Genomic DNA, 44,330 nt, shown 5'->3' on the forward strand with positions numbered 1-44,330 from the left:
TTAGAATTCAAGGGGAAGTCCTCCTTTTGATGTTTGTTTGTATTTGGTTGTACAAATGCATCATAACGGAGGGCTTTTTTTCATTCAAGACCCCTCTACTGAATCCCACAGGAATCTCCCGCGGGAGAGGGGGCTAGGCGAGATCCCGCAGGGCTTTAGCCCGAGGAAGCTTGCCAGGTCCCCCGCAGGAAAGCGAGTCGTTTCCCAGCCCATCCCTTTTCCATTACGGTAACGGACCCAACTATCTTGAAACTGAGTCTTCCATTATAGGGAGCTTTACTGTAAAATCAACACGGGGATTTAACATAGCCTTTCTATAAAAACTCTTTGAAAAGTTAGACAAACATCCATATAATAGATAAGGGAATAGACAAATGGGGGTAGGAACCAATGGAATTATTAATCATAACGCTCATCGTATTAATTGGCTTTGGGCTATATAGATTTTTTAAAACGCGTAAAATCCTGACTACATTGACTGAAGATGAATTTAGACAAGGCTACCGGAAAGCGCAACTCATTGATGTCAGGGAACCAAAGGAATTCAAAGGTGGTCACATTCTTGGAGCACGCAACATTCCTTTATCCCAATTGAACCACCGTCTAACCGAACTGCGTAAAGATCAGCCAGTTTACATGTATTGTCAAAGTGGCTCGCGTTCTGCCCGAGCAGCTGCAATTCTTCATAAAAAAGGATATCGCGATTTGAATCAGCTGAAAGGCGGATTCAAGCACTGGGGCGGAAAAATAAAAAAAGGTTAATATGAACATCATGTATTTCATAACAAAAAAGCATCCTGTTTGGGATGCTTTTTTGTTGTTCTATTTTATCAGCTACCTTTGTTATAACGAAGCACAGGCTTTCTTGCTGCAGTAGTCTCATCCATACGGCTCACCACGGTTGTATGAGGTGCTTCCTGCACAATTTCAGGATCCTCTTTCGCTTCATTAGAAATTTGGATCATTGCATCAACGAATGCGTCGAGAGTTTCTTTCGATTCCGTTTCGGTCGGCTCTACCATCAACGCTTCTTCCACATTTAACGGGAAGTAGATAGTTGGTGGATGGTATCCGAAGTCTAACAGACGCTTCGCAATATCAAGTGTACGTACACCCAACTTCTTCTGACGCTTACCCGACAACACAAATTCATGTTTACAATGCTGGGAAAACGGCAAGTCAAATTCTTTCTCCAGACGTCTCATCATATAGTTTGCATTCAATACAGCGTATTCGCTTACCTTCTTCAACCCTTCCGCTCCCATGGTGCGAATATACGTATAAGCACGGACGTTAATACCGAAATTACCGTAGTACGGTTTCACACGACCGATTGACTTTGGACGATCGTAATCAAAACCATATTGTTCTCCCTTTTTAATTAAAACCGGCTTAGGTAAATAGGCAGCAAATTCTTCTGTTACGCCGACAGGTCCAGAACCAGGACCTCCCCCGCCGTGTGGGCCAGTGAATGTCTTATGAAGGTTCAAGTGTACAACATCGAATCCCATGTCTCCAGGGCGGGCATAACCAAGAATAGCGTTAAGATTAGCACCATCATAATAGAGCTTTCCCCCTGCATCATGGATAATCTCTGCCATTTCCAATATATGTTCTTCAAATAAGCCAAGCGTGTTCGGATTAGTCAGCATCAGTGCTGCTGTGTCTTCGCCGACAACACGTTTCAAATCTTCCAAGTCAACGAGACCACGATCATCGGACTTCACTGTCACTGCCTCGAAACCAGCAACGGTAGCGGAGGCAGGATTTGTCCCATGGGCAGAGTCAGGTACGATTACCTTCGTGCGGCCAAAATCACCATTTGCTTCATGGAAGGCACGGATCATCATAAGGCCTGTCCATTCCCCATGTGCCCCTGCCGCAGGCTGGAGGGTTACTGTGTGCATGCCTGTAATTTCAGCCAGGCTTGTTTGTAAATCGTACATCAGCTCTAATGCACCCTGGATCGTTTCTTCATCCTGGTAAGGATGAATATGACTAAAACCAGCCAATCGCGCGATATCTTCATTCATCTTGGGATTATATTTCATCGTACAAGAACCAAGCGGATAGAAGCCAGAATCTACCCCGTGGTTGCGAGTAGATAAAGCAGTATAATGCCGCATGATCTGCAATTCACTTACTTCCGGCAATTCTGCTTCCGTCTCACGGATATAGCGCTCGTCAAACATATCGGTTAAATCTACTTCAGGCACGTCCATTTCCGGTAGACTGAATCCTGTACGACTTTCTTGGCTGTGTTCAAATATGAGTGGAAAATCTTGATTAGCCATTTATATCCCCCAATTCCTGCGCGAAGTTATCGATTTCATCTTTTGTCCGAACCTCTGTCACTGCGATCAGCATGTGTCCTGCTAACTCATTATAGCTGGCACCCAGGTCATAGCCCCCGATAAATCCTTTTTCCAGCAGTTTTTTGTTTGCTTTCTGGACATCATTTCCTAAATTGATGACCAATTCGTTGAAAAACGGACCTGTATACGCGACATTCACTCCATTGTCTTCTAATGCTTTCTTCATATATGCGGTTTTCTGAATATTGGTCCATGCCATTTTCTTAACGCCCTGTTTACCTAACGAGGACATGGCAACCGAGGACGCAAGAGCATTCAATGCCTGGTTGGAACAGATATTGGATGTCGCTTTATCACGGCGAATATGTTGTTCCCTGGCTTGTAAAGTCAACACAAAACCTCTTCTTCCCTGCTCATCTTTTGTTTGCCCTACCAGGCGGCCAGGTACTTTGCGCATCAATTTCTTCGTTGTGGCAAAATAACCGCAGTGAGGCCCGCCAAACTGAGCCGGGATTCCAAATACCTGTGCATCACCGACGACGATATCCGCCCCGAATTCACCAGGTGGGGTCATGTAACCCAATGCGAGTGGGTTGCTGGAAACTATCATCATCGCTTTCTTTTGGGTATCCAATAACTCTCGCACTTCTGCCAACGGTTCGATTTGGCCAAAAAAGTTCGGATATTGAAGCACGACACCTGCTGTATTTTCATCAAGTTCAGCTGCCAGTGCTTTTAAATCTGTTACCCCATTTTCGTGGCCAATTTCAATAATTTCCACTCCAGGACCGTTTGCATAGGATTGAATGACAGCACGTGATTCAGGATGAACCGTACTTGATACAATCACTTTTTTCTTTCTGGTTGTACCAGCACTAAGATTTACAGCTTCTGCCAGAGCCGTCCCGCCGTCATACATGGAGGAGTTTGCGACATCCATTGCAGTGAGCTCACAAATCATGGTCTGAAACTCGAAGATTGCCTGTAATTCACCTTGCGAAATCTCCGGCTGATAAGGGGTATAAGCAGTATAGAATTCTGACCGGGAAATCACATGGTCTACAACCGACGGAATATAGTGATCATAGACTCCTGCTCCGAGAAAGGAAGTATGTGACTTCAAATTGACATTTTTATTAGCCAATTCGGTCAATTCCTTTGTGAGTTTATATTCATTTGAAGGAGGCTTGATCCCCAATTCCCCTTTGAACCTTACCTTTTCAGGAATATCTTCGAATAGCTCCTCAGTTTTATTGATTCCTATCGTATCTAACATTTCCTGTTTATCTTTTTCCGTCATCGGTAAATAACGAAACTCCATGATAAATCCCCCTGCCCTGTTTGTATTATCCGCGTTTATAAAATGGTGTCTTTACAACTTCCGCCTTCAATCTTCTCTTTCTCACCTGTACCTCTACCACAGTCCCTACTTCCGTATAGTCTATATTAAGTAAGGCCAGGCCGACATTTTTCCCTAATGTAGGGGATTGCGTACCGGTCGTTACAAATCCGATTTCATTTTCTCCGGATAAAACTTTATATCCCGTTCTAGGAATACCTTTGTCCAGCATTTCTATTCCAACAAGTTTCCGTTCCAGGCCGTTTTCCTTCTGTTTCAAAAGAGCTTCCTTACCAAGGAAGTCTGCTTCTTTCTTCAACTTGACAGCAAATCCTAACCCCGCTTCAAGTGGAGATATTTCAGGAGAGAGCTCCTGGCCGTACAAAGCAAGATTGGCTTCAAACCTTAACGTGTCTCTTGCTCCTAAGCCAATCGGTTTGACTCCTTCAGATTCGCCGGCTTGAAGAATCTTCTGCCAGAGAAGGGGACCTGATTCTTTTGATATATAAATTTCAAAACCATCTTCTCCGGTATATCCGGTTCTTGAGACAATAGCGTCATCTGGTACACCCTCAAAAGAAACAGGAAATTCAAATCGGAAAAATCTGATTGCTGATAAATCAACAGTAGTCAGATTTTGCAGTACTTTCTCAGCAATTGGACCTTGAAGAGCCAGTTGAACATATGCATCAGATTCATTTCTTATGGACACACCATCAATTAAATGATCTTCCAGCCATTGATAATCCTTTTCTACATTTGCAGCATTGACGACTAGCAAATATTTATCCTCTTCCAGTTGATATACAATCAAGTCATCGACCGTTCCACCATTTTCGTAGCACATAATGGTATATTGTGCTTTTTTGGGTTCTAATTTTGAAACATCATTCGTCAGCATTTTTTGTAAGAAGTTCTCACTTTCGGGTCCTTCCACAAAAATTTCTCCCATATGAGAAACATCAAAAAGTCCTGCTTTGTTTCGAGTCGCTTCATGTTCATCCTTGATTCCAGAAAATTGGACAGGCAAATCCCATCCACCAAAATCAATCGTCTTTGCACCGTGCTTTTCATATTCTGGAAACAGCGGCGTCCTTTTCAAATCAGCCATGCGAACACTCCTCTACTAGTTTGTATAAAAAAACAGACAGATATCCCACGGCTATGTATGGGATACTCTGTCCGTTCACCAGAAAGTTTCACCCGGAATTGTAAACGCATTCAATGCATTTTACAAACCTGGCTTGCTTCTTGGGTGGTTCACAAATCTGAACACTCTCCAGAGGTGCGTCACACAGGGGTCTTTTTGCCTGAGAGATTCACATGCTATATGTTTGCTCCTTCGGCGCTACAAACGTAGTCTCTCCCCCTGTGATCATTCGCTGATAGTATTTATTTTTCAATTGGGCATACTAGCCAATAAAAGCTGTGAAAAATCTGTCATTTTGTCACAAACATTATATCACATGCTCCATCAGGTTTTAAAAATAATTTTGAACCTTTTATCTGATAGCAGAGCACAGGGAAAGGAAGGCTTCTATAGAATGGAAATTTTATTAGACGAAAAATATGGGGAACAATTAGCTAAAGAGGCGGCCAATCCTGATGCAATCAGCAGTTGGAATCAGTTTAAACTTACTTACCAGGCAGCGAAAGCCTCTTCAGTTCCCGATTTTGAAGGACTCGTAGCTTTAAGTCATCTGCCTCATATCGACTTTCTTCCCCACCAGAAAGAAGCGGCGGAAGAAATTATTCATCAAATGCAGGGAAGAGCGATACTTGCTGATGAAGTAGGTTTGGGAAAAACAATCGAAGCCGGATTGGTTTTGAAAGAATACTTGATTCGTGGAATGGTCAATAAGGTACTGATCCTTACACCGGCATCGCTTGTTAATCAATGGGTCACTGAATTACATGAAAAATTTTATATCCAGGCATATGCTCCGCGGAAAAATCCCGCCTGGAAAGATGCTGATATTATGGTTACATCCATAGATATGGCGAAAAAAGACCCTCATTATAGTGAAATCCTGTCCATTCCCTATGATCTGATTATCATTGATGAAGCACACAAATTGAAAAATCCAGCTACCAAAAACTATCAATTCGTCAAAGCTGTGCAGAAAAAGTATTGTTTGTTGTTAACTGCTACTCCTATACAAAACCGGATAACCGATATATTTAACTTAGTTTCGATCTTAAAGCCAGGCTATCTTGGAGATTTGTCCTCCTTCAAAAAGGAATATGGAAAGAAAATGGGCAACCTGGATGGAAACCTTCATTTAAAAAAGTTGATCAGCAAGGTGATGATCCGCAACCGCAGACAGGATACAGGCCTTGCGGATACAAAGCGTATGGTCAAGACAGAGTGGATCGAATTCTCGGAAGAGGAACAACAAGTTTACGAGAAACTTGAGACAATTAAGGGAACCCATCCATCTTTCACTTATCTTACATTGGCGAAAGAACTTTGTTCTTCCCGGGAAGCCTGCTACCTGTCCAGCAAGCAAATGTATGATAAATTAGGAGATCCGGAAAATACTGGTCCTTTACATGATTTAATTTCAGGGGTAGAACAGCTCCCCCACCATGCCAAAGCAAAACGTATGGTGGAGATCATCCAACAGTCTGATGAAAAATTCATTGTATTCACCGAATATCGCGCCAGCCAATATTACTTACAATGGTACCTACAGCAGCATGGGATATCTTCGGTACCGTTTCGTGGCGGCTTTAAACGAAGTAAAAAGGACTGGATGAAGCAATTGTTCCGTGATCATGCACAAGTCATGATCGCGACAGAAGCTGCTGGAGAAGGGATTAACCTACAATTTTGTAGAAACATGATCAATTATGATCTCCCATGGAACCCGATGCGTTTGGAACAACGAATAGGACGTATTCACCGATTTGGTCAAGAAAAGAATGTGCAAATTTATAACTTCGCTATCAAAAATACGATAGAAGAGCATATCCTGAACTTGTTATACGATAAAATAAGTTTATTCGAAAATGCCATTGGAGAATTGGATCATATTTTGGAAGACTTGGACATCAAAGATTTGGGCCACGAAATAGAGGCGATTTATTCCGAGTCATCCAGTTACGGTGAGGCTAAAATAAAATTGAACAACCTTGCCTCTGTCATTTCTTCTCATTCTGAAGCAGAACGGAGGTCATCATCGTGAAAGAAGCTGCCGCACATGAACAGTTTATCAGAAGTTTTTTCCATGAATACGATTGTCCTATTCTTTCAGATGAGCACGGACGCCTGGTCATTCAGTTGACCGACAAAATGGACGAGGCACTTATGAACAGGCCATTTTACTGGCATTACATCAAAAAGATGGGCCGGCAAGGTGACCCCATGTCACTCACGCTGATTACCAACCCTGACCTTAGCGAAGAAAAAGGGGAGTATATCCATTCCGGTTCCCCGCGTTTACGTCAGTTATACCGCTTTCTCCAGGACAACTGCCGGTTTACGAAACTTTATGAAGCAGTTACCATTACAGATCAACAAAGCCCTTTGGTACCATGGCTGGTCACTAACTTGAGAATCAGTTACTTCGGGAAGCAAAAAAAAGATGAACTCTTGTCAATAGGCCTGAACCTTATACACGGAACCCTGGTGCCTTCTTTTATGGAACGGATAGAAAATTACCCTTTAGAAACTACAATATCTGATTTCACCTTTCCCATGACCCCGTTGATTCGGATACCAAGTGGTTATCAGCGGATAGTCAGTTATGTTCACAATCATATTGAAAGTCAGGACCGTAGCTGGGCTAGTCAGGCGATGGAAGCATTACACGAAGAAAAGCAGTTGCTGTCTGCTTTTTTCAAGGAAGAAAATGAAGAAGATAGAAAATTGCTGGAACAGGAACTCGAAGCTCTTAAAGGAAGGTTTATCCCCAAAGTTACCGTAGATGTTATCAATGGCGGGTTGTTCTATTTTTCCCAGCCTACCACCAATCAAATCATAATATAAGGCTGCCTCCAGTGGAGACAGCCTTATTTATGGCGATTAAAAAGCATTTTCATGGCAAATGGTAACATGCCAAACCACTTGTTCCGTTTTGGCTGCTTAATTTTTTGCCTTTTTCGGTTATGCTTTTCTTCTTTAGTTAAATTCATATAGCGGACGAACTCTTCTGTTACATATTTAACGTAATCATTTCCGGACATTCAGCTCACCCTTAGTGAAGATATAATCATTAATAGTATGAACTGAAATAATTACTTCCATACATTCAGAATCTCGTCTGCAATGCTTTCCGGTGACTTATCCTCGACATCGATGGTAATATCTGCAACTTGCTGATAAACCGGCCAGCGCTCTTGTAAAAGACGCTCTTTTTCCTGCTCTTTTCCTTTCCATAAGGGGCGATTTTCATCTTGTGACAGCCGCTCCTGGATTACCTGGAAGCTGGCATCAAGGAAAATAACGGTACCCCTACGCATTAATTTCTGATTGATCGAATTTATTGGAGCTCCTCCCCCAGTGGAAACCACCATATTTTCCAAAGGTATCTCTTCAAGCAAAGAAGTTTCCAATTGACGAAAATAGGCTTCGCCCTTTTCAGCGAATATCTCTTTAATTGCTCTCCCTTCCCTTTTTTCAATTAAACTGTCCATTTCAATTAAAGGGACATCAAGCTTCTCACATAATATTTCCGCTACGGTCGTTTTTCCACTCCCCATAAACCCTATCAAATAAATGGTCTTCATATATTTTTTCTCCCCTTTGTAAATATTTTTTTAATATAAGCAGGATTTTTAAGACTTTTGTCGAAATATGTAACTAAACAGTATTTGTGAGGTGATAAATTCAAGTGAGTGCAACTGCCAACCTATCCAACCAGCTGCTGATTGCCGCTATCCAATCCACTGCTTCTGACCTGCATTTCTCCCCTTATCATCAAAAGGTCGATATTCATTTTAGAATCCACGGAAAACGAATTTTCCATTCTGCCATCTCCACCCAAGTTTACGCCAAATTACTTTCCTACTACAAGTTCTCCTCCGGGATGGATATTGGAGAAATTAAAAAACCTCAAAATGGTTCCCTTTCTTTTAGAAACAAAGAACACCTTTACTCTTTACGACTTTCCACGCTCCCTATTCAATCAAACGAGAGTCTCGCTATCCGCATTCTTCCTCAGACGGATTCCCTTTCCCTGGACAATCTATTCCTTTTTCCCTCTCAATATCAACGAATTAAACGATGGCTCGGTCATCAAAGTGGCATGATTTTATTCACAGGCCCGACCGGAAGTGGCAAGACAACTACTCTGTACGCCCTCATCCAGGCATTGATCAAAGAAAATTCCTACCAGGCTATAACTTTGGAAGACCCGATCGAGAAAGATATGGAAAACATTATCCAAGTCCAAGTAAATGAACGAGCCGGCATCACTTATGATGCGGGTTTGAAAGCTGCATTGCGGCATGATCCTGACTTAATCATGGTAGGAGAAATACGTGACAGGCAAACAGCACATTTTGCTTTTCACGCTGCTCACACCGGTCATCTGGTCCTATCCAGTTTGCATGCAAAAGATGCACTCGGAACCATATTAAGGTTGAAAGAAATGGGGATACAAACCATTGATTTAGAACAAACATTAATCTCTATCGCTTCCCAGCAGCTTGTGCCAATTTCCGCCGCAGCCCACTTGCCTAGACGAGCGGCTATTATGGAGCTGTTGGATGGGGATCTTCTGCAACATGCGATTCATCACCATATGATCCCTTCCCAATCATCCTTTTATTCGTTTGATCATTTAAGGAGAAAAGCTTATGCCTATGGATACCTTCCTTACGAAATTTTTTCCTAATCCCGCTAATAAAAATTTATCTTATCCGCTTCAATTACAATTTTTAGAAAGGATGAGCCGTCTTTTAAAGAAAGGCTACCCTTTGCTCGAAGCCCTTGAAATAGTGACTTGGGATGAACGCTTTGCTGACATCACTGCAGAAATAATCAAGGAACTTAAAAATGGCCGACCAATAGATGTTTGTCTAAAAAAATCAGGCTTCTCCAAAAATGTCGTCTCCTTTTTATATTTTGCCAGAATGCACAGTAACCTTGATGAAGTTTTCCAGCAATGCAGTACAATGCTTCAATTAGATAAAACCTATGTTGATAAATTCAAACAGGTGATTCGATATCCAATTTTTTTAAGTATCTTTTTAGTGATTATGCTGGTCGTCATTGATCAAACGATCTTTCCAGCGTTGCTTGACTTGTTCCAATCCGGCAAGGAAAGCTTAGGCTTGCAGATCGCTGTGAATATAGTCGGTTTTGTCTTTGATACCAGTAAAGTGTTTCTGCTCACTTTCACCTTCCTCGCTTTGGTATGGAAGTTAAAACATAAGAAACTTTCCATCACAAGCCAAATTAAATTATTCGAAAAAATACCTCTTTTAAGAGATTATCAAAAAATCAAACTTACATTTTTATTTGCTACCCATTTCCACTCGATTCTTTCTACCGGAATCTCCCTAAAAGAGGCTTTACATGTGATTAGCAGTCAAAATCATTATCCCCTGCTCGCACATCACTCCATGCATATCTTACATCAGCTTGAAGAAGGCGCAACACTTGCCCAGGCCATCCATCAGTGCCCATTATTCCGCGCAGAGCTGACCACCATATTTCATAAAACTGCAGATATCACAACAATGACGAGGGATCTAGCAGTGCTTGCCGAAATGCTTACCGAAATGACAAAACAAAAATTAAACAAAACACTCGAACTCATCCAGCCGATATTTTTTATCATCGTTGCGGTTTTTATCCTGTTTATATATGGATCGATCATGCTGCCGATGTATCAATGGATGAACCAACTATAGAGAGGAAGTAAACCATATGTTCAAAAACGAAAAAGGCTTTACGTTGATTGAAATGCTGATTGTCCTGCTCATAATTTCCGTATTATTAATCATTACCATACCGAATGTCAGTAATAATAACTCGATGGTACGCGATAAAGGATGCGACGGTCTGGTAAAGCTTGTAGAAGCGCAAGTGCAGGCTTATTATATCGCTGAAAACAAATTACCTGCAAATATATCAGAATTAGTAAGTGAACAATACTTAACCGACACTCAAACAAAGTGTCCTAATGATAAGATTCTTGAAGTGGTCGATGGTGAAGTAACCACGAATACAGGAAGCTAGAATATAATTATGTCAACTAGGAACGGCTACACCTTAATAGAAACGGTGATTGTTTTATTAACCCTCAGTGTTGTAATCGCTATCGCAGTCCCCTTTCATAGTAAAACTGTCGAGGCTCATACTTTTCACACGTTTTATCAACAATTCGAAGATGACGTGCTACTTACCCAGCAGCTATCGATGACAAATCAGGCGTTCTATGATTTGATGATCCTGCCTTCACAGAAAAAATATTTTTTATTAGAAACAAAAACCGAGCGGAAAGTTTTGGAGCGTTCCATTCCCGATACCATTAAGCTGGAACTGCAAACATTGAAAGTGCCTGTTCGTTTTTCCTCTGATGGAACTATTTATAGTCCCGGCAGTATGCGGATAAAAACGAACAGCAAATCCTACAGGGTGGTTTTTCCCTTTGGAAAAAGCAGGTGCTATATGTATGAAATATAATGGCTTTACATTAGTGGAAGTAATATTCGCTTTCGGCTTGCTGCTTATGATATTACTGAGCACCCTCCCGATTCTGATGAAAGTAAATTTAGAAGAGGCAGATCTTGCTGATAAAAGAAAGGCAGTATCTATTCTCCATAATGAATTAGTAAGGGAAATAAATGAATCTCTTACAAATGATAAAAGCTACAGCCTTAAAGATTTTACAGTAATTGAGATAACATTCAAATCACATGGAGAGCTTATAAAAGGGTGTGCCACATGGATAAGCAAACAAAATAAGAGAGAAAGTGTTTGTCTTAATGGATACCGGGAGACATAACGGCTATACGCTTGCAGAAACAATTATCAGCCTATTGGTTTTTTCCTTACTGACCGCCCTTCTCTCTCCTATCTTTCAACTACTCTCCATGGACAACCGTAATCAGGAGCTTAGCATTCATCAGCTTTTCCACTTCCTTTCCGATGAATTATCATACAATGACTTGAAAACTGTAACAAACACTCAAATAACATTCCAGTCACCAGATGGTGACATCATCAGTATTGAGAAGTATGGAACTACCATCCGAAGGCAGGTTGGCGGGCGTGGCCATGAAACTTTACTAACAGGAGTCAGGGATGTGGAGTTTACTATAAGTAATAACCTGCTGGTTATTAAAATTACTGACCAAGGAGGGTCTGAATATGAAAAGCTCCTGCAGGCTTACTCGTCCTCCTATCCTTAACGGGTTTATATACCCATTTGTTTTCTTGGTGGCTTTTATGTTCCTGACGGTTACTTCTGCATCCATTCACTTATATCAAAACCATCAATATAATACTGACTTGCATGTTAAAAAAATCGTCATCAATACTTTAATCCAGTCTGGTCTGGCAAAGTTTGGGGATGAAACGAAGCAAAATCAAGAACTGCCTGAAAGCGGCGAAACCACGTACTTTTTTCCGGATGGAGAAGTTAATATTACGTATGTACGGATAGAAGGACGAACCTACTTTCTTCAACTATCGATCCTGACTAAAGATGGAACAAGAAAAAATTTAAATCGAAGATATGAGACAGAATTATAATGAATTTTATTAAATAATCGTGTATAAATTTTAACCAAAGGTACAAACTAAGACCACATCATCATTAGTGGGCTATAGCCAAGTGGTAAGGCAGCGGATTTTGATTCCGTCATTCGTTGGTTCGAATCCAGCTAGCCCAGCTTTATCAAAGAAAAGTGTCTTGGAATAGGTTAGCTCTAACCCAAGGCATTTTTCTTTTTGCTGTTTTTTAATCTTTGCATTCGTGACGGGTCATCACTTTATATTATGAGTTTTTGTTGTCCCTCTATGCTGCATGCTCCCAAAATGCCATAATAATCCCTAGGGTCAAACTAATTTTGAACAAAAGGGGTTTTTTTATATTTTCAATTTGTGTACGTTTTTTAACATTCTTTCCCTTTTGATAACAAAGCATGTTGTTTATATTATAATGAGGGCAAACCTATTACGAGGGGTGACTGTCCATGGAACAGACCTTGAAAATAACTAACGTATTAAGTGATCCGACCCGTTTTCATATTTATGAGTTTATAGTTAAAAAAAATGCAGATGTTACCGTCCAGGATATTGCAGAGGCTTTTGAAATTCACCCGAATGTTGCACGACTCCACTTATCAAAACTGGAAGACGTCAATATGCTTCATTCACACACTAAGAAAACAGGACGCGGCGGAAGACCAAGCAGAGTCTATAACCTTTCCAAGGAAGTAGTCCAATTACATTTCCCTTTCAGGGATTATCAATTACTGGCTCAAATTGCTTTTGAAGCTTTTGCAGGTATGGGGGAAGCCGGACAGGAAGCACTTTATACAACCGGGAAAAAATTTGGTAAAGAAATGATGGAAAGGGAAGCTTCGCATGCAAGCCATTTAGATCGTGCTGGAAAATCAGAAGTTTTAAAAGCTGCAGCTGAAATGACCGGGCTCTTTCCGGAGTTCCATAACCAGACAGATGATACGATCGTTTTTACTGTAAACAACTGTCCTTTCAAGGAAGTAGCCTCTCATCAGAAACAACTGGTGTGTGAGATGCATAGTCATTTTCTAAAAGGCATGTTTGAAGCGATGTTCCAGGATATTGTGTTAAAAGAAGAGCATAATATGATGGATGGTTGTGCAAACTGTTTATACAAAGCACAAATCTGACAATTTTTCGATGATTCATTTTACATTCTCTAAGTAGTCGTTTATAATATCTATGATAGTTTCATCGAAGAAAAGGAGGGGGAAAAGCATGGATCGTATGTTCCGCGTGCTTGCCTTTTGGACTGGTATCTTTACCGTCATGTTTTATGTGGGCGACATGAATGAATCGGCTTTATTATTCTTAGTTCAAACGGCTTTTTTCCTTACAGTAAGCTACTTAAAACTGTCAGAACGTATGTATATGTACATATTCGGCGCCTACCTGACAGTATTTATGATTGGGTTTACGTATTACACCACTTTCATTTTACAACCAGGATTCCACTAAAAAAATCTGTTATCCTTAATTGGATAACAGATTTTTTAGTCTGGTTCTTTATATAGCGGGAATAGTCACTTTTTTTGCTTGTACAACCACATCGAAAGCTTCGCTAAACCCCTCTCCTGTTATCAACGTGCGAATCGCACGATTTTTTTTACTTTCTTCCGAAAATGGATCAGGATTAGTATGGGTAATCAGCTCATCCATAATCCCTGACCGAAGGAGGAAATCATTTTGTTTAATAATGAAACCGTTTTCCCATCCCATTTTCTTTCCGATAGCTTTCCATACATCCCAGTGCAGGTGGTGGGTTATATCCATCATCCCCGGTAACTGAAGCACATCATAAATAAGTCTGTGCTGATAATACCCTCTAAGGCTTCCTTTTTTTCGAGCCGGATGCTGCCACTCTGCATTCCTATAACCATAATCCACTGTCACAATAACTCCCTTATGTAACATGCTGTCCAATTCCTTTGCCAATGTTTCCATGTAGCCCGGAATTTCCATGCGTTGACCTTCTTCCCTTAAAGGAAGATTGTAAGTCTTTACAAAATCAGCTAATTCAACAGTCAGTGGATAATATATTTCTATAAAATCCTCACTTTCATCCAGTGCAATTCGGATTTCCATCGGTATACCATCCTTTATCTCCACCACTTTTACGGGTTGAGCGTCCAGCCACTCATTGGAGAAGACGATCCCCTCGAAATAAGGATTTCTGGCTTTGAATTCGTCCAAATGATGATATAAAGATAAGTAATCGGTGTCTGTTCCTTCCTTAATTTTCTCACGATGGTAGGGACTTTTCTCAATCAGGTGATAGGTAAAGTCTTTAGTTGTCAGGCTTAAGCGGTTAATCACCTCACGGGCAAATGTCCCATCTCCCCCGCCAATTTCACAAATGGCTAACGGCATGTTCAGCCTGCGGCTTGTATTATAGAAATAATCAGCAAATATATGGGCAAAAACTTTATGGATCATACTGGAGGTGTAGAAATCGCCTTCCTTCCCTACTTTAACCCCACCTTTTTGATAATAACCGTATTTCTCATGGTACAGCGAGTAATCAATGAATGTATCATACCCAATCGATTGTTTCGGGTGATCTTTAATTAAAGCTCTTAAAATGTCTTCCATTGCCTTCCCCTTTGTAATTTACACTATTGACATAGTGATAATTTCGTTTATAATTATTTATAGTAGCTTAACTTTTATCCCTAACCAACAAAAGAGCAGAGCACATCCCCCCTAAGATCCTTCTTGAATAATCAAGAAGGATCTTTTTTTGCCCTTTTACATGCCGGCGAATGGATTCTCCCGTTTTTCTTCACCAATTGTAGTGGATGGACCATGACCTGGATAAACCTTTAAATCTTCAGGGAGTGTAAACAATTGTTTCTTAATACTATTAAGCAAAGTATTCATATCTCCGCCTGGAAGGTCCGTACGACCGATACCACGCTGAAATAATGCATCACCCGCTATGACGAATCCTTCCTCTAAAAAAACCAGTGACACGCTTCCTGGAGAGTGTCCTGGCGTATGTCTCACTTCAAACCAAAAAGAACCGACTTTCCTTTCCCCTGTATCGATCATTCTTTCTGCTCTCCGAGCTGCCACAGATCCCATTTGAAAAAAAGCTGATCCATTTAACTGAGGATCTGACAACCAGTCAGCTTCTTCCTTATGTACATACACAGGAATATTGAATTGATCCCTTACATCATCAACCGCGCCTATATGATCAAAATGAGCGTGCGTCAAAACGATAGCAACAGGTTTTAAATGACGTTCGGTGAGGTAATCAGTCAATTGCCTGCTGTCTCCACCTGGATCAACAATCAGACACTCCTTTTCGTCATTAGATACGATATAGCAATTCGTCCCAAGCGGACCAAGGGGCATTTGCACAATTTCCATAAGCCTATTGACTCCTTTGCGATGTTTTATTAAAATTCTTATAGAATAACTCGACAAATTCTACTCCATACTATAAAATGTATGAGGAATGAAAAGGTTTTTACATAGCCATTATAACATCCAACGTTAAGCTATGGATACTACACAGTGAAGGGTTTAGGGGGTGCTGAGTTTGGTAACAGCTATCATTCTTTTACTAGTCGCAATTCTTTGCGTACTTGCCGTATTCCGCGAATTGAAAACGAAAAATTTCTTTGCAGTATTGTTTGCAGGAGCTTCAGCATTAATTTTCGGCTGGTTCTCTGTCATGACGATTTACGTACGGTTATTTGGATAAAATAACACAAAACCTTGCCACTTTTTTTGTGGCAAGGTTTTTTCGTTTTCTCGGAAATTACAAAATTATCTTTTTGTGAATAACCTTACGTGGTGGGTTACATCCAGCTCCGCCGCACAGGACGTGCCGTTTTTAGTCGAACGTCATTACTAGCAAGGCGCTTGCGCTTTTGTACTTTTATTTTTGCTGATTGCGAAGTTCCTCCTCATTTTCCAATAACTGATCATTCTTATTAAAGAAATAACGGTACATTGCCATAGTTACAAACATAGCACTTAAGGAAACGGAAGAAAAAATGCTCAAGGAAATCACAAGCTGATATTTAATGGCCATTACCGGAGCGACACCCCCGAGTATCAACCCAGTCATCATACCAGGCAGCTGTACGAGTCCGATCGTTTTCAAACGATCAACATTCGGAATCAAAGCTGCGTTCAGTGTTTTTGTCACAATTAAGTGAGAAGCCTGGCTCGGCTTTGCTCCGAGGGACAGGGCGGCCATTAAGCGACCACTGTTTTCCGTGAATTCACTTTTCATCCGCTCCAGCGCAAGCCCCATTGCAACCATGCTGTTTCCTATAACCATTCCACTCATTGGAATTACTTCAGACGGGGTGAACTCCACCATATCAAAAGCCAGCCACAGCGTTAACACACTTACTTCTACTATTATTAATCCAAGTAAAATCACCAGGAATGCATGCGGCAGCTCTTTTCCTTTATTCCATGCATGGAATGTGGCTATGATAATCATAATAGATAACATCAATGGAATACCCATAAACGGATTCAAGTCAAAGAGGAAAGTCAATATGTAGCCGATGGCAAACAGTTGTACCGTCCCACGTATAGAAGACCAAACGATGTCTTTGCTCATGCCCAGTTGATAATAATAAGATAGTGTCAAAGGCACAAGTACAAAAATAATCAGAAACAGTAACGATTGGTTAGATATTTCCGGTTCCATATACCATTCTCCTAATCCTGTATGAATTCTTTTAATTCTTCTGTCTTCGGGTCTGTCAGCATGGATTCGAGGTCTCCATCCTCTTTAAGCTCGCCATCCATGAGGAATAACCCACGTTCACCAAGCCTTTTAGCTTGTTTCAAATCATGGGTAACCATAATCATCGTCAACTGGTGCTCCTCGATCAGTCTTTCCAATACTTCTTCTATTTCCTCTGCGGTACGATAATCTAAGGCACTCGTAGGCTCATCCAATAAAAGCACATCAGGGGAATTGGCCAATGTACGGCCCAGGGAAACACGTTGTTGTTCCCCACCGGATAGCTGGTCAACCTTTCGATTTAAATAACTCTCTGGAAGTTGAACATACTCCAGCAGCTTTTTAGCATCATCAGGATTCCATTCCCCGCATAGCGAAGGTCCATATTTCAAATTATCTAATACAGTACCTGGGAATAAATTCGGGGATTGTAGCAGCAGACCGACTTTCCTTCGCAGCTGTGAAATTACATATTCCGTTATCGGTTTGCCATTGTAATTGATATCTCCTTGCTTAGGGTCCCTTAATCGGTTGAATAAAAACAATAAAGAACTTTTTCCCGCTCCGGAAGGTCCAAATAAGATAACTTTTTCGTTTTTGTTGATTTCGAAATTCAGATTATGGAGGATATCATCACTCACATTTTGAAATTGAAAAACAGTATGTTCCACTTTTTCACCAACTTTCGATTAATAAACTTATCCATCTTCATGCTTTTATGACCGTTCGTTTCTTCGAGCAACCTGACTTACATGATAATAGAAGATAATGCTTAGTTGGGCAATAGAGATAGCAAAGCAATGGGTCGAACTTTATTCAAGATGGATGTATATTGTGATAGTGGTAAGGGATTGATTCCTTTACCTACTTCTATCGTATATCCTTCCTTTCTATAGTTGTCAATAAACCAATCTTTCATTCCGGCATGGCTATCAAAGGTACAAATCGGTTCATATCCGCTTGCTCTTTGAAAATTTTCGACAACCCTTTGTGAATTCATCGGCCGTTTATTTTGATAGCCAAAGTAAATGACCTCGCCCTGGGAATGAAAACATAAGACTCTTTCTATATCATTGTTTTTTAGCAGGTCAGCCATTGCCCTTGCCTCAGGTTCTGTAAGAGGGGCATAGCCCGGAAAATCCCTGAATGATGGCTGAGCAGGCTTACGTTCCTTCTCTACCTTCCAACCGGCAGGAAACTGCTTATTCAAATCTACTCCCCGGATATTTGCTTTCCATGAAGTAAAGGTTTTATTGATCTGGTTACAATTAAGAATAAGATCGGTATAACCCCCTGCCTTTTCCAAGCCATGAATCGCCAAGTCCACACCATCCATATTAACCATAGGGACGACCTGCAGGGTGATTTGATCAAAGATTTTCCTCACATTTAATCCTTCCAATTCTCTTCCATCTTCCAGTGCTTCCACCAATTCGCCGAGGATATCCATTATAACTTTGGATGTTATCCATTCATTACCATGAAAACCTGCATTCCAATGCACTAGAAAAGGCCCCTTTCCAACCGTGACGGAATAGATCGGCTTTTTTAAAACTGTCTCGCCAATGATTTCTACACTTGCTGACTCCATTTGCTTATATTGAGCTATATCTTTGTATAGCATTTCAGAATCATAAATTTCCATTCCCCTATTCTCTCCCTTTTTGACTGCTTACTTCATTATAAAAAAAGACACCCCAATGGGTGCCTTTTTCATCAAAATTATAATGATTAAGATTTATTGTTCTGCTGACTTTTCCAATTCTTCTACTTCTTCTTTCGTTTGATGTTTGCCGTTATCGAAGTTGTAGAAGCGAAGCAGGTCGCCATAGATAAGACTGTCAGAGTATCCAAGTTCTTTCTCTACTTTTTCCTGGAAAGGTGCACAAGGTGATTCTTCTGCTGTTTCCTCAATTGGTTCACCTGTTTCCCGGTCGTAGCATACTTCGCTTTTGTATACATATTCGTCTGTAACAAAGCTTCCATCACGCATGGCTATAAAGTCTTTGCGATCTTCAGCGAACATGTTCGTGCCAAACGATAGGTCGTTTCCTTCTTCGATTCCCATCAAATGCAATAATGTTGGCTTCACATCAATCTGACCAGCGATTTTATCATATTGCTTTCCTTTGTCATACCCAGGGATATGAATCATAAATGGTACACGCTGGTTCTGCACATGCTGGTAGCCATCTATTTCTTTCCCCTGGAATTGACTCATTGCTTTATTGTGGAAGTCACTAATACCATAGTGGTCACCCATCAACACAATGATGGAGTCTTCATATAAACCGGCATCCTTCAGCTGCTGGAAGAAATCCTCTAATGATTCATCTGTATACCGGGCTGTCGGCATATAATTATTTAGTGTCCTGGAGTTCGAATCATACTTATCAATATTAGCCTTGTCTTCCGGTAACTCAAACGGGAAGTGGTGCGTCAGTGTAATAAACTTGCTGTAGAAAGGCTGATCCTGCTCTTTTAGATACTTGATCGATTGTTCAAAGAACGCCTTATCTTCCAGTCCCCAGCCAAATGAATTCTCTTCATTTTCTTCAAATGACTGTTCATCAAAAAACTTATCATAACCAATATTGTCATACATGGAATCACGGTTCCAGAAACTCTTGTTGTTAGCATGATATACAGAAGTATAGTAATCTTCTTCATTCAATATTTCCGGTAAGGAATTATATTCATTACTAGCATGAGTGAAATATACAGCACCTCTAGGAAGAGGATACATACTGTTTTCTACAAGAAATTCCGAATCAGATGTTTTACCCTGTGCTGTCTGGTGATAAAAGTTAGGGAAGAAGATCGTATCCTTGCTCTCTTTTAAGTCATTCATGAAAGGAGTGATTTCTTTTCCGTTAACTTCTTCATCCAACACAAAATTCTGCATTGATTCTACTGATACAAATATAACGTTTTTGTCTTTAGCAATACCGAAAAGGTCAGTCTTTTCGTCATTACTTGTATTTTCACGCATATACGTTTCGATTTCTTTCACTTCGCTGCCATCAGCTAATACACGCTGTGCTTTTGTCTTGGTAGTCATTGTTGCATCGTACGCATGGTAGTTGAAAATTCCGATGTTCTTCACTAAATATTCGCGGTCGAAAGCACGAACAAACAACATTGGCCGTTCCATTTCAGCCAAAACGACGTTAGCTGTCAACAAGAGGAAAGTAACAGCTGTTGCTGCAATCTTCCCTGCCTTTGGAAAATCAACCGCAAATCGTGTAGTGCGCTTACTCAAAAACCACACGATGACTATATCCAGGAACAAGAAAATATCTGGCAAATGCATCAATGAAAGCAAACTGCCTCCTAAATCAGCGGCATTGTTACCCTGGAATAGCACTGGGATAGTAATGAAATCAGTAAAGTTACGATAGAATACTAGATTCAGGTAAAGGATCAATGTTCCGATAACCATCGTCCACCGTAAATATTTCATCTGTCTTCTAGGCTTTAGCCATACACTTATGGCGAAAACCAGATATGCACTTACAAATGGGTTCAAAAACAGGATCAATTCCTGCATAGTATTTTCAATGGAGAGATTAAACATATATTTATAAACGATATACGTCTTCAAGCCAAATAATACAGTAGCAATTATAAATAAAGGTATTTTGAATTTTGATGCTTGCATGGTTATATCCTCCTCAACCTTCCAGGGCTTTCATGTTTACATAAGATTTACATGAAACACACCTGTATTTTACAATATCCATTTATCATTCATATTAAACCTATCTCCTAATATGACGACTATTGTACCAGAAAAGTTTCATTTATTTTTTTACCGTTCGGTTACAAACACTTTACATACCGGTCTCTGAATGTCTCCATCATATCCGGCTAAAAGAAAATTATAAGCGATAGCTCTCAGAAAAGCAACGGTTATCATATGGAATTACATGTAAAAACAGGACTGCTTTTTTACAGCCCTGTTCTTAGATGTCACCATTATAAATTTTGTTTAACTAGAAATGCACCGCCGATGACACCTGCATCATTTCCGAGCTCGGCTATGGCAAATTCACAAGCTTCGCTTGTACGAGGTAACGCATACTTATCAAAAGACTCCCTCAAAGGAATGAGTAATTTCTCTCCTGCCTTGGAAACACCGCCGCCAATGACTATTTTGGAGGGATTGCAGGCAATTGCAAGGTTCGCAATTGTCATGCCTAAAATATCTGTTACATAGGCCAAAACTTCTTTCGCTTCCTTATCACCTTCCGCCGCTGCGTCAAACACTTCTTTTGCAGTCAATGGATCATCAGATGAGGAATAATTACTTAATAAAGAATCAGGGTTCCTCTTTATAGCTTCTTTTGCAAGTCTGACAATCCCAGTGGCGGAAGCAATCGTTTCCAGGCAGCCGGTTTTTCCACAGTTGCAGCTTGCCCCGCCTGATGGAATTACAGTTATGTGGCCGATCTCTCCACCAGTACCGTTAGCTCCATTTATAACTGCACCATTAGCAACGATGCCACCTCCAACACCTGTCCCCAGTGTAACAGCTATTAAATCATCGGCATCTTCACCGGATCCTTTCCACTTTTCTCCTAATGCCGCCAGGTTCGCATCATTATCGACGAAAATAGGCAGACCGGTTTTTTCATTCAATATTTTAGCAAGGTCGAAGTCCTTCCAGCCGATATTCACTGTTTGATAAACAAAGCCCGTCTCGGTATCGACAAAGCCAGGGGCACCCGCGCCTAAACCTAGTACCTGGCTCATCCCGATGTTCAACTGGGCTAATACTTCTTTTAATGAAACTGTTATATCTTCTGGAATATGTTCTCCGTTATCTTCATGGTTGGTGGGGATTTCCCATTTTTCATGAATGCTGCCTTGTTCCGTGATCACTGCCATTTTTATAGTGGTCCCGCCGATATCTGCTCCTATGTAGTACTTTTGCATATTATTCTCTCCCTTTTTGTCTATCCCGTTCCCGGGCCGCTTCACTTCTCAACAATAAAATTGCCATTTGGTAATCCTCATTGGACATACACTGGGCTTGATGGAGTTCTTTTATTTCTTCCTCCATCAACTCTAAATCAGCTAATCGATCCCCTATATAAATGAAGGTGCCAAATTTTTTCAGCAATTGTTGAATATCATAAATTGTTTTCATCGTCATCACCTGTATGTATTATATCAATCAGTGGTTAGAATTGAAATATCGGCTAATGAAAAGACCCGGACAATTTTACCTGTCCGGGTCTTTCGGGTGCAAAAAGGCGGGGCGACGGTTTTTCAAAGGGATTGGTGATCGAATTAACACATCTCGCATTGCTCTTGCATTAAAAGGCAAAAATGGCCAAAAATATGGAGTTTTAAATGTTTTCATCCTCACAAGGTTCAATAACCAAACCGTGATACCTATTACATACCCAGCCAATCCAAATAATGCTGTAACTATTAATAAAGCGATTCTTACCATCCGGTTAGCTAGGCTCAATTCATAACTCGGAGTGGTAAAGGTTCCGATCGCTGCTATCGCAAGGTAAAGGACAACTTCATTAGAAAATAAGCCAACCTCGACTGCCACCTGGCCAATCAGAATGGCTGCTACCAATCCCAAAGCCGTAGCTAGTGAAGAAGGGGTATGAATAGCCGCCATTTTCAACATGTCAATACCAAACTCTGCTACTAAAAACTGTGCAATCAATGGGATGGCGGCCGCTTCTGCTGGTCCAATAAAACTCCATGCTTCAGGAAGCATGTCTGGTGATATCGAAAACAAATAATAAAGCGGTAAAATAAAAATCGATGCAAGCACGGCAAAAAAGCGGACAAATCGCAGATAAGCCCCTACGACCGGCTTCTGGCGATATTCTTCAGCATGCTGCAAATGATGCCAATAAGTTGCAGGGGTTATCATCACGCTTGGTGAACCGTCGATCATGATTAACACATGTCCCTCATATAAGTGCGCCGCAGCAGTATCAGGCCTTTCGGTATACCTGATTTTCGGATAGGGGTTCCAATGTTCTCCACTTAAAAATTCCTCAACCGTCTTTTCTGCCATTGGAAGAGCATCGGTATCGATTTTGTCCAGTATAGACTTTAGATGCTCCACCCGGCTGTCATCTGCTATATCTTCTATATAACATAAACAGATGTCTGTCTGAGATCGTCGGCCAATCTGCATATATTCCATCCGGAGACTACGATCCCTTACCCGGCGTCTCGTCAGTGCCGTATTAAATACAATCGTTTCCACGAATCCGTCCCTTGAACCACGAGTTACCCGTTCCAAATCCGGCTCCTCCGGTCCTCGAACAGGATAGGTTCTGGCGTCAATCAGTAAAACAACGTCCAACCCTTCGACCACCAAAGCGGTAGGACCCGCCAACACTTTATCACCGGCATCGTTCAAATCGTCCGTCTGTTCCAGTTCTACATAAGGAATGTAACGCTTTAAAAGATTTTCTAGTGGCTCCGGATCTAAATGTTCGCTTTCAATCCTAGCTAAAAACTCCATGAGACGGTTAAGAATCTCATCCTTAACAAAGCCATCCACCATAAATAACGACATGTTTCGTTCCGCATAATGTACATCCAGTTGAATAAGATCAAAGCTCTTTTCAATCCCCAAGTAATCATGCAGATAGTCTATATTTTTCTTATACTCCGAAAATAACTGTTGCTTCTCTTTCATCCAACCACCCTTATCAACAGCTGATAAGGGTAGTTTGTACTAACAAAGAAGAATGATTCATCATTTAATCATGGGTGCTTGAATATAGGCCATCAGTAATTGATACGTGTTCCATAACGAATCGGTGTGCGTTCTTTCAAAAGAGTGAGAGGCATCAATTCCCGGGCCTACCAGTCCATGCTTAATATCAAAGCCGGCACGTATTGCGGCGGAAGCATCTGAACCGTAATAAGGATAGATATCTACTTGATAAGCGATATTATTACTGTTTGCAAGGCGGACCAACTGGTTTTTTAATCCAAGGTGATAGGGACCGCTTGAATCTTTTGCACATATAGATACATCATGCTCTGTTGAAGTCTGCCCGTCCCCGATTGCCCCCATATCAACGGCAATGTATTCTACCGTTTGATGCGGAATACTTGCATTGGCACCATAACCGATTTCTTCATTATTGGAAAAGAAGAAATGGGTGGTATAAGGGATTTCTAATTCATTTTCTGAAATCTCTTCAATCATATGCAGTAAAATTGCGGCACTCGCTTTATCATCTAAATGACGAGACTTTATATAGCCACTATCTGTATATTGATAACGTGGGTCAAAGGATACGAAATCCCCTACATTGATCCCCAGAGTTTCAACCTCTTCTTTACTGTCCACTTGTTCATCCAGTCTTATTTCGATATTCTGATCATTTCGTTTCTCTTTTCCAACACCCTGGTAAACATGGACAGATGCCTGATGCATCAGTATAGTACCTGTATAGTTTTCATCCTCCATCGTATGTATCGTACAATACTCACCTTCTACACTATTCCATTTAAATCCGCCAATCATTGATAAACGAATTTTTCCATCGGATTTTATTTCTTTTACCATTGCCCCCAAAGTATCCAAATGTGCGGTCAATACCCGTTGCTTCTTGTCATTGTTTCCTCTAATCGTTGCAAGCAGTGCTCCTTTATTGGTGGTTGTCATTTCCACCCTTTGATGCATCTTCAATAAATTTTCACAGAAACGGATAATTTCTTCCGTATCCCCTGATGGACTTGGAATGCTAACCAGTTCTTTCAAATAGTTCACCATATGATTAATATTTTTTTGCATCATTATTCCTCCGTTCAGTAGCATAAATGTGTTTTTCACTCATATAACATGTAAAAAGGCGTCTGATTAAAAAGGGGACGAGCAGATGAAGAAATATGTATGGGCAACAATAATGGTACTGGCAATATTCCTTCTGGTTGTAATGTTATACCAATCTTTCCGAACTGGTACAGAAAACGTCATTAAGTACTTCCCCATTGATGAAACGAAAAATTTCCTGAAAGCGGAGACTCGGTTAAGTTTTGAATCTGAAACGGATGCCGACGAATACGAAGTAAAATGGGAAAGTATATCAGAAAGCAATGAGTCGATGTATTTAAGACAGGACTTATCATTATTATATGTGAATGGCCAATTGAAAGGTATTCTGAACAAATGGCGGGAGAATGGACAGAAAATCGAACAGTCCTCTGTTCTTCACGGCGAAGATACAAGTCTTTATCAGGCAATTACTTTTCATCATGGGGAAATCCATTACCCGGAAGATGTAATCAAAAGCATCCAAACACTTTCCTATGATCAATTATATGTCGTAGACTCCCCACACACTCCGTTGGAAAGCTTCCATACTCCAGAAACGGGAGAAGATAAAGAATGGACTAAGACCATTAACCATTCTATCCAACAGCAATTGGATTACCAATGGGACGAGTTGATCGCACACTTTAATATCCCAAAAGAAGAATATGAAGCTGTCCCGTTGACTGACTTATATAAATATGAGAAAAAAGCGATTCCAGGTGTATCAAAAGAGGATACAACAAGAATTCTTGGTCAACTCTGGGAAGGGCTCTATAAAAATTACGTGCTAGGAATCACAGATGAAAAATCAACAGGGCACCCGATTCAAAGTTATATACCTTTGATTCTTTTTTCCAAAAAAGCTGACCATCTACTGGTTCTTTTTGAAGACGACCAAGGAAGAAAGGAACAGTTGATTCAATATTATTCATTTAATTGATTGTACAAATCTTCAAAGTCTTCATTGGAAGGACGAAGGTCTTTCGCCTTCTTTGCATGGACAATAGCTTTCTCATTATCGCCTTTATTACGATAAATCAATGCCAAATTATAGTGTGCTTCTGCCATATCAGGCTCTAGCTCAACCACTTGCTCCAAGTCAGCCTGGGCTTTGTCTATTTCGGCGGTTTCGTAATAGGCAACGGCCCGATTGAAAAGTAAATAGGAAGTGTAATCGCCGTCCTTTTCTAAAGCTTGTGTTGTATAGGTAATACTTTCATTAAATCTATTTTCTTCCAGCATAGAATTAGACATCTCTACATCTACCGCTGTATGCTGTTGATTATCTGCCTGTAAAAAGCCATAAAGACCTAATGTTATAAGGGCTGCCGCATAACCTGCAACCGCTATTATTTGCCATAATGGCTGGCGGTTTTTTGGCAGGTTCACGATTGCGCTGGCAATAAAACCTCCTGCCAATCCGCCCATATGGGCACCATTGTCAATTTGAGGCACCGATAGTCCCAGGACAACATTCAAACCAATAATAAATAACAAGTTGCGCCCCATCGTCCGGAAAAAGATGCGTTTGTGCTTGACGCCAAAAAATAGCAGTGCACCGAACAACCCAAATATAGCTCCTGATGCTCCTGCGGCAACTTGAGGATTTAATGCAAAACTGGTAACGCCACCGAAAATTCCAGCTAAAAAATATATGAAAGTAAAACGGATCGTACCAAATATTTTTTCTACCGCCATACCTAAATAGTACAAAGCAAGCATGTTCATAAATAAGTGCAGCACCCCGATGTGGATGAACATAGAAGTTACAATCCTCCACCATTCACCTTCGATAATAGCAGGATTATATTTAGCACCAAATTCAATTAAATTCATTACCGAAGTACTTTGTCCATTCATCTCTATATATAGAAAAACAGCTATGTTGATAACTAAAAGTACACGTGTCATGAAAGGTTTACCATAATCGAACAACTTTTCTTGTTCTTTTCTACTTTTATCCCGCTGAAATAATATCTCCTGTTTCAGGTGTTCGACTTCTGCCTCTAATTCATGAATATCTATATTTATGAGATCTGGCTGTTGAGGTAACGGAGAAAGCTGCAACGCTTCATATAATTTGCCACGCTTTAGCTCTCGCTCAGATCGATCTAAATAATGCACTGTCAAGTACATGTCTTTCTTCCCTTTTACTTTTAATGGGCGTACCAGACCATCCCACTCATCAACAGGACTATATTCTGACACATAAACAGCGTGGACATTTATTTCCTTCCCCACGAACATATGCTTATTCTTCTGAATATGCTGATTGATGCGAGCAATGTCTTTTTTTATATGGTTCGACCAATCAAATTGGGAGCGATACAGCCTAACTATATGATTTTTACGATTTATTTGTTTTTCCAGCCACACTTCACTGGTCATTTCATTGACATGGAGGATATCAAAACCCTGGTTGACCACCAGGTCATGAGTCAGCTTCCAAAAATAAAATTCTTCCTCAATAAACATAGCCCGGCTCCTTCCTCCTCTTATCATATCATGGTCTAGAATATGGTAGAAATCCAACGATTATATTCTTAAAATAATTTTTTCAACAATAAAATAGTTACAAAAAAAAAGTGAAGCTTTATAAAGTTAAAAATTATTTACATAGGAATATAAAAAGAGTCTGAAGCGCCGGTATTGCTCGGCAGCTACAGACCCTGCATGCTTTCCTTCTTAATATTTATAAAGATGATGCTCGAAACATTCTTTCTCTCACACCAGGAATATTAATGAGGAAAATGGTCACCAATTTTCTGATCAATTGAATAGCAAGTAGTTGGTTGATCAGTTTAAAACGATATTTCAACAATAACAATAATATGGAAAAACCGATGATGGTAGAAACAACAGCTCTCATAAAGACACCCCTTCAAAATCAGTTGGATACCTTTATCTTTTCACAAAAGAGCTTATTTATTCTCGAAAAACTTATCAACCAGTGGGTCCATGGTCTCTCTAAGAACATCAGCAGATTTTTTAAACTTTTCCTTTTCCTCGTTATCTAAATTCAAGTGAAGTACTTCCCGGATTCCTGTCCGATTAACAATGGCAGGAACACCAATATACAGGTCTTCTTCCTCGTATTCCCCTTCTAAATAGGCTGAAACTGTAAGGATAGAGTTTTCATTGTGCAATATAGCTTTTGTGAGCCTCACCAGTCCCATCGCAATGCCGTAATAAGTTGCGCCTTTACGTTGGATGATATGGTAAGCAGCGTCACGGACATTGACGAAAATATCATCAAGATCTTCTACCTTGTATTGATCTGGACGGTCATGGATGCGGTCAAACACAGATCTGCCTCCAACATTAGCATGGCTCCAAACCGGCAATTCAGAGTCACCGTGCTCTCCCATGATGTAGGCATGTATATTTCGTGCATCGACATCAAAGTAATCGCTTAACAGGTAGCGAAGCCTTGCTGTATCTAATATCGTTCCTGAACCAATGACCCGATGAGATGGCAGTCCGGAAAATTTCCAAGTCATATACGTCAGGATATCGACAGGATTGGTTGCTACCAGGAAGATCCCATCGAAGCCGCTATTCATGACAGCAGTAACAATTTCTTTGAAAATGTTACTGTTCTTTTCTACTAAATCCAGCCTGGTTTCCCCTGGCTTCTGGTTCGCTCCAGCTGTAATGACTACCAAGTCAGCATCTTTACAATCCTGATAATCCCCGAACCAAATCTTTTTACTGCCAGGTGCAAATGGAACTCCATGATTAAGATCCATAGCATCCCCTTCAGATTTATCTTTATTTAGATCAATCATTACCAACTCATCCGCTACCCCTTGATTCAATAAAGCAAAAGCATAACTTGAACCGACAAACCCTGTCCCGATCAATGCAACACGATTTACTCTTTCCATTTTCAGCACTCCCCTCGTTTACTAACCTTACACTTTAGATTGTACACTATTTCACAAACTCTGCAATGAATGAAAGCGTTTGAAATCATGACAACTTTAGTAACTTCAAGAGCCAATTAGCCGATCATATAGAGTTTTTGCTCTAGAGACTTCCTCCACCCCTTGTATCAAGACCCTGCCATCTGGAAACAGTACTAAAGTTTCACCGCTATCTAACTCAGCTTTCAATAGGAAAGGTGTTTTTTTCACTTTAGCAACGGAGGTGAGACGTTGGTTCCACAGCTGTAAATCCAGCTCTGATTGTTTGTGTATCTGTACAGAATCTCTTCCACAAAGAACACTATAATCTTCATCAGCACCGGAATGAAGATAAGGATACTCACTAGTTTGACACGTCGTACAATATGTTACCGGTTTTTTCAGCTTCATGGAAAATTGCTGATTCTGCCAAATATCAAACGTTAATAAATCGCCTCTCAGAGCATTTTTGTTGTCTGTTAAATATTTCATCACTTCTACCACCTGGTGAGAAGATACCATATCAACCACCGGAGCAATGACCCCCACTGTATCACATGTCTGGCCACTACCTGCACCATCCGGAACAACACACCTTAAACATGGCGTCTTCCCTGGGATGAACAATGCCGTCATACCTCTTGAGCTGACAGCACCACCGTAGGCATACGGAATCCCAAGTTTAAAGCATGCATCATTCAGAAGGTATCGTGTGGAAAAATTATCGGTTCCATCTATTACTACGTCGACGCCTTCCATCAATTTTTCTATGTTATCAGCCGTAACATCTGTTACAATTCCTTCCACTGATATTTCCGAATTGATGTCTTTCAGTCTCTTTTCAGCAGCTACAGCTTTCGGCAGCATATCCTCCGCGTCCTTTTGGGTGTAAAGCATTTGACGCTGAAGGTTACTAAACTCGACAAAATCTCTGTCTACGATCCGGATATAACCCACACCCGCTCTGACAAGATGATTGCTGACTACTGTCCCCAGGGCACCGGCACCTACAACCAATACCGTTTTCCTGCTAAGAAGATCCTGACCTTCTTCTCCAATTGGTGGAAATAATACTTGTCTCGAATAACGACTATTCATATGCTTCCCTCCTACTGCAAAGATGATTAGCCTTATTAAAACACAAAACCATCCTCGGTTATCAAATGATCAACCGGAATATCAAAAGCTTCATGCGGAAGCGCCTCGACAACCTGTGCATTGGAAGCAAGAGCAACCGTCTTTCCCTGATAATCCGATAAGAAACGATCATAGTAGCCCCCGCCATACCCAATCCTATACCCACGGGTATCAAACAACAATCCAGGTACGATAATTAAATCAATGGCACTCTTTTTTTTAGGTTCACATAAATTCGGATTTGGCTCTTGCAAACCGTAAAAAACTGTTTCTAATTGATTGAAATCATCTAATTGATAAAAATGTAAATGGCGAGGCCCGGGGTCACATTTCGGAACAGCAGCTGTCTTTCCCAGTTGCCAGGACTTTTCAATAATAGGTGATGTATTCCATTCATTCTTTTGAGAAATAGTGATGCCAATCGTGTCTGCTTCTTTATATATCTCAGATTGGAGCAGCTGATCCGCCAATTTCTGCTCGATCAATCCTTTTTCATCCTTAGATAGACTGGCCATTATTTGCTTGCCCCTTGCCCTTAATTGGACTTTATCCATATAATCACTCCTAACCAGAAAAATTTTATCTTACGTATGTATTAACCCCATTTGACTTCTAAGAAGCTTATTCAACCATAGGGCCGAATTGTGGAAGACTCAGTTTCAAGATAGTAAGGGTTCTTTACCATAATAGCGTCAGGGCTGGTTGGGAAACTACTCGCTTTCCACTTATGGTAACAGATCCAACTATCTCGAAACTGAGTCTTCTGTTAAAGGGAGCTTTATCTGAAAATCATTGAGTGAGATTTAACAGACCTAGGTATAAAAAAACAGTAGGATCAAATATCCTACTGCTTACTTAGTTTCACGATGAAGCGTATATTTACGAAGACGTGGGCTATACTTTTTCAGCTCCAGGCGCTCCGGATTTGTACGCTTGTTTTTAGTTGTAATATAATTGCGGTCACCAGTTTCAGTGCAAGCAAGTGTAATATTTACACGCATGTTTATCCCTCCATATCCTATCTCGTTTCATATCTCTACTTGATAATATCAGACTTATTTATAATAGCAGAACTACTTTGGCGTTTCAAGCATTCCTATTAAATTAATGTATTAAATGATCATGTAGAAAAAGTTGGATGTATGTGATATAAATGTAACTGTAACTTACATAGGAGTGAACGACATGATCATAGCCTTCATAACCATAACTATTACCGGTCTATTTCTATTTTTGGCTTCGTTTTTTATGAATGATCGCTTGAAGCAGTTGGAAGATGAGGTGGAACAAATATCGATTACATCTCTACAGGAAAGCTATAAATTAAAGCGAAAGGTAAATATTCTAGAGGAAGAGTTACTCGTCTCATTGCCTGCTAAAGAAAACGAGCCACAATATAAACAATCCCTCCAAGATGACCCCATAAAGGACGGAGTAGCAGACCATCATCCCAAAAGGAATCTTGACCATCTGAGCTCTGCGAGGCGAAAGGCATGAAACATACGGTAAGAGCTTTTTCTTTTGGCTTACTTGCATCTTCATTAGTATATTTTCTTGTCATGCACTTTGTCGGATTTCCTGAGGAAATGTTTTTACAGGAAGAAACTGGAGATGCAACTAAAGAAGGATACATATTAATAGAAGAAACGGAATTAGAGGAAATGCTGACAAATCAATACGAGCTTGGACTGAAAGAGAAGCAACAAGAAGCGCCCATAAGCAATGATGAGTTAGCGGTCTTCTCGCCTGAAAACAATAGATTTACCAGTACTACTCTTAAAATCGAACCAGGGATGAACTCAGAAACAATTACAGAATTTCTGGAAGAAGAAGGCTTGATTATAAATAAGGTAAATTTCCAACAATATTTAGATGAAGCAGGTTACAGCCGCAACCTTCAGGTCGGCCAATTCCAGCTTGATTCTGAAATGACCTACCAGGAAATAGCTAAACTTATAACGTCGAATTGAAGTGCATTTTGCTCGGTGTCTGTAAATTCAAATCAAACAAAGAAGGGTTGTATCCATAAGATACAGCCCTTCCTTTTTTATTCATTCAAATCATAAGATCTGCCTTTAACAAGGAAAAAAACCTCTTCCCCAATATTAGTGATATGGTCAGCAAACCGTTCGATGTAACGAGCTGAATAAGCCATTTGCATTAAATACTGGATTTGATCTGGGTTATTTGCTGTTGATTCCAGCAACTCTCTTATGAGTTCTCCATATTTCCTATCTACGATATCATCCATTTCTGAAAGCTTATTGGCAAATGTGATATCTTCAAGATCAAACGCCTTTTTAGCGATATCTACCATGTCGAAGGCCACATCTGCCATTTCACGGATTCCAGGATGGATAGAAAGCGGATGTTTTTCTCCTAAATGCTGCGTTGCCTTAGCAATATTCTTCGCATGGTCAGCCATTCTTTCTAAGTCAGTCGTAATTTTGATAGCAATGATCAGTCGACGTAAATCGGTCGCCACTGGTTGTTGTTTAGCGATTAGAATCATAACTTTATCATTGATTTCATCTTCTTTTTTGTCTATCTTGACATCTTCCTTAATAATTTGCTCTGCCTTCTTTATATCACTTGCATATAAGGCATCGATAGCTGTCATAAATGCTTGTTTGGTTGTTTCTGCAAGCTCAAATATATCTGCTTTCAAATTAGCCAGTTCTTCTGAAAAATGTTCTCTAGTCACCATCATATGACTCCTCCCATATTTAAATTAACCGAACCTACCGCTGATATAGTCCTCCGTACGCTTATCTGAAGGATTTGAGAACAGATTATCAGTATCATCAAATTCTATCAGTTCTCCGTTTAAGAAGAAGGCGGTTTTATCGGAAATTCTCGCTGCCTGCTGCATATTATGAGTCACAATAATGATGCTGTATTTCTTTTTCAGTTCTTGGACTAATTCCTCTACTTTCAAAGTTGAAATAGGGTCAAGAGCTGAAGTTGGTTCATCCATCAATATTACATCCGGTTCAATAGCTAAAGCCCGGGCAATACAGATCCTCTGCTGCTGACCTCCTGATAGACCGAACGCATTCTCATTTAAACGATCTTTCACTTCATCCCATATAGCAGCATCTTTTAAACTTTTTTCGACGACCTGATCCAGTACAGCCTTCTTCTTCACACCATGAACACGTGGGCCATAAGCAACATTATCATAGATGGACTTTGGGAATGGATTAGGTTTTTGGAAGACCATTCCTACTTTCGTTCTTAAGTCTTCCACTCCATACTTATTGGAGAAAATGTCTCCCCCTTTATATTTAATTGATCCGGAAGTTTTTACAGTTGGGACCATCTCAACCATACGATTTAAAGTCTTTAGATACGTTGACTTACCACAACCTGATGGACCAATGATAGCAGTCACTTTATTTTGAGGTACCTTCATGTCGATTCCATATAATGCCTGGTCATTTCCATACCAAAGATTTAGATCGTTAACTTCAAATACGTTCTGTTCCATAGCACCCTCACTCTTTATCACACTGGTGCCTTTTACACCTGTACCCAGGGGACGTTCAGCGGATTGGTTATTTTTAGTAATAGTTTGCATAAAAATTCCTCCTATCAGCGCTTAATACCTTTTCTGGAATTTGTTACGAATGAAAACCGCAATAGCGTTCATTAGCAAGAGTACAATCAACAGCACGATAATTCCCGCAGCTGCAACGAACTGCCACTCTTCTTGAGGCCGGCCTGTCCAATTGAAGATTTGTATAGGCATGACGGTATATTTAGAAAGCAATGAATCGGGAATTGTATAAATTGCAGTAGCAGCCCCTACAATAATCAAGGGAGCTGTCTCCCCGATTGCACGAGATAAAGCAAGGATGGTACCTGTCAATATTCCAGGTAAAGCCGCGGGTAAAACAACACGACGGATCGTCTGCCATTTCGATGCCCCCATTCCATAAGAGGCTTCTTTGATGTCTGCCGGCACTGACCTGATTGCTTCCTGCGCAGCTACCACAATAACCGGGAGTACTAGCAAAGCCATCGTCAATCCACCGGCAATCAGGGTATAACCGAAGCGAAGCATATAAACAAAGAAAGTCAAGCCAAGCAAACCATAAACAATCGACGGTACTCCCGCAAGATTTTGAATATTAACCTGTATGAATTTCGTCCATCGGTTTTTATAAGCATATTCCTCTAAGAAAATAGCAGTACCGACACCAATAACAATTGCTACTGGTGCAACGATGCCAATCAACATAATCGATCCGATTAATCCTGCAAAAATACCAGCTTCTTCAGGATATGGGGCAGGAAAATTTGAAATGAAATTCCCATTTAAATAGCCAATTCCTTGAGTCAGTACACGATATAACAATAACGCCAGAAAAATCAGTCCAACAGTTGTCGAAGAGAAAAATAATACTTTCAGTACATTATTTAACAGTACCCTGCCACGAATTCTTTTTTGAATATTATTCTGATTTGTATCCAGCATCAGTATTCCTCCCTGAACTTACATGAGATATACTGGGATAGCATGTTCATGAGCAATGTGAATATGAACAAAGTAGCTCCTACAGCATAAATACTATAATATATGGTTGAGCCGAAGGTAGTATCCCCAGTCGCGCCCTGGACAATAAATGCAGTCAACGTCTGAATCGAACGGGTCGGGTCAAATGTTAACGCTGGTGATGCTCCTGCAGCTATAACGACGATCATTGTTTCACCGATGGCCCGAGAAATAGCAAGAACAATAGATGCCATAATTCCTGAAAAAGCCGCAGGAAGAACCACTTTAAACGCCACTTCCAACTTCGTAGCTCCTAAAGCCAACGCACCTTCACGTAAGTTATTCGGTACGGAATTCATCGCATCTTCTGAAAGGGAAGCAATCATTGGGATAATCATGATTCCCACTACAATACCTGCACTTAAGGCATTGAAAACTCCCAGCCCAGGTAAAAAGCTCTTCAGCAACGGCGTGACAAAGGTAAGTGCAAAAAATCCATATACAACCGTTGGAATTCCTGCAAGCACCTCTAATGTTGGCTTGATGATCTTGCGTGCACGATTACTTGCGTACTCACTCAAAAAAATAGCAGACATCAGACCTAAAGGCACAGCTACGATTGCAGCAATCAATGTAATCAATAAAGTACCAGTAATCAAAGGTAATACTCCAAAATGCCCGCTCCATGGCGACCACTGTGTTCCAGTATAAAAATCAAAAATAGATGTGCTGCTAAAAAAGGTGATCGATTCCCGAAGTAACGTAAAGAGAATCCCTGCTGTTGTCAAAACACTTACACTCGCACATAACAATAAAAATGCAGGAACAAGTTTCTCTATCTTACCTGAAATACTTTTCTTCTTACGTTTATTATCGATTAGTGCTTGAACATCCAAATCAATCGTTTCGTCTTTAAAAGCTTTTTCCATCCTCAATCCCCTCTCATCCGTAAAAGGAATTTCTGTTTATCACCAGGCGTTCTCTTTTACACAACAGCAAGGTGAGGCTAAAAAAGCCCCACCCCCCCGCTGAATTTTACTTAGCCTATTTCTTATTCTGATTGCAGTGATTCTAATTGCTTCTGATATTCATCTTCAGGCAGGGCTACATAGCCGACTTGTTCAGCCGCTTTCGCAGCATTGTTCAACATATATTCTGTAAAATCTTTTACTTGTTCTTTTTCGTTATAGGAATCCATATTTACATAAGTGAACAATGGACGGGAAAATGGTGTGTAGGAACCATCCTGAATGGTTTCTGGTGATGGTTTTACGGCTTTTCCTTCTCCATCTTTAATTCCAAGAACTTTCAAGCTATCCTGATTTTCCTGGTAGTACGCATAACCAAAGAATCCAATGGCGTTCGGGTCACTTTCAATACCGCGTACCAGCACGTTATCATCTTCAGAAAGGGTTGTGTTGGCACCCTCTTTCATTGGTTCATCCTCCAGTACTACTTCGTTAAAGTAATCAAAAGTACCTGAATCATGACCGGGGCTATAGATTTTGATTGTTTCATCTGGCCATTCTGGATTAATGTCTGACCACTTTGTTGCACCATTACCATCTAAGAAGATTTTTTTCAAATCTTCTACAGAAAGTTCTTCAACAAAATCATTTTGCTGGCTCACTACGATAGAAAGTCCATCATAAGCTAATTCCAACTCTTTGAGGTCTACACCGTTTTCTTCTGCGGCTGCTTTTTCTTCATCCTTAATCGGTCGGGAAGCATTGCTTAGATCGATTTCACCTTTGGTAGACTTTTTAAATCCACCGCCGGAACCGGAACTATTCACAGAAACATTAACTTCAGGGTTTTCCTTGTTATATTCATAAGTCAAAGCTTCCATAATAGGAAATACTGTGGATGATCCGTCAACTGAGATACTTCCAGAAACAGACTCCTCTGATCCCTCTTCACCGGCCTCACCATTTGATTGGCCGCCGCATGCTGCTAACACACTCAGCATTAGGACTAGTGTAAATAGTAGTGAATAATTCTTGAAACGGTTCATTTCTTTTCCCCCTACACTCCATTATTTTGTCGGTTGGCTTGGCCAACTACATGTACAATAATAAAGCGAGACTTTTAAACTGGAATGAAGCTATTGTAAAGATTGTGTAAACCATAAGATTTTGACGTATAAAAAAAGAGCAATACCATTTAGGTATTACTCTTCGTTATTGTCGGACGCCTCATTTTCTTCTTCGTTGAGGTTCTCTTCCACATCTTCTATGCCTTTCTCGCTGCGTTCCTTTTTCAGTTCGAAATAAGCATCGAGGATGTCCTTGGATATATCTTTGTTGATGGAAGAGCCAATCTGTTTTCCAACATGAGGAACAACTACAGAGAAGGCTACTTCCGGTTTATCATGTGGGGCATAGCCAACCATCGTTAAATTTTCGGTTTCAATTTTAGTGGTATTTCCATTGCTGTCTTTTGGAAACATAAAATTTTGTGCTGTTCCTGTCTTCCCTGCCGGCCTGTAATCTACATCCTTGAATGTGCTATATGCGGTTCCACCCTGTCTTTGAAAGGCGTATTGAAAACCTAACTTCACTCGATCAATGTATTTTTCTTCCATGTCAATGCGGTTTAATACATCTGTATTGACGTTTTCTTTGACGGAACCTAATTGCTCCATCTCATTGGATGGCTCCCTAATTTCCTTTACCAAATGAGGGCGTATCCGATAGCCATCATTCGCTATTGTAGAAACATACTGTGCAAGTTGCATTGTTGTATAAGAATTATACTGACCTATCAAAAAGTCTAATTGGGTACCAGGAATAGGCTTTTCACCAATCACCCCAGTGGCCTCAGAAGGCATATCAATACCAGTTGGAACGCCTAACCCAAATTGATTAAAGTTATATAAGAATTTATTATAGGTGCCAGATTTGAAATCTATGGGCTTACGTGGCACATATGTTTCACCGCCAATTCGATATCCCGCTAAAAACATATATACGTTGGAAGATTTCTGAAGTGCTGTTATGTCATTTACAGGTCCTAAGTTCCTGTAAGAACCTTTTACTGTGTCTGAGACATACAACTTTCTATCATAAATGGATTCACCAGGTTGCATGACACCTTCCTGTAACGCCATTAAAACGGTGGCACCTTTCACAGTTGACCCTGGTAAATGCTGTGCCTGGATAGCTTTATAGGAGTGATCGACCACTTCAGGCTCTCCAGATTCCCTGTCCCGGTTATAGTACATACCAGATACCGCCAAAACTTCACCGGTATTAGGGTCCATCATAACAACCATGGCATCTTCGAGGAACCGATTTTTATAAGGCTGGCGGGCAATCTCTTCTTTCAATCGCTTTTTAACAATCTCATCCACCTGCTGCTGGAGTTCTATATCAATCGATAGAACAAGATCATCACCACGTGACCCTTCTCTGACCACCTCGGTATTTACGATATTGTTCTTCTTATCCGTTTCATAGCGGATTTTTTCTTTTGATCCTCTTAGTATACTTTCATATTTTTCTTCCAGGCCACTTTTACCGACTCGGTCATTACGACTATAATCAAGGGATAAATAATAATCCTGGTTCGCTCTTGGAATCCCCTGTTCAGCAGTAGTTATGGTGCCAATATAATTACGGAACGTGCCTTCATACGGGTATTTCCTGTTCCAGTCTGATGTTACGTTTATTCCAGGAAGCTGATTCAGGTGCTCCGCCACTGATGCATATTCTTCGATGGTTATCTCATCATTTTTAATGATATGAGGGGCCAGAGCAGAAGCCTGATCGAGCTCTTTCTTTATTGCAATCACCTGGTATTTTTCAAATGGAATCGATTCGACTTCCTCTTCTGTAATCCGGTCCAGCAAAAGCTGGTATTCTTCTCCTCCGGATAAGTCTTCTGATTCTTCTTGTGAGACCCGTTCTCTGACTTCTTCTTCATTCAGCAGGTAAAAATACTCTTTCAAGTCACGTTCACGGACAATTTTTTTCAATTCTTCCTCTTCGCCCATACTGATAAACTCGGCTAAATCTTCTGCAAGCTTGAGACGGTCCATTGGCTGTACCCCTTTAGGAGGGGTATAAGTAATCGAATAGAGTGGTTCATTATCAACAATCACACGTCCAAACCGGTCAAACATTTTCCCTCTCGGCACCGGTGTATGAATCGTTGTATTTTCTGTTCGGTTGATTTCTTCCTGGGCATCTTCTCCATATAAAATTTGAACCACGCCCAACTGAAGTATCAACGAAGCGAATAGTAAAAAAATCACAAAGAATAAAATATTCATTCTTAAAGGAAGATGCGATTTTTTCTTTTTGCTTTTCCCCATCGTCCTCCCCCTTACCTATCAAAATTCACCCAACTATTATAACATTTTCCAACATATTAAAATAGTTGCCAATAGGGATATTTAAGGGTTTTTACTGGTTGTCATAGTTGTATCCGTAACATATGCACTTTCTGATTCTTCTTCTTTTCTAAGATCAATCCCTTTTACAAAAAAGTAAATCCAGAAATGTCCAGATCCTACCAGAAGCAAGATGAAAGGTATCGCTCGTTCCGGAGAAAACAAAGTAATACCCAGCAGGAATATAAGAATCGAAGCTACTCTTCCGGCATTCAAGAACAATTCTCGCACCACAATATATTCAATCCGCATTTCCGCCGCTTTCCAAGATTTTCCGATTACATCGTAAGTCAGTGAAATGTAAGGCACATATAGAATTGGGTAAGAAATTCCAATCACAGCTGCATAAATCAACAATGTAGTGAAATTTACATTAATCAATAAAATGGAGAGCGCAAGGTATAAAGAAACCCCTCCTGCGAATATTGCCCATTTCCTCATTCGAGGTTTTATCCACTTGGTTGCCAGAAAATAAAGGACAAATGCACTTCCGGAATATACAAGATTAAACATACCTAAAGAAAGCTCACTTTGGGTAGCTATATAAACCCAAATGGAAATAACAAATAAAAAAGTCCCTTCCCTCAGCCCTTGGAATACATGGGCGTGTAATATCTTCCCCCAATTCTTATTGCTTTTTCGCTCCTGGAAAATTCGTTGAAAAGAAAAGTTACCTTTAGCTTTTCTGCGTTGCAGAAAGAAACTGGTAACAACCGCACAAATAAAGAGAACAAATGAAATGGTGAAGATCACCGTATATCCTGTAAATGCAGCCATATTGGCAATAATCAGCCCAGCTAATATGGGACCAACCATACCGCCAAAAGACTGAAGCAAACCAAGAAAACCATTAAAGAAATCTCGGGTATCCGGTTCCGTGATTTCGAAGGTAAGTACATTAAACGCAAGCCAGTAAAACCCATAACCAATGCCTAATAAACCGCCAAGCAATATATTAAAGCTGGCAGCTTTTTCGCCTACGATCAAGACCGTCAAAAAGAACAAGGACAAAAAAATAACCCCTGCACGTAAGACAACTACACGGTCCACCTTTTTCGCAAATTTTCCGGCAATGATGAAAGTCACCGGCTGGAGTATATAGATGCTTAAGTTATACAATGCGATAGCAGTATATTCACTGGATTGTTTCCAAAGATAAACGTTTACAAAAGTATTCGACAAAAATATTCCTAACGAGTAAAGTCCACCTATCAACAGCAATAGCAGTAAGTCTTTATTCACTTCCGTCGGCCCTAAGAGGGAATGTAATAATTTTTTCATATCTCCAATCTCCTTTACTGTCATTCCTTAGTCTCTGCAAACAGAGTGGAGATATGCACATGAAAAAAGCGCGGACCCTTGGTCCGCGCTTAGTTTATCATTATTTTGCTTCTTGGTAGCGTTTAGAAACTTCTTCCCAATTCACTACGTTCCAGAATGCTTTTGCATAATCCGGACGCTTGTTTTGATACTTAAGATAATACGCATGCTCCCATACGTCCAATCCTAATACAGGAGTTTTACCTTCCATAATCGGAGAGTCCTGGTTCAACGTATCAGTGAGTTCAAGGTTGCCGTTATTAACGACTAACCATGCCCAACCAGAACCAAAACGACCAGTTGCTGTTTTTTCGAATTCTTCTTTAAAGGATTCGAAGCTGCCAAACTTTTCGTTAATAGCATTAGCTAGATCTCCTGATGGCTCTCCTCCACCGTTTGGAGACATGATCTGCCAGAATAGAGTGTGGTTTGCATGTCCACCGCCATTGTTACGGACAGCATTACGAATGTCTTCAGGTACAGCATCCAGGTTGCCAATGAGATCTTCCAAGGATTTGCTTTCTAAATCCTGATGACCTTCCAATGCATTGTTCAATTTCGTAACATAGGTGTTATGGTGCTTCGTGTGGTGGATGTTCATTGTTTCCTTGTCGATGTGTGGTTCTAGTGCGTCATAAGCGTAAGGTAGTTCAGGTAGTTCAAATTTAGCCATAAAGAAATTCCTCCTTTTTAGAATATGTACATAAGTGCTTGGAAGCAGTATTACTACTTTTAAGCCTCTAATGCAAATGTAACAAAGCCTTTGAAGTGTTGCAAATATTATGCATATTCTTATTTATCTTTTTTAAACACGCTGCATATATAATGTTACCTAATCGAAGTCTATTCAAACATTTACCCTTTGAAAAGTATAAAAAAAATGCTGCGTTTACAGCAGCATTTGTAGTCAATTCCAGAAAGTGGCTTGGGACGGAATCGAACCGCCGACACACGGATTTTCAGTCCGTTGCTCTACCGACTGAGCTACCAAGCCATTATGGGTATTATTCAGTTAACTGATAATTAGTGTACTGACTTTTGTTTTTTTTCACTTATGAAAAAATGGCGGAGGAGGAGGGATTCGAACCCCCGCGGGCCGTGAAGCCCCTGGCGGTTTTCAAGACCGCTCCCTTCAGCCAGACTTGGGTACTCCTCCGCAAAAAATGGTGGACCCTGCAGGATTCGAACCTGCGACCGATCGGTTATGAGCCGATAGCTCTAACCAGCTGAGCTAAGGGTCCACATGGGGCGACCGGTGGGGATCGAACCCACGTATGCCGGAACCACAATCCGGTGCGTTAACCACTTCGCCACGACCGCCATGTGAATGTATATAGTTTTAATATGTATGGTGTCGGCGGAGGGGATCGAACCCCCGACCTTACGGGTATGAACCGTACGCTCTCGCCAGCTGAGCTACGCCGACATGTAAGGCTCCACCGGTAGGATTCGAACCTACGACCAATCGGTTAACAGCCGATTGCTCTACCACTGAGCTACGGTGGAATAATATCAATATATTTTGGGTGATAACTAAGCTTTTATGCAGTATGTATTGCTTCCAATAGGATTATGAAAGTGGGTTACTTTGTGGAAGCGACGAAATATAATATATCATGTATTCTCATGGGTGTCAACCAAGAAAAAATGTTGGATTTAAAAGCAACAGAAATAATATAGCACGTTCCTCACATGCTTTCAAGGACTTTTTTAAAAGATAAAGCGCGCCCGCAGGCGCGCTTGTCTTATTGGTCCTCTTCACCTAAAACTTCCTCGGCGATATTTACTGCGTGATCTCCAATACGCTCCAGGTTACTGATAATATCTACAAACACAATACCTGCTTGTCCGGTACATAAACCTTCATTCAAACGCAGGATGTGCTTCTTACGGTAGTTTCTTTCCATCTGGTCAATTTGATCCTCTTTTTGAACTACTGCCAAAGCTTCTTCACGATCCATGGTTTCTAAAGCTTTGGTTGCCTGTTTAACAGTTATAGCCGTCAAGTTGAACATTTCATTTAGATCTTCTTGGGCCTGACCTGTCAAATCAACCTTATTCGAAATTTTATAATCAATTAATTCAACAATATTTTCAAAATGGTCTCCGATACGTTCATAATCTCTTACTGAATCAAGAAGGGCGGAGTGCTTCCGGCTATCTTCATCAGTCAATGGAGCCACAGATAATTGCACAAGATAATCTGTTATTTTTCTATCCAGATTATTCAGTGCATCTTCAAGCTGAAGTGCTACCTCTGCATGTTTTGGCTTTTGATTATTCAAGTAATTGCTTGTTTCTTCCAGCCCTTTATATGATAATTCACCCATTTTCAGGACCTCTTCTTTTGCCTGATCAAGTGCCAGGGCAGGTGACTGATCAATAAAGATCGGGTCAAGATGCTGAGGTTTGAATTCCATAACAGAATCATCGCCTGGAACCAGTTTGATGACAATCCATGCGAGTACAGCAATCAATGGGAACTGAATAATTGTATTGGTTACGTTGAAACTTCCGTGAGCGAACGCAATTGTCATTTCAGGGTTAAGGGAAAGAGTATCCCTTAAATACCTTACGAATAATTCAAATAGCGGTAAAATGATCAGGAAAATGGTTGTACCGACAATATTGAAGATAACGTGAACCATAGCCGCACGCTTGGCTGCAATGCTGGCACCAATGGAAGCTAGTACAGCGGTGATTGTGGTACCGATGTTATCACCGAATAATACCGGCAATGCTGCATTTAAGTCCATCGCTCCTTGCGCGAACAAACCTTGCAGAACTCCGATGGTTGCACTGGAACTCTGGACTATAACGGTAAACACAGTACCAATGACAACCCCAAGAATAGCATTTTCACTCATGCTTAATGTAAGTTCCTGGAATACCTCCATGGAACGAAGTGGTTTCATTCCACCTTCCATGATGTCAAGGCCTAAGAATAGCGCACCAAAACCGAACACGATTTGTCCAATGTAAGAAATACGTTTATTTTTAAAGAAGAATAATAATATTGCACCTACTGCGATGATCGGCAATGCATAGGCTTTGATTTCAAGGCCGATAATGAATGCCGTTACGGTTGTCCCAATATTCGCACCCATGATGACACCAATCGCCTGCCTGAATGTCATGAAACCAGCATTAACCAGTCCTATAGTAAGTACAGTTGTACCTGTACTTGTCTGGATAAGAATGGTTACTACAATACCTGCAAGAACCCCCATAAATGGATTGGAGGTAAAGCGATCAAGTAAATCCCTCAATCGGTCACCTGCGGATTTTTGCAGACCGTCTCCCATGTATTTCAGACCAAACAAGAATATACCCAGACCGCCGATAAATTCAAATATCATTTGTTGAACATCGATTTCCAACGGTTGTCCACCCCTTCTTTTCATCCAAAGTTTTGTTTCTCTTTAAAACACCTCTACCATTATTAATGACCTGCGAAACATTTGTAAAGGGAATACGCGAAATTTAACATTAAATTTACAAACAGGAACTTATATTTTTCTTGTCCTCATTGAATAGCTGATTTACTATTAGAAGGGTATAAAGGAGAATGAGTCATGAGCAAAACCCAACTACTTATAAAAAGCTGTTATCAATTTAAACTAATCAGTGCTTTTCGATTCCAACCAATAGGAAAGGCAATCGGCTATTTGTTTTTTCTCAGTTTAATCGTACTTCTTCCAGTACTCATCAGTATGTTATTGACAACACTCTTTGGCGACGAATCAGGAAGTCTCATGAAAGGAATCTCCGGCGGGGTTTTTACTATCATCTTCCTGCCTTTTATCTATTTACTGATATCTTTCTTATTATTCTGCACTGCAAGCATATTGGCAGGCATCGGGCTGCTCTATAAAACAGTTGTAAAAAAACGGACAGATTTCAAGCAGCTTTGGAATATGAGCACCCTTGCAATTACATCGCCGACTCTTCTATTAGTCGTAATCGAATCTTTTCTATGGTCCACCTCCCATATCGTGTGGTTATATTTTCTTGCCAGCATCGTCCTTCTTTTAGTAAGTATGCGTTATCTACCGAACATGAAATGAGTCTGGGACATAACTAGCCGAAAATAGTAAAAAAAGGGTTCCGATTATCGAATTTTGATGACCGGAACCTTTTTTACTGAGTCAATCTCATAATTGGTTAGACGGTTTCCGTTTCAGGCCGTGTA

Annotated in this window: 47 protein-coding genes, 7 tRNA genes and 1 riboswitch; of the genes, 18 read left to right on the plus strand and 36 right to left on the minus strand. The window is 40.5% G+C overall.

Going from position 1 to position 44,330, the window contains the following annotated elements:
• The first annotated feature begins 390 nt into the window (after positions 1–390).
• Complete coding sequence (locus ACGTNI_RS17295; RefSeq protein ID WP_062446668.1) at positions 391–762, plus strand: rhodanese-like domain-containing protein; 372 nt, start codon at positions 391–393, stop codon at positions 760–762.
• Between the two features lie 68 nt (positions 763–830).
• Here ACGTNI_RS17295 and gcvPB read toward each other — a convergent pair whose 3' ends face one another.
• From gcvPB to gcvT, 3 genes are read right to left on the minus strand one after another with little or no spacing between them, the layout of a single operon-like run.
• Positions 831–2,294 carry an aminomethyl-transferring glycine dehydrogenase subunit GcvPB gene (gcvPB, locus tag ACGTNI_RS17300; protein ID WP_394463909.1) on the minus strand — a complete coding sequence of 488 codons (1,464 nt, stop codon included), beginning with the start codon at positions 2,292–2,294 and terminating at the stop codon, positions 831–833.
• Positions 2,287–3,636 carry an aminomethyl-transferring glycine dehydrogenase subunit GcvPA gene (gene gcvPA / locus ACGTNI_RS17305; RefSeq protein ID WP_394463910.1) on the minus strand — a complete coding sequence of 450 codons (1,350 nt, stop codon included), beginning with the start codon at positions 3,634–3,636 and terminating at the stop codon, positions 2,287–2,289. The genes gcvPB and gcvPA overlap by 8 nt, the downstream gene beginning before the upstream one ends.
• Before the next feature lie 25 nt (positions 3,637–3,661).
• On the minus strand, positions 3,662–4,765 hold the full coding sequence (gcvT, locus tag ACGTNI_RS17310) for a glycine cleavage system aminomethyltransferase GcvT (protein ID WP_394463911.1): 1,104 nt from the start codon (positions 4,763–4,765) through the stop codon (positions 3,662–3,664).
• 177 nt (positions 4,766–4,942) lie between these two features.
• Positions 4,943–5,033, minus strand: a riboswitch (glycine riboswitch).
• Positions 5,034–5,198: 165 nt separating this feature from the next.
• Between gcvT and ACGTNI_RS17315 the strand changes: the two genes are divergently transcribed.
• The gene (locus ACGTNI_RS17315) at positions 5,199–6,842 is read left to right on the plus strand and encodes a DEAD/DEAH box helicase (protein WP_394463912.1); all 1,644 of its coding nucleotides are present in this window, start codon (positions 5,199–5,201) and stop codon (positions 6,840–6,842) included.
• Positions 6,839–7,645: a YqhG family protein gene (locus tag ACGTNI_RS17320; RefSeq protein WP_394463913.1), complete on the plus strand. Its 807-nt coding sequence runs from the start codon at positions 6,839–6,841 to the stop codon at positions 7,643–7,645. Before ACGTNI_RS17315 ends, ACGTNI_RS17320 begins: the two co-directional genes overlap by 4 nt.
• A gap of 23 nt (positions 7,646–7,668) precedes the next feature.
• Here ACGTNI_RS17320 and ACGTNI_RS17325 read toward each other — a convergent pair whose 3' ends face one another.
• Together ACGTNI_RS17325 and ACGTNI_RS17330 are read right to left on the minus strand one after the other, a co-directional pair.
• Positions 7,669–7,842 carry a YqzE family protein gene (locus ACGTNI_RS17325; RefSeq protein ID WP_082412084.1) on the minus strand — a complete coding sequence of 58 codons (174 nt, stop codon included), beginning with the start codon at positions 7,840–7,842 and terminating at the stop codon, positions 7,669–7,671.
• Between the two features lie 51 nt (positions 7,843–7,893).
• Positions 7,894–8,385 (minus strand): shikimate kinase, encoded by a 492-nt coding sequence (locus ACGTNI_RS17330; protein ID WP_394463914.1) that lies wholly within the window; start codon positions 8,383–8,385, stop codon positions 7,894–7,896.
• 104 nt (positions 8,386–8,489) lie between these two features.
• On the opposite strand from ACGTNI_RS17330, the gene comGA reads away from it, so the two are divergent.
• From comGA to ACGTNI_RS17380, 10 genes are all read left to right on the plus strand, one after another.
• Positions 8,490–9,494: a competence type IV pilus ATPase ComGA gene (gene comGA, locus ACGTNI_RS17335; protein ID WP_085508852.1), complete on the plus strand. Its 1,005-nt coding sequence runs from the start codon at positions 8,490–8,492 to the stop codon at positions 9,492–9,494.
• Positions 9,457–10,515, plus strand: a complete 1,059-nt coding sequence (gene comGB / locus ACGTNI_RS17340; RefSeq protein ID WP_394463915.1) for a competence type IV pilus assembly protein ComGB — start codon at positions 9,457–9,459, stop codon at positions 10,513–10,515. The genes comGA and comGB overlap by 38 nt, the downstream gene beginning before the upstream one ends.
• A 16-nt stretch (positions 10,516–10,531) precedes the next feature.
• Entirely contained in the window at positions 10,532–10,843 is a 312-nt protein-coding gene (gene comGC, locus ACGTNI_RS17345; RefSeq protein WP_085508854.1) for a competence type IV pilus major pilin ComGC, read from the plus strand.
• 9 nt (positions 10,844–10,852) lie between these two features.
• Positions 10,853–11,290 carry a competence type IV pilus minor pilin ComGD gene (comGD, locus tag ACGTNI_RS17350; protein WP_085508855.1) on the plus strand — a complete coding sequence of 146 codons (438 nt, stop codon included), beginning with the start codon at positions 10,853–10,855 and terminating at the stop codon, positions 11,288–11,290.
• Entirely contained in the window at positions 11,256–11,612 is a 357-nt protein-coding gene (locus ACGTNI_RS17355; protein WP_394463916.1) for a hypothetical protein, read from the plus strand. The genes comGD and ACGTNI_RS17355 overlap by 35 nt, the downstream gene beginning before the upstream one ends.
• Positions 11,593–12,018, plus strand: a complete 426-nt coding sequence (gene comGF / locus ACGTNI_RS17360; protein WP_394463917.1) for a competence type IV pilus minor pilin ComGF — start codon at positions 11,593–11,595, stop codon at positions 12,016–12,018. Before ACGTNI_RS17355 ends, comGF begins: the two co-directional genes overlap by 20 nt.
• A 37-nt stretch (positions 12,019–12,055) precedes the next feature.
• Positions 12,056–12,361 carry a hypothetical protein gene (locus ACGTNI_RS17365; protein ID WP_394463918.1) on the plus strand — a complete coding sequence of 102 codons (306 nt, stop codon included), beginning with the start codon at positions 12,056–12,058 and terminating at the stop codon, positions 12,359–12,361.
• 68 nt (positions 12,362–12,429) lie between these two features.
• Positions 12,430–12,501, plus strand: a tRNA-Gln gene (locus ACGTNI_RS17370).
• Positions 12,502–12,804: 303 nt separating this feature from the next.
• Complete coding sequence (locus ACGTNI_RS17375) at positions 12,805–13,485, plus strand: helix-turn-helix transcriptional regulator (protein WP_394463919.1); 681 nt, start codon at positions 12,805–12,807, stop codon at positions 13,483–13,485.
• Positions 13,486–13,573: 88 nt separating this feature from the next.
• A complete protein-coding gene (locus ACGTNI_RS17380) occupies positions 13,574–13,813 on the plus strand; it encodes a DUF2626 domain-containing protein (protein WP_062446698.1) in 240 nt (79 codons plus the stop codon).
• Positions 13,814–13,861: 48 nt separating this feature from the next.
• Here ACGTNI_RS17380 and ACGTNI_RS17385 read toward each other — a convergent pair whose 3' ends face one another.
• Together ACGTNI_RS17385 and ACGTNI_RS17390 are read right to left on the minus strand one after the other, a co-directional pair.
• Positions 13,862–14,947 carry an SAM-dependent methyltransferase gene (locus tag ACGTNI_RS17385; RefSeq protein ID WP_394463920.1) on the minus strand — a complete coding sequence of 362 codons (1,086 nt, stop codon included), beginning with the start codon at positions 14,945–14,947 and terminating at the stop codon, positions 13,862–13,864.
• A gap of 156 nt (positions 14,948–15,103) precedes the next feature.
• Positions 15,104–15,730: an MBL fold metallo-hydrolase gene (locus ACGTNI_RS17390; RefSeq protein WP_394463921.1), complete on the minus strand. Its 627-nt coding sequence runs from the start codon at positions 15,728–15,730 to the stop codon at positions 15,104–15,106.
• 172 nt (positions 15,731–15,902) lie between these two features.
• Between ACGTNI_RS17390 and ACGTNI_RS17395 the strand changes: the two genes are divergently transcribed.
• Positions 15,903–16,067, plus strand: a complete 165-nt coding sequence (locus ACGTNI_RS17395; RefSeq protein ID WP_085508862.1) for a DUF2759 domain-containing protein — start codon at positions 15,903–15,905, stop codon at positions 16,065–16,067.
• 177 nt (positions 16,068–16,244) lie between these two features.
• On the opposite strand, the gene ACGTNI_RS17400 is transcribed toward ACGTNI_RS17395, so the two are convergent.
• The 8 genes from ACGTNI_RS17400 to ACGTNI_RS17435 form a co-directional block, all read right to left on the minus strand.
• Entirely contained in the window at positions 16,245–17,033 is a 789-nt protein-coding gene (locus ACGTNI_RS17400) for an ABC transporter permease (protein WP_085508863.1), read from the minus strand.
• 11 nt (positions 17,034–17,044) lie between these two features.
• A complete protein-coding gene (locus ACGTNI_RS17405) occupies positions 17,045–17,743 on the minus strand; it encodes an ABC transporter ATP-binding protein (protein ID WP_394463922.1) in 699 nt (232 codons plus the stop codon).
• 101 nt (positions 17,744–17,844) lie between these two features.
• Positions 17,845–18,717 (minus strand): M14 family metallopeptidase, encoded by an 873-nt coding sequence (locus tag ACGTNI_RS17410; protein WP_394463923.1) that lies wholly within the window; start codon positions 18,715–18,717, stop codon positions 17,845–17,847.
• Positions 18,718–18,810: 93 nt separating this feature from the next.
• Positions 18,811–20,733, minus strand: a complete 1,923-nt coding sequence (locus ACGTNI_RS17415) for an LTA synthase family protein (protein WP_085508866.1) — start codon at positions 20,731–20,733, stop codon at positions 18,811–18,813.
• A gap of 317 nt (positions 20,734–21,050) precedes the next feature.
• Complete coding sequence (locus ACGTNI_RS17420) at positions 21,051–22,010, minus strand: ROK family glucokinase (protein WP_394463924.1); 960 nt, start codon at positions 22,008–22,010, stop codon at positions 21,051–21,053.
• Position 22,011: 1 nt separating this feature from the next.
• Positions 22,012–22,224: a YqgQ family protein gene (locus ACGTNI_RS17425; protein ID WP_394463925.1), complete on the minus strand. Its 213-nt coding sequence runs from the start codon at positions 22,222–22,224 to the stop codon at positions 22,012–22,014.
• Positions 22,225–22,299: 75 nt separating this feature from the next.
• Positions 22,300–23,754, minus strand: a complete 1,455-nt coding sequence (locus tag ACGTNI_RS17430; RefSeq protein ID WP_085508869.1) for a spore germination protein — start codon at positions 23,752–23,754, stop codon at positions 22,300–22,302.
• A gap of 60 nt (positions 23,755–23,814) precedes the next feature.
• A complete protein-coding gene (locus ACGTNI_RS17435; RefSeq protein ID WP_394463926.1) occupies positions 23,815–24,864 on the minus strand; it encodes a M42 family metallopeptidase in 1,050 nt (349 codons plus the stop codon).
• An 85-nt stretch (positions 24,865–24,949) separates the two neighbouring features.
• Here ACGTNI_RS17435 and ACGTNI_RS17440 point away from each other — a divergent pair, with 85 nt between their 5' ends.
• Entirely contained in the window at positions 24,950–25,825 is an 876-nt protein-coding gene (locus ACGTNI_RS17440) for a hypothetical protein (protein ID WP_394463927.1), read from the plus strand.
• On the opposite strand, the gene ACGTNI_RS17445 is transcribed toward ACGTNI_RS17440, so the two are convergent.
• From ACGTNI_RS17445 to rpmG, 6 genes are all read right to left on the minus strand, one after another.
• Positions 25,810–27,360 (minus strand): rhomboid family intramembrane serine protease, encoded by a 1,551-nt coding sequence (locus ACGTNI_RS17445; RefSeq protein ID WP_394463928.1) that lies wholly within the window; start codon positions 27,358–27,360, stop codon positions 25,810–25,812. The genes ACGTNI_RS17440 and ACGTNI_RS17445 overlap by 16 nt on opposite strands.
• Positions 27,361–27,577: 217 nt before the next feature.
• The gene (gene yqgO / locus ACGTNI_RS17450; RefSeq protein ID WP_157620209.1) at positions 27,578–27,754 is read right to left on the minus strand and encodes a protein YqgO; all 177 of its coding nucleotides are present in this window, start codon (positions 27,752–27,754) and stop codon (positions 27,578–27,580) included.
• 52 nt (positions 27,755–27,806) lie between these two features.
• A complete protein-coding gene (locus ACGTNI_RS17455) occupies positions 27,807–28,772 on the minus strand; it encodes an L-lactate dehydrogenase (protein WP_085508873.1) in 966 nt (321 codons plus the stop codon).
• Positions 28,773–28,877: 105 nt separating this feature from the next.
• Complete coding sequence (locus ACGTNI_RS17460; protein ID WP_085508874.1) at positions 28,878–29,888, minus strand: ThiF family adenylyltransferase; 1,011 nt, start codon at positions 29,886–29,888, stop codon at positions 28,878–28,880.
• Between the two features lie 35 nt (positions 29,889–29,923).
• The gene (locus tag ACGTNI_RS17465) at positions 29,924–30,481 is read right to left on the minus strand and encodes a 5-formyltetrahydrofolate cyclo-ligase (protein ID WP_394463929.1); all 558 of its coding nucleotides are present in this window, start codon (positions 30,479–30,481) and stop codon (positions 29,924–29,926) included.
• Positions 30,482–30,778: 297 nt separating this feature from the next.
• Positions 30,779–30,928 carry a 50S ribosomal protein L33 gene (rpmG, locus tag ACGTNI_RS17470; protein ID WP_028783218.1) on the minus strand — a complete coding sequence of 50 codons (150 nt, stop codon included), beginning with the start codon at positions 30,926–30,928 and terminating at the stop codon, positions 30,779–30,781.
• Positions 30,929–31,112: 184 nt separating this feature from the next.
• Between rpmG and ACGTNI_RS17475 the strand changes: the two genes are divergently transcribed.
• Both ACGTNI_RS17475 and ACGTNI_RS17480 read left to right on the plus strand, forming a co-directional pair.
• Positions 31,113–31,424 (plus strand): hypothetical protein, encoded by a 312-nt coding sequence (locus tag ACGTNI_RS17475; RefSeq protein WP_085508876.1) that lies wholly within the window; start codon positions 31,113–31,115, stop codon positions 31,422–31,424.
• Positions 31,421–31,897: a hypothetical protein gene (locus tag ACGTNI_RS17480; protein ID WP_394463930.1), complete on the plus strand. Its 477-nt coding sequence runs from the start codon at positions 31,421–31,423 to the stop codon at positions 31,895–31,897. The genes ACGTNI_RS17475 and ACGTNI_RS17480 overlap by 4 nt, the downstream gene beginning before the upstream one ends.
• Before the next feature lie 77 nt (positions 31,898–31,974).
• Here ACGTNI_RS17480 and phoU read toward each other — a convergent pair whose 3' ends face one another.
• The 15 genes from phoU to ACGTNI_RS17555 form a co-directional block, all read right to left on the minus strand.
• On the minus strand, positions 31,975–32,637 hold the full coding sequence (gene phoU / locus ACGTNI_RS17485) for a phosphate signaling complex protein PhoU (protein ID WP_369668774.1): 663 nt from the start codon (positions 32,635–32,637) through the stop codon (positions 31,975–31,977).
• 21 nt (positions 32,638–32,658) lie between these two features.
• Entirely contained in the window at positions 32,659–33,417 is a 759-nt protein-coding gene (gene pstB / locus ACGTNI_RS17490) for a phosphate ABC transporter ATP-binding protein PstB (RefSeq protein ID WP_394463936.1), read from the minus strand.
• A gap of 111 nt (positions 33,418–33,528) precedes the next feature.
• Complete coding sequence (pstA, locus tag ACGTNI_RS17495; protein ID WP_394463932.1) at positions 33,529–34,407, minus strand: phosphate ABC transporter permease PstA; 879 nt, start codon at positions 34,405–34,407, stop codon at positions 33,529–33,531.
• On the minus strand, positions 34,407–35,354 hold the full coding sequence (gene pstC / locus ACGTNI_RS17500; RefSeq protein WP_394463933.1) for a phosphate ABC transporter permease subunit PstC: 948 nt from the start codon (positions 35,352–35,354) through the stop codon (positions 34,407–34,409). Before pstC ends, pstA begins: the two co-directional genes overlap by 1 nt.
• A 122-nt stretch (positions 35,355–35,476) precedes the next feature.
• Positions 35,477–36,439 carry a PstS family phosphate ABC transporter substrate-binding protein gene (locus tag ACGTNI_RS17505; protein WP_085508881.1) on the minus strand — a complete coding sequence of 321 codons (963 nt, stop codon included), beginning with the start codon at positions 36,437–36,439 and terminating at the stop codon, positions 35,477–35,479.
• A 156-nt stretch (positions 36,440–36,595) separates the two neighbouring features.
• Positions 36,596–38,740 carry a peptidoglycan D,D-transpeptidase FtsI family protein gene (locus ACGTNI_RS17510; protein WP_394463934.1) on the minus strand — a complete coding sequence of 715 codons (2,145 nt, stop codon included), beginning with the start codon at positions 38,738–38,740 and terminating at the stop codon, positions 36,596–36,598.
• An 81-nt stretch (positions 38,741–38,821) separates the two neighbouring features.
• On the minus strand, positions 38,822–40,099 hold the full coding sequence (locus tag ACGTNI_RS17515; RefSeq protein WP_085508883.1) for an MFS transporter: 1,278 nt from the start codon (positions 40,097–40,099) through the stop codon (positions 38,822–38,824).
• A 100-nt stretch (positions 40,100–40,199) separates the two neighbouring features.
• A complete protein-coding gene (locus tag ACGTNI_RS17520) occupies positions 40,200–40,811 on the minus strand; it encodes a superoxide dismutase (RefSeq protein WP_085508884.1) in 612 nt (203 codons plus the stop codon).
• A 248-nt stretch (positions 40,812–41,059) separates the two neighbouring features.
• Positions 41,060–41,132: transfer RNA gene (locus tag ACGTNI_RS17525), tRNA-Phe, on the minus strand.
• 69 nt (positions 41,133–41,201) lie between these two features.
• Positions 41,202–41,294: transfer RNA gene (locus ACGTNI_RS17530), tRNA-Ser, on the minus strand.
• Positions 41,295–41,302: 8 nt separating this feature from the next.
• Positions 41,303–41,379, minus strand: a tRNA-Ile gene (locus ACGTNI_RS17535).
• A gap of 3 nt (positions 41,380–41,382) precedes the next feature.
• Positions 41,383–41,458: transfer RNA gene (locus ACGTNI_RS17540), tRNA-His, on the minus strand.
• 29 nt (positions 41,459–41,487) lie between these two features.
• A tRNA-Met gene (locus ACGTNI_RS17545) sits at positions 41,488–41,564 on the minus strand.
• A gap of 8 nt (positions 41,565–41,572) precedes the next feature.
• Positions 41,573–41,644: transfer RNA gene (locus tag ACGTNI_RS17550), tRNA-Asn, on the minus strand.
• A 239-nt stretch (positions 41,645–41,883) separates the two neighbouring features.
• Positions 41,884–43,518, minus strand: a complete 1,635-nt coding sequence (locus ACGTNI_RS17555) for a Na/Pi cotransporter family protein (RefSeq protein ID WP_394463935.1) — start codon at positions 43,516–43,518, stop codon at positions 41,884–41,886.
• 195 nt (positions 43,519–43,713) lie between these two features.
• On the opposite strand from ACGTNI_RS17555, the gene ACGTNI_RS17560 reads away from it, so the two are divergent.
• Positions 43,714–44,205, plus strand: coding sequence for a DUF1189 family protein (locus ACGTNI_RS17560; RefSeq protein ID WP_085508886.1), 492 nt, complete (start codon positions 43,714–43,716; stop codon positions 44,203–44,205).
• The last annotated feature ends 125 nt before the right edge of the window (positions 44,206–44,330 follow it).

The organism is Thalassobacillus sp. B23F22_16, from assembly GCF_043496955.1.
Lineage (GTDB): Bacteria > Bacillota > Bacilli > Bacillales > Halobacillaceae > Thalassobacillus > Thalassobacillus devorans_A.

Coding starts and splice junctions, on each gene's coding strand:
- ACGTNI_RS17460 (WP_085508874.1), bottom strand. CDS start 29,888: ATGAATAGTCGTTATTCGAGACAAGTATTATTTCCACCAATTGGAGAA.
- ACGTNI_RS17365 (WP_394463918.1), top strand. CDS start 12,056: ATGTTCCTGACGGTTACTTCTGCATCCATTCACTTATATCAAAACCAT.
- yqgO (WP_157620209.1), bottom strand. CDS start 27,754: ATGAGAGCTGTTGTTTCTACCATCATCGGTTTTTCCATATTATTGTTA.
- ACGTNI_RS17330 (WP_394463914.1), bottom strand. CDS start 8,385: ATGAAGACCATTTATTTGATAGGGTTTATGGGGAGTGGAAAAACGACC.
- pstC (WP_394463933.1), bottom strand. CDS start 35,354: ATGGAAAAAGCTTTTAAAGACGAAACGATTGATTTGGATGTTCAAGCA.
- pstB (WP_394463936.1), bottom strand. CDS start 33,417: ATGGAACAGAACGTATTTGAAGTTAACGATCTAAATCTTTGGTATGGA.
- ACGTNI_RS17520 (WP_085508884.1), bottom strand. CDS start 40,811: ATGGCTAAATTTGAACTACCTGAACTACCTTACGCTTATGACGCACTA.
- ACGTNI_RS17435 (WP_394463926.1), bottom strand. CDS start 24,864: ATGCAAAAAAATATTAATCATATGGTGAACTATTTGAAAGAACTGGTT.
- ACGTNI_RS17480 (WP_394463930.1), top strand. CDS start 31,421: ATGAAACATACGGTAAGAGCTTTTTCTTTTGGCTTACTTGCATCTTCA.
- ACGTNI_RS17420 (WP_394463924.1), bottom strand. CDS start 22,010: ATGCAAAAGTACTACATAGGAGCAGATATCGGCGGGACCACTATAAAA.
- comGD (WP_085508855.1), top strand. CDS start 10,853: ATGTCAACTAGGAACGGCTACACCTTAATAGAAACGGTGATTGTTTTA.
- comGB (WP_394463915.1), top strand. CDS start 9,457: ATGCCTATGGATACCTTCCTTACGAAATTTTTTCCTAATCCCGCTAAT.
- ACGTNI_RS17390 (WP_394463921.1), bottom strand. CDS start 15,730: ATGGAAATTGTGCAAATGCCCCTTGGTCCGCTTGGGACGAATTGCTAT.
- ACGTNI_RS17315 (WP_394463912.1), top strand. CDS start 5,199: ATGGAAATTTTATTAGACGAAAAATATGGGGAACAATTAGCTAAAGAG.
- ACGTNI_RS17375 (WP_394463919.1), top strand. CDS start 12,805: ATGGAACAGACCTTGAAAATAACTAACGTATTAAGTGATCCGACCCGT.
- ACGTNI_RS17425 (WP_394463925.1), bottom strand. CDS start 22,224: ATGAAAACAATTTATGATATTCAACAATTGCTGAAAAAATTTGGCACC.
- ACGTNI_RS17440 (WP_394463927.1), top strand. CDS start 24,950: ATGAAGAAATATGTATGGGCAACAATAATGGTACTGGCAATATTCCTT.
- comGC (WP_085508854.1), top strand. CDS start 10,532: ATGTTCAAAAACGAAAAAGGCTTTACGTTGATTGAAATGCTGATTGTC.
- gcvPA (WP_394463910.1), bottom strand. CDS start 3,636: ATGGAGTTTCGTTATTTACCGATGACGGAAAAAGATAAACAGGAAATG.
- phoU (WP_369668774.1), bottom strand. CDS start 32,637: ATGATGGTGACTAGAGAACATTTTTCAGAAGAACTGGCTAATTTGAAA.
- gcvPB (WP_394463909.1), bottom strand. CDS start 2,294: ATGGCTAATCAAGATTTTCCACTCATATTTGAACACAGCCAAGAAAGT.
- ACGTNI_RS17385 (WP_394463920.1), bottom strand. CDS start 14,947: ATGGAAGACATTTTAAGAGCTTTAATTAAAGATCACCCGAAACAATCG.
- comGF (WP_394463917.1), top strand. CDS start 11,593: ATGGATACCGGGAGACATAACGGCTATACGCTTGCAGAAACAATTATC.
- ACGTNI_RS17510 (WP_394463934.1), bottom strand. CDS start 38,740: ATGGGGAAAAGCAAAAAGAAAAAATCGCATCTTCCTTTAAGAATGAAT.
- ACGTNI_RS17325 (WP_082412084.1), bottom strand. CDS start 7,842: ATGTCCGGAAATGATTACGTTAAATATGTAACAGAAGAGTTCGTCCGC.
- ACGTNI_RS17515 (WP_085508883.1), bottom strand. CDS start 40,099: ATGAAAAAATTATTACATTCCCTCTTAGGGCCGACGGAAGTGAATAAA.
- ACGTNI_RS17445 (WP_394463928.1), bottom strand. CDS start 27,360: ATGTTTATTGAGGAAGAATTTTATTTTTGGAAGCTGACTCATGACCTG.
- ACGTNI_RS17465 (WP_394463929.1), bottom strand. CDS start 30,481: ATGGATAAAGTCCAATTAAGGGCAAGGGGCAAGCAAATAATGGCCAGT.
- rpmG (WP_028783218.1), bottom strand. CDS start 30,928: ATGCGTGTAAATATTACACTTGCTTGCACTGAAACTGGTGACCGCAAT.
- ACGTNI_RS17560 (WP_085508886.1), top strand. CDS start 43,714: ATGAGCAAAACCCAACTACTTATAAAAAGCTGTTATCAATTTAAACTA.
- ACGTNI_RS17475 (WP_085508876.1), top strand. CDS start 31,113: ATGATCATAGCCTTCATAACCATAACTATTACCGGTCTATTTCTATTT.
- pstA (WP_394463932.1), bottom strand. CDS start 34,407: ATGCTGGATACAAATCAGAATAATATTCAAAAAAGAATTCGTGGCAGG.
- ACGTNI_RS17380 (WP_062446698.1), top strand. CDS start 13,574: ATGGATCGTATGTTCCGCGTGCTTGCCTTTTGGACTGGTATCTTTACC.
- ACGTNI_RS17400 (WP_085508863.1), bottom strand. CDS start 17,033: ATGGAACCGGAAATATCTAACCAATCGTTACTGTTTCTGATTATTTTT.
- ACGTNI_RS17505 (WP_085508881.1), bottom strand. CDS start 36,439: ATGAACCGTTTCAAGAATTATTCACTACTATTTACACTAGTCCTAATG.
- gcvT (WP_394463911.1), bottom strand. CDS start 4,765: ATGGCTGATTTGAAAAGGACGCCGCTGTTTCCAGAATATGAAAAGCAC.
- ACGTNI_RS17430 (WP_085508869.1), bottom strand. CDS start 23,754: ATGAAAGAGAAGCAACAGTTATTTTCGGAGTATAAGAAAAATATAGAC.
- ACGTNI_RS17415 (WP_085508866.1), bottom strand. CDS start 20,733: ATGCAAGCATCAAAATTCAAAATACCTTTATTTATAATTGCTACTGTA.
- ACGTNI_RS17455 (WP_085508873.1), bottom strand. CDS start 28,772: ATGGAAAGAGTAAATCGTGTTGCATTGATCGGGACAGGGTTTGTCGGT.
- ACGTNI_RS17410 (WP_394463923.1), bottom strand. CDS start 18,717: ATGGAAATTTATGATTCTGAAATGCTATACAAAGATATAGCTCAATAT.
- ACGTNI_RS17295 (WP_062446668.1), top strand. CDS start 391: ATGGAATTATTAATCATAACGCTCATCGTATTAATTGGCTTTGGGCTA.